Raw genomic sequence first — 49,659 nt, forward strand, 5'->3', positions numbered from 1 at the left:
GCAGGATGGAGGCATGACTCCTCTCGTCCGCCCCCGCCAGGACCGCGTGATCGCCGGCGTCTGCTCGGCCGTGGCACGACGATTCGACATCAGTCCGACGACCGTGCGCGTGATCACGGTGCTGGCTGTGCTGTTCGCGGGCCTGTCGATCTGGGCCTACGTGCTGCTCTGGATCATCGTGCCGAACGAGTTCTGAGGCTCACTTCGCCCGGCTGGACCTCATGGCCCTGGTGTGCGCGAGCTCCGGGTCCGACGCCAGTCGCGCGTACTCCTCGGACTCCCGGGGATCAGCGCCACGCGCCCCTCGGCATCGTGGTGAGTGCCCCAGCCGTAGCGCTTGCCCAGCGGGGACGAGCGCAGGCAGGCCTGGCCCTTCGAGAAGAACTCCTCACGGGCCGCCTCGTCGTGCGGGTCGATACCCTTGCGCAGCGCATGCGTCTCGAACAGCACGTCGTCGGACGTGCGCGTGTACGGCTCTTCGATGAGCAGTCGGTAGTGCAGCGCGGCGATGGAGAGGTTCTCGGCGATCGGAGGCTCCTCGCCGTGCTCGGCACGGCAGTCCTCCGAGACCTCGATGAACGTGTTCGTGTAGTTCGTCGTGTGCGCCATGCGGCCAGCATCCCCCACGCCGGCGACATTGTCGAGGATCAGCCGAGCGCCGCGAGCCACGGGTGCCCGGGGATCGTGCGCCGCAGAGCCTCCGCGAGCCAGGCGCGTCGTCGATCGTCCAGGAACGGCAGGGTCGCGTCGAAGTCCGCGCGATCCTTGTCGCGCAGTCCCCTCGCCTTGTAGAGCAGCTGGATCTCGGGCTGCAGAAAGCGGATGCCGTCGCGCTCCCAGAGGGCGTCGGCCATCGGCATCCGGACGCTCCGGTCGCGCCGGTACTGCCATTCGTCCGTCGTTCCCGGGCCGAGCAGGATGTCGTACTCCCACGGATCCGCGGCGCTGCGGCGCGCCCAGAGCTGACCGCATCCGTCCGGGAGGTCGTCCGGATCGTCGGATGCCACCGGCTTCAACGCACCCGAGAACGCCGCCCACAGGTGCAGACGATCGCCGACGTGCGCACGCAGGAGAGGCAGCTCGGCGCGGAGGATGCCGGGATCGATGTCCTCGTGATGGCGCTCGACACCGGTGAAAGCCTGCAGGGCCCAGCCGCCGGCGATCCACCACGTGCCGCCGTAGCCGTCGAAGAAGTCCCGGACGTCGGCGGGCGAACGCGGCGCCCAATCTCCGTACAGACGCGTGAACTCGGCCTCTTCCATCCGTTCACGGTATCGGAGGCCGCCAGAGTGTCGGCGGCCTGCCGCATGATGGAGGGATGAGCGATGTGCTCGACCGCTTCACCCCCGCGACCCAGGACTGGTTCCGCGGGGCGTTCGACGCGCCGACGAACGCTCAGGCGGGTGCCTGGGAGGCGATCTCCGCGGGACGCAACGCGCTCGTCGTCGCGCCGACCGGGTCGGGCAAGACGCTGTCCGCGTTCCTCTGGGCGATCGACAGCGTGTTCCGGGAACGGGTGGAGGGAGCGGATGCCGACGGCGAGCCGCGCACGCGCATCCTCTACATCTCCCCGCTGAAGGCGCTGGGTGTCGACGTCGAGCGCAACCTCCGCTCGCCGCTGATCGGCATCGGGCAGTCCGCGCGGCGATTGGGTCTGCCGGTGCCGGAGGTCACGGTCGGGGTGCGATCCGGGGACACCACGTCGAGCGACCGCCGCAAGCTGGTCAGCGCCCCGCCCGACATCCTCATCACGACGCCCGAATCGCTCTACCTGATGCTCACCAGCCGCGCCGGCGAGACGCTGCGCGGCGTGCACACGGTGATCATCGACGAGGTGCATGCGGTGGCCGCCACCAAGCGCGGCGCGCATCTCGCGGTGAGCCTGGAGAGACTGGACGCCCTGCGTGCAGCGCGCGGCGCGGAATCTCCGGCGCAGCGCATCGGCCTGTCGGCCACCGTCCGTCCGATCGACGAGGTCGCCCGCTTCCTCGGCGGTTCCGCGCCGGTCGACATCGTGGCGCCGCGCGCTGTGAAGACGTTCGAGCTCGGCGTGGTGGTGCCGATCGAGGACATGCGCAACCCTCCCCCGCCGCCCGGCGCAACGACCTCGAACGACGAGCCCGCCGAGTACACCGAGGTGACCGGTTCCGTCTGGCCGCACGTCGAGGAGGCGATCGTCGACAAGGTGCTCGAGAACCGGTCGACCATCGTGTTCGCCAACTCGCGCCGGCTGGCGGAGCGGCTCACCGGGCGACTCAACGAGATCTACTCGGAGCGGATCGGGGTGGCCCTTCCCGACAACGCCGCACCGCCGGCCGCCATGATGGCGCAGGCGGGGTCGACCGCCGGCGCCGATCCCGTGCTCGCGAAGGCCCATCACGGCTCGGTCTCCAAGGAGCAGCGCGCGATCGTCGAGGAGGAGCTGAAGTCAGGCGTGCTGCGCTGCGTCGTGGCGACGAGCAGCCTCGAGCTCGGCATCGACATGGGTGCGGTCGACCTGGTGATCCAGGTGGAGGCGCCGCCGTCCGCGGCATCCGGCCTGCAGCGCGTCGGCCGCGCCGGGCACCAGGTCGGCGAGATCAGCCGGGCATCCCTCTTCCCCAAGCATCGCGGTGACGTGCTGCACACCGCCATCGTCACCGAGCGGATGCTGGCGGGACAGATCGAGGCGATCGCCGTGCCGCGCAATCCGCTCGACATCCTCGCCCAGCAGACCGTCGCGGCCTGCGCGCTCGATCCGATCTCGGTCGAGGACTGGTTCGAGACCGTGCGGCGCAGCGCGCCGTTCCAGACTCTCCCCCGCTCGGCGTACGAGGCGACGCTCGACCTGCTCGCCGGCAAGTACCCGTCCGACGAGTTCGCCGAACTGCGCCCCCGGGTCGTGTGGGATCGGGATGCCGGGACGCTGACCGGCCGACCCGGTGCCCAGCGCATCGCGGTGACCAGCGGCGGGACGATCCCCGACCGCGGACTGTTCGGGGTCTTCGTCGCGGGCGAGACCACGGGCGCCCGTGTGGGCGAGCTCGACGAGGAGATGGTCTACGAGTCGCGCGTCGGCGACGTGTTCACGCTCGGCACGACCAGCTGGCGGATCGCAGAGATCACCCACGACCGGGTCAACGTCATCCCCGCGTACGGCCAGCCGGGCAAGGTGCCGTTCTGGCACGGCGACGGCATCGGGCGGCCCTTCGAGCTCGGCGAGGCCCTCGGCCGCTTCTCCCGCGAGGTCTCCACCGCCGAGCCCTCGAAGGCGCAGCAGCGCCTGATCGACGCGGGCCTGGACGACATGGCGCGCACCAACCTGATCGGCTACCTGACCGAGCAGCGCGAGGCCACCGGCACCCTGCCCACCGACCGCACCCTCACCGTCGAACGCGGCCACGACGAGGTCGGCGACTGGCGGGTCATCCTGCATTCCCCGTACGGCATGAAGGTGCACGCACCGTGGGCGCTGGCCATCAACGCGCGCGTGCGCGAGCGGCTCGGAGTGGAGGGATCGGCGGTCGCGAGCGATGACGGCATCATCGTGCGCATTCCGGATGCCGATGCCGAGCCGCCCGGGGCGGACCTCTTCGTGTTCGACGCGGACGAGCTGGAGCAGATCGTCACCGCCGAGGTCGGCGGGTCGGCGCTGTTCGCCTCGCGCTTCCGAGAGTGCGCGGCCCGCGCGCTGCTCATGCCGCGGATGAACCCCAACAAGCGCACGCCCCTGTGGCAGCAGCGGCAGCGGTCGGCGCAGCTGCTGGAGGTCGCCAGGCGCCATCCGACCTTCCCTGTGATCCTGGAGACCCTGCGCGAGGTGCTGCAGGACGTCTACGACCTGCCGTCGCTGCGCCGCCTCATCACCGACATCTCCGAGCGGCGCATCCGCCTGGTCGAGACCGAGCCCGCGCAGCCCTCGCCGTATGCGCGCGATCTGCTCTTCGGCTATGTCGGCGCGTTCATGTACGAGGGCGACTCGCCGCTGGCCGAGCGCCGCGCCGCCGCGCTGTCTGTCGATCCCGCGCTGCTCGGCGAACTGCTCGGCACGGTCGAGATGCGCGAGCTGCTCGACCCCGACGTCATCGCGCAGTTCGAGCGGGAGGCGCAGCGCCTCGACCCGCAGCGCCGCGCACGGGGGGTGGAGGGCGTCGCCGATCTGCTGCGGATGCTCGGACCCCTGGATGCCGAGGAGGTCGCGGCGCGGCTGGAGCCCTCGACGGACGGAGGGGAAAGCTCCGCTTCGCCCGAGCAGGCATCCGCACTCCTCAACGAGCTCGTCACCGCCCGTCGCGCCGTCCCGATCACGATCGCCGGCCACGCCCGCTGCGCCGTGATCGAGGATGCCGGGCGGCTGCGCGACGCACTCGGCGCAGCTCTGCCCACGGGCATCCCCGTCGCGTTCCTGGAGCCGGTCGCCGACCCCCTCGGCGACCTCGTTTCGCGGCATGCCCGCACCCACGGTCCGTTCACGACGGATGCCGTCGCCACGCGCTTCGGCATCGGGACCGCCGTCGCGCGGCACACCCTCCAGCGGCTGGAATCGGCGGGACGACTGACCAGCGGTTACTTCCTGCCCGCCGACGACGCCGACCCGGGCGGCGCGAAGGAGTGGTGCGACGCCGAGGTGCTGCGCCGGCTGCGGATGCGCTCGCTCGCCGCGATCCGCGGCAGCGTCGAGCCTGTCAGCCCACAGGCCTATGCGCGGTTCCTGCCGGACTGGCAGCACCTGACCCGGCCGCTGGAGGGCATCGACGGCGTGCTCAGCGTGATCGAGCAGTTCGCCGGAGTTCCGATCCCCGCCAGCGCATGGGAGTCGCTGGTGCTGCCGAGCCGGGTGCGCGACTACGCGCCGGCGCTGCTCGACGAGCTCACCGCGGCAGGCGAGGTCGTGTGGGCCGGCCATGGGTCGCTCCCGGGCCGAGACGGCTGGGTCTCGCTGCATCCGGCCGACCTCGCACCGTTCACGCTGCCGGTCCCGGAGGAGTCGCCCGGTGCGGGATCGCTCGAGGAGAAGGTGCTCGACGTGCTGCGGCTCAGCGGAGCGTCGTTCGCGGGCGCTCTGCGTGCGATGACGGATGCCGAGAACGAGCAGTCCGTGCTCGACGCCCTCTGGACACTGACGTGGCAGGGCCACGTCACGAACGACACGTTCGCACCCGTGAGGGCGCTGATCGCCGGCGGCTCGCAGGCGCACAAGACGGCGCGACGCGCACCGCGCACCCGCACCTACCGGGGCGTCTCGCTGACGCGACCGGGGGCGCGGCCGTCGTCGGCCGGCTTCGGCGGGCGCTGGGCGGTGCTGCCGGAGACGACTCCCCCTCCAGGGCAGGCAGAGCCTGGGGATGCCGCGCGCCGCGCGACCGTGACGGCGGGGCTCCTGCTCGACCGATACGGGGTCGTCACCCGCGGAGCGGTGCAGGCGGAGGGCGTGCCGGGCGGCTTCGCCCAGGCATACCGGGTGCTGGCCGGCTTCGAGGAGGCGGGTCACTGCCGCCGCGGCTACGTGATCGAGAAGCTGGGGGCCGCGCAGTTCGCGGCATCCACCACGGTCGACCGTCTCCGCACCTTCTCCGGCCTCGCCGATCCGCCACCGCGGCAGGCCGTCACGCTGGCCGCGACCGACCCGGCGAACCCATATGGCGCGGCCCTCGCGTGGCCGCGGCTCGACGACGTCTCCCACCGCCCGGGCCGCAAGGCCGGCGGGCTCGTGGTGCTCGTCGACGGCGCGCTCGTGCTGTACCTGGAGCGCGGCGGCCGCACCGTGCTCGCGTTCGACGACGACCCCGAGGTGCTGCGAGCCGCGGCATCCGACCTCGTCGCGACCTCCCGCGCCCGGCGCCTCGAGACGCTCACCGTCGAGAAGATCAACGGCGCCGGCGTCTACGGCACGCCCTTCGCGCTCGCCCTGCAGGAAGCCGGCTTCGTCGCGACCCCGCGCGGTTACGCCCTCCGTAAGTCGGTGTGAGCGCGCCGCGTCCGTCGGGCGACGGTCAGGCGGCCGTCACCAGGCGACCGTCGCGAATCGCGGCATCCAGCCCCTCTTCTGCTGCCCGGCGTCCCTCGGCGATCAGGCGTGGCACATCCTTCGTCACCCACTGAGCCATGCGCGCCATGTCGGGCTGGATCAGGATGACCGTCGGATCCGCCACCAGGTCTGCCGTCGCCGCAGTCGTGCGCATCATCCGCACGTTCTCCCACTTCGCATGCAGCCGGACGATGATGGTCCGCGTGGCCCCGAGGGCGCGCGTCACCCGGTCGGGCACGTTGTCGATCATACCGCCGTCCGCCAGCAGCCGGCCGCTGCGCCGAACAGGAGGAAGCAGGCCGGGCACGGCGATCGTGGCGCGGAGGGCACTGCTGAGCGGGCCGTGATCGAGGATCACCCCTCGCCGCGTGCGCAGGTCGGTGGCGTAGGCGCCGAACCTCCGCGGCAGATCCTCGATCATCGGGTCCTCACCCAGAATGCGGTGCACGGCGTCCGTCACCGCATGGGTGTCGAGCACGCCCCACCGCGGGCGCGCCGACCAACGGGCGATGTGACTCCAGCGGAATCTGCGGACGGCGCTCTCGATGGCGTCTGCATCGAGCCGAGCGGCATACGCGGCGCCGATGAGCGCTCCCGCGCTGGTGCCCGCGACGATCCCGGGTCGGATGCCGCGCTCCTCCAGCACCTGGAGCACGCCCGCCTGGGCGGCTCCGTAGGCACCGCCGCCGCTCAGCGTCAGACCCAGCGTCAGGTCGTCACCCATCGGAGTTCCCCTCGTGAACGTTGCGGCGACGCTATCAGCATCCGGCTGAGCATCCGGCGGAGGGTACGACCGATCATCAGCCCACGGAGCTCCATGCGGCCCGGAGCCGACGAGCCCATTCCTCCAGTTCCCCGGTCGCGAGAACTACGGGTCCGTCGGAGATGTCGACGTTACGAAGCGGATCGTCCTGGTCGTGCTGAGGAAACACGTGGCAGTGCAGATGAGGCATCCGGTGCCCCATCACCAGATAGTCGACCTTGCGCGGGCAAAAGACCGATGCGACGGCGCTTCCTGTTCTCTGGACATCGGACCAGAACGCCGCCCGCGCCGCAGGCCCGAGATCCGTCATGTCGGTCAGATGCTCCCGCAGGATCACGACGCAGTAGCCGGGATGTGCTTGATTCCGCACCAGCCGGACGTGCGCGGTCGACGTCGAGACGACCAGCACGCTGTGCGCGTTCTCGTCGAGATGCGCATCCGCGCACATGCCACATGCCTCCGGATCGATGAGCGCCGCCCATTCAGCATCCGACCACCACATCCCGCGATCATACGGCTGCCCGCCCGTGCTAACCTGCTCCGCATGACGGCGCGTCAGCACACCTATCTCCCGGCTCTGGTCAGAGCCGGCGATCAGTAGCGCCCGACAAGGCCAGAGCCCCAGGCAAGGACGACCGTCCTTGCCTTTCGTGTATCCACGGGAGGCTCTGCCCCGTCACCCTCTCGTGCACCCATCGAGAGGAACATCATGACCCGCGCAGACGACATCCTGCGTCCCATGCTCCGCACCATCGACGCGATCGTCGACGAGCAGGCGCTGCGCGCCAAACTCGAGAGCGGCCGGCAGCTGCGCATCAAGTACGGCGTCGACCTCACCGCGCCCGACCTGCATCTGGGTCACGCGGTGAACCTCTGGCTCATGCGGCACCTGCAGGACCACGGGCATCGCGTGGTCTTCCTGCTGGGCGATCTCACCACCCGCGTCGGCGACCCGACCGGCAAGAGCGAGACCCGCCCCGTACTCACGGCGGAGCAGATCGAGCAGAACGCGCAGGCCTTCCTCGACCAGGTCTCGATCGTGCTGGACACCGCACCCGAGGTGTTCGAGGTGCGCCGGAACTCGGAATGGTTCGATCGGATGCCGGTCGCCGAGCTGCTGAGTCTGTTCAGCATGACCACGCACGCGCAGCTGATGGCCCGCGACATGTTCCGCGAGCGCGTCGCCCAGGGGCGTGAGATCGCCCTGCACGAGCTGACCTACCCCGTGCTGCAGGGCTACGACAGCTTCGCCATGCAGAGCGATCTGACCATCGTCGGGTCGGATCAGCTGTTCAACGAGATGATGGGCCGCCAGTTCCAGCAGCGGCTCGGCGCGAGCCCGCAGTCACTGATCACCACCGTCATCACACCGGGCCTGGACGGCGGCCCCAAGCAGTCGAAATCGCTCGGGAATTACATCGCGCTCACCGACAGCGCCAGCGACAAGTTCGGCAAGGCGATGAGCCTGCCCGACGATCTGGTCGGCATCTGGGCCGGCGCGTACACGACCCTGCCCGACGACATCGTGGCCGCGCTGGGCCACGACGCGACCCGCGGCGGACGCATCGCGCGCGACGCCAAGCTGACCCTCGCGGCGGCGGTCGTCGAGCGGTACCACGGCGCGGATGCCGCCGACCGCGAGCGTGCGGCGTTCATCGACGTGTTCGCCCACGGAGCGGTGCCGGAGGAGCTCGAGCCGGTCAGCATCGAGCATCCGGCCTCGACCGCGCTCGCCCTGCTCGAGCAGGTCCGGCCGGACTTGAGCCGGTCGGCCCTGCGGCGTCTGATCTCCCAGGACGCCGTACGGATCGACGGCGTCCCCGTCACAGACCCGGAGCAGCAGGTGCTCGTCTCCAGCGGGTCCGTCATCCGCACCGGCAGGCGCTCCTGGGCCCGGGTCGCGCTGAGGTAGCTCCCGCCGAGCCACCGGCGGCAGCTCGGCGGGTCGGCGGAGTGTCATAGTGTGGCGAGCATGATCAGCGAGTTCCTCACCGGCATCCGGTTCCTGGGGCGCGGCTTCGGCTACTGGAAGCGGATGCCGGGCCTGATGGCCCTCGGCCTGGTTCCCGGGCTGATCGCCCTGGTGGTGCTCGCCGCCGCGCTCATCCCGTTGTGGCTCTCACTGGGCACGATCACGAGCTGGATCACCCCGTTCGCGGATTCCTGGGACTCCGGCTGGGCCATCGCCCTGCGCTTCGCGATCGGCGCGGTCATCACCATCGGCTCCCTCGTTCTCGCCAGCGTGGTCTTCACGGCGCTCGCCCTGCTGATCGGCGATCCCTTCTACCAGCGCATCTGGCGCGCCGTCGAGAACGACGTCGGAGGCGATGTCCCCGAAGGGGACGGCGGGCTGCGCGTGGCCTTCGGCGAGAGCATCCGCCTGGTGCTGCTGGGCATCCTGGTCGCCCTGCTCGCGCTGATCCTCGGACTCATCCCCGTGGTGGGCGCCGCCGTCGCCGCCGTCGTCAGCGTGCTGCTGACCGGCCGGCTGCTGGCCCGCGAGCTGACCGGGCGCGCACTGAACGCCCGCGATCTGCCGAGCTTCCAGCGCTCCCAGCTGTTCGCCACCCGCCGTTCCCGGCTGCTCGGCTTCGGGGTGGCGACGCAGCTCTGCTTCATGGTTCCGCTCGGTGCCGTGTTCATCATGCCGACCGCTGTCGCCGGTGCCACGCTGCTGGCGCGCGAACTGCTCGCGCAGGCGCCGGACCCGGAGGCTCCCCGTGCCTGAGGGCGACACGGTCTTCCAGGCAGCGCGCCGCCTCGACGACGCCCTGCGCGGCCAGCAGGTGACGCGCTTCGACCTGCGCGTCCCCCGCGCCGCCCTCGTCGACCTGACAGGCAGCACCGTGCACGAGGTGGTGCCGCGCGGCAAGCACATCCTGATGCGGATCGGCGAGCACACGCTTCATTCCCATCTGCGCATGGACGGCACGTGGCGCATCTACCGCACCGGCGAGAAGTGGCGGCATCCGGCCTTCAAGGTCCGCGCGATCGTGGGCACGGCCGCCCGGGAGGCGGTCGGCGTCGACATCGCCGAGGTGAAGGTCGTCGCCACCCGCGACGAGGGCGAGCTGGTCGGGCATCTGGGCCCCGACCCGCTGTCGGACGCCTGGGATGCCGAGGAGGCGATCCGCCGGCTGAGCGCGGACGATCGCAGCATCCACGTCGCCCTGCTCGACCAGCGCAACGTCGCCGGCTTCGGCAACGAGTACGCCGCCGAACTGCTGTTCCTGCGCGGCATCCTGCCCACCACGCCCACCCCGGATGTCGATGTCCCGGCACTCATCGACCTGGGCGCGCGCACCATCCGCGCCAACCGCGACCGCATCGATCGCACCTTCACCGGCGACGCGCGCCGCGGCTTCACCGACTGGGTCTACGGTCGCGCCAACCGGCCGTGCCGGCGCTGCGGAACCCTCATCCGCACGGGTGCACTCGGCGCGGATCCGACCCGTGAGCGCGTCACGTTCTGGTGTCCGAACTGCCAGCGATGACCCGCATCCCCGATGGGGAATGAAATCGTACGACCCGTGGTTGTAGCTATATCCGGAAGTCTCCGGACACGGGAGGAATCGTGGGCAAGAACTACATCGACATCGAGGACGACCACGGCGAGACGCTGCGTTACCGCAAGCACGTCAACGGTCGTGGTCTCGTCGCGCACGGCGCGAAGGTGAACCCCAAGGCGGTCGTCGAAGCCGGGGCCTATGTCGAACCCGGGGCGAAGATCGGAGCCGGGGCGCGCGTCGCCCGCGGCGCCTGGGTCGACTCGGATGCCGTGATCGGCGAAGACGCCTACATCGACGCGCACGCGCACATCGGCCAGGGGGCCGTGATCGGCGACGGCGCGCATGTCGGCGTCCGCACCGAGATCGGCGCGGGGGCGCGCATCGCACGCGGGGCGCGGATCGGCGATGACGAGACCGTCGCCGCTGGTCTCCGCATCGCGACCGATCGCAAGGGACTCTGGCTGGCAGCCTGAGCCCCGGGACGCAGCATCCGTCGTCTCCCGGTGCGACGGATGCTGCCCTGACGCGCACGCGACGCGTGTCTCAGAAACGGCGGGAGTGGGCATGGCGCACGCGCACCTTCTGGGACAAACGCGCCAGCGCGTCTCGGAAGCGGCGCGTCCGGATGCCCGTGACCCGCCGGAAGTGGGACATGACCATCCCCGCGGTCACAGCAGCCGGCGCTCGGATGCCCAGACCGTGAGCTCGTGTCGTGAGGAGAGCTGCAGCTTGCGCAGCACCGCGGACACGTGGGTCTCCACCGTCTTGATCGAGATGAACAGTTCGGCGGCGACCTCCTTGTAGGCATAGCCGCGGGCGATCAGCCTCATGACCTCCTGCTCGCGCGCCGACAGCCGATCCAGCTCGTCGTCCACCGCGGCCGTCTCGCCGGCCACCGCACCGAAGGCGTCGAGCACGAAGCCCGCCAGACGCGGCGAGAACACCGCGTCCCCGCCCGCGACGGCGTGCACGGCCTTCGAGACCTCCACGCCCGATGAGCCCTTCGTGATGTACCCGCGGGCGCCGGCGCGGATCACCCGCACCACGTCCTCCGCGGCATCCGACACGCTCAGCGCGAGGAAGCGCGCTGTCGTGGGAGCGGAGCCGCGGATCACGGACTCGCCGCCCGTGGCATCCGCGCCTGCACCTCCCGGAAGATGCACGTCGAGGAGCACGACGTCCGGCATCTTCTCGCGGATCGTCGCGATCGCCGAGGGCACGTCCGCGGCCTCGCCCACCACCTCGACGGTCTCGTCCAGGTCGGCGCGCAGGCCGGAGCGGAAGATCGAGTGGTCGTCGACGATCACCACGCGGATGCTGTCGCTCATGCGTCCTCCGATCGCAGCGGCGCCCCCGCGATCCGCAGGTGCACCTCGGTGCCGTTCTCGTCGCTGCGCACGGTGCCGGACCCTCCCGCCCGCCGCATCCGCCCGATGATCGACTGCCTGACCCCGAGGCGGTCACCCGGCACCTCGTCGAGGTCGAATCCGGCGCCGCGGTCGCGGATGAACACGTCGACGCCACTCGTCGAGCCCTCGATGTACACCGAGACCTCACCGCCGGCGTGCCGGGCCGCGTTCAGCATGGCCTCGCGCGCCGCCGCAGCCAGCTCGCCGCTCGCCCGCTCGGTGGAGAGTCCGGCGGAGACGACGTCGATGTGCACGGGATAGTCGAGCTCCAGTGCTCCCGCGTAGTCGCGCAGGTCCGTCGGCAGATCGCTGTCGGCGGGGGCGTCCCCGTCGTACAGCCACGCCCGCAGCTCGCGCTCCTGCGCCCGGGCGAGACGGGCCGCCTCGCTGGAGGCGCCCGCGCGGTTCTGGATGAGCGCGAGGGTCTGCAGCACCGAGTCGTGCAGGTGCGCGGCCATCTCGCTGCGCTGCTCCTCGCGGATGCGACGCACCCGCTCGCCGGAGAGCTCGCGCCAGCGATGCATCAGCGACGAGGCGAACATCGCCAGCAGGCCGGCGAACGGCGCGAGCAGGAGCACCGGCCCGGTCGGACGCGCGACCATCGCGACCACCATCACCACCAGCAGCACGACCGCGATCCCGCGCACGACGCCCGCCTGCCGCGGTCCCCGGGTCGGGTCGATGCGATCGATGAGGTCCGCCCACAGTGCAGCCCCGACCAGCAGCACGACGGGTCCCAGCAGCAGGATGCCGAGGTCGAGCAGCATCGGCATGCTGCCGTCCACGCCCAGATCGGGCAGGTAGACGCCGAGCATGTATCCGGTGCCCAGCTGCTGCAGCATGATCAGCTCCAGCAGCGCCCCGACGGCCAGCAGCACCCATGCCACCGGGGCCTTCCGGGAAGGCGCGGACTTCCCCGGCTCCCACGGCGTGAACACCCAGCACCAGACGTACAGCAGCACCCCCGCGCCGCTCAGCACGGTGAGCGCGATGAACATCGCCCGCACCAGCCCCGTCGACACGCCCAGGTGCCGCGCCAGCCCCTCGGCGGTGCCCGAGATCAGGCATTCACGCGCACGCGTCAGCTCCGGACGCGGCGGCGGGACGGCCCGCGGCGGTCGCGCCAGAGGCACCAGCGGATGCTGCGCTGAAGAGGACATGACGCCATCCAACCATCCGCGCGTGACGTAACCGGGGCTCCGGGGCAAGGATCAGGGGCGAGTCAGGGGATCACCCCATGGCGGCGCCCGCCGGCGCGCCGACAGGATCGAAGCATGACCTTCCCGACTGCCCCGCCTCCGGCACCGGAGCGACCTGCATCGCACGACACCACCCGACGATCCGATCGGTTCTTCGCTTGGGTGTCCGGCCTCGGCGTGGCCCGCTCGGACGGCTGGATCGGCGGCGTGGCGGCGGGCATCGCGTCGCGGCTGCGCATCGATCCGCTCATCGTCCGCGGCATCCTCGTCGTCGCGGCCCTGTTCGGGCTGCCGATGATCCTGCTCTACGCCGTGGCGTGGGCGCTGCTCCCCGACCCCGAGGGCCGCATCCACCTGCGCGAGCTGCTGCGCGGCCGCTTCGAGCCCGCGCAGCTCGGGATCCTCGCCGGCTTCCTGATCGGAATGCTGTCGGTCACGCCGACCGTCGGACTGTTCCTCGTCGAGCGGATCATCAACCCGTACTCGTTCCAGACATTCGGCCCGAGTCCCTTCGGCGTCTTCCTCTTCATCGTCGGGCTGGTGCTGGTCGGCATCCTGCTCGTCCTGATCGTGCGCGCCGCGCGCCACACTCCGGGGGGTGACGCGTCGGACCCGCGAATGGCTTCAGCGGCGGCGCAGACTCCCCCGTTCCCCTCCGCTCCGGTCGGCTATTCGGGTGCCGCCGTCGATGCGGAGATCCGAGAGGAGGATGCCGGCGTCGACTCTGCTTCGGGTGCAGAGGTCGAGTCGCCGGCATCCTCCCTCACTCTGCCGATGACGGGTGGCGAGCCCTCCGCCCCTCCTGCGGATGCCGAGGCGCTGGACGCCTGGCGCGCCCAGCATGCTGCCTGGCAGCAGCAGGACCAGGCGTGGCGCCGTCAGCAGCAGGATGCCGAGCGCGCCGCACGCGATCAGGCCCGCGCCGAGCGGCAGACCGCTGCCGCGGCGTTCGCCGCCGAGGCGGCCGAGCGACGCCGGATCCGCCGCGCCTCCAATCCGCGCGCAGGTTTCGCCTACGTCGGCACGACCATCGGCGTGGCTCTGGTCGTCGCCTCCGCCGTGTGGCTGCTGTCGTCGGATCCCGGCGTCACGACGGGCGCCCTTGCGGTGCTGTCGGCATCGCTGGTGTTCGCCTTCGGCATGGTGATCGCGGGGGTCGCCCGGCGACGGAGCGGATTCCTGGCGTTCCTCACCGCGGGGACCCTGGTGGCAGGCCTCATCACGGGTGGCGCGGCGACGTTGGGAAACGTGGCGTTCGGCGAGGCGACGGCGAGCAATGTCCGGGAAGGCACCATGCGTCAGCCTTTCGGGAACATGCTTGTGTACCTCCAGAACACGGCGGATCGTGATTCCTATCCGGTGACGGTGCACAAGGGAGTCGGGTACACGGAGATCTTCGTCGGCGAAGGCGTCGAGCTTCGGCTGACCGCGACGGTCGGCGACGTCAACGTGTACGGCAATCGGATGGAACTGGACGCCGAGGGCAACTCCGTCGGCGGGGGGAACGACGCCTTCACCGGCACGACGCGGGCTGATGGCCGCACGGTCTACCGGGAGACGATCTCCTCACCCGTGAACCCGGCATCGCACGACGCGCCGTCGTCGATCACCGTCGTCCCCGTGACCATCGACCAAGACGCAGGCGACATCGTCATCACCTATTCCGCCCTCACTGACAAGGAGGCCGAGAAGTGAACACCGAGCCGACCGTCCCGCTCCCCGAGACCATGTCCGCGCCCGATGCCGAGCACGCGACGCTCCCGCTCGAGGAATCGATCCTCCCCACGTCGGAGGGTTCCGACCCGCTCGCGGAGGCGCCGACCACGGCATCCGCTCCTCCACCCCGCACCCGCTGGGCCGCGATCGTCTGGGGTCTGTGCTTCGCCGCGATCGCCTGGTTCGGGATCTGGATGCTCAGCGACCGCGAACGTCACGACAGCGTGACCGACTGGCTCGCCTCCCTGAATCCCGGAACGATCACCGCGTTCGCGCTTCTGAGCCTGGGTGCACTCGTGCTCATCAGCGGGCTCGTCGGACTGATCCGGCGCGCGCAGCGCCGCCTCACGAACCAGAGTTGAACGTTGATGCAGACCACTGCAGACTCTAAAAGAGGATAAGGTCAAAAATAGAGTCGCTTTCCCAGAGGTCACCATGGACATCACCGCACAGGCGTCGAGCATCGGCAGCCTCGCCGACGAGACCCGGCGCGCCCTGTACGAGTACGTCGCGGGGCAGACCGAGCCGGTCAGCAGGGATGCCGCCGCCGACGCGGTCGGCATCGCCGCGCACATGGCCCGCTTTCACCTCGACAAGCTCGTCGAAGCAGGACTTCTGGACACCGAGTTCCGCCGTCTGTCCGGACGCACAGGTCCTGGCGCTGGCCGCCCGTCCAAGCTCTACCTGCGCGCAAGCGGGACGATCTCGTTGTCCCTCCCCGAGCGCCGCTACGACCTCGTCGGTCACCTGCTCGCGGGCGCCATCGAGCGCGCCGCCGAGGGCGCGGACCTCGACCGCGCCGTCGCGGACGTCGCCCATGACGAGGGCGTGCAGATCGCCGCATCCGCTCCCCGACCCGCCGAGCCCGCGGAGGACCTCGATCGGGTCTCCGCGGTGCTCGCGGCCCAGGGCTTCGAGCCGCACGAGGAGGACGGCGCGCTCATGCTCGCCAACTGCCCGTTCGACTCGCTCGCCCGCGATCACACCGCCCTGGTGTGCTCGGCCAACCTCGCGCTGATCGGCGGAATCCTCGAGGGCATGGACTGCACGCACCTGCAGGCGCACGGCGAGCCGCACGTCGGCCAGTGCTGCGTGGCGATCCGCGCCGAGGTCTGAGCGAAGCATCCGCTCGCCGGGCCTGAGAACAGGAGCATCGCCGAGAACAGGACGTTTCGGCCGAGAATCCTCCTGGCCTCGACGATCCCCCTGTTCTCGCGCGCACCTCCGCGACCTCGTTACGCTGAAGCAATGAAGAACGACCGGCGCCGCCCCGCACGCCCGCGCCCGGGCAAGCCGGCGCCGAAGAAGGCGCAGCAGAAGCCCGCAGCACGAAAGGCCGCGCCGAAGAAGCCGTCGCCCCAGCCCCGACCGGCACCCGAGGAGCCGCGGATCCTTCGCCTCGGGCTGGTCCCCGGCACGACGCCCGGCAGGTGGATCGACACCTGGAAGGAGCGGATGCCGCACGTCGAGCTCGAGCTGGTGCCGATGTCCTTCGCCGAGCAGCGCGAGCAGCTCGCCGAGGTCGACCTCGCGCTCGTGCGGCTGCCGGTGGCGCGTGCGGAGGACCTGCACGTGATCCCCCTCTATGACGAGCTTCCCGTGGTCATCGCGGCGAAGGAGTCGCACCTGATGGCCGCAGACGATCTCACCGCCGACGACCTCGCCGGGGAGGTGCTGATCACCCCGGGCGATGACGTGCTCGGCACCCTGGACCTCCCCACCGTCGCCCCGCGGTTCCCCACGATCGAGACCACCGAGGACGCGGTGGCTACCGTCGCCTCCGGAGTCGGCATCCTGGTCGTGCCGATGTCGCTCGCGCGACTGCACAAGCGCAAGGACGCCGACTACCGCATCCTCCGCGACGGCCCGATCTCGACCGTCGCCCTCGCCTGGCCGCGTGACGTCACCACGCCCGACGTCGAGACCTTCGTCGGCATCGTGCGCGGGCGCACCGCGAACTCCTCGCGCTGACCCTCGGCTCAGCAGCTGGAACAGGTCATGGGAATGGCCGCCTCACCGAGGGTGAAGCGGCCATTCGAAGCACCTGAGGTCGAGCCGATCAGGCCGCCGTCGCCAGGTGGGCGGCCGAGCTCACGGTGAGGGCTCCCTCCGCGGCATCCACGACCACCCGGCCGCCGTCGACCAGCGAGCCCTCGACGAACAGGTCCGCGATGCGGTCGTCCACCTCGTTCTGGATCAGCCGGCGCAGCGGGCGCGCGCCGTACTCCGGCTCGTAGCCGTGCTCGCCCAGCCAGGCCACCGCGGCATCCGTCACCTCGAACGAGACCTCACGACCCGCGAGCCGCGCGGCGGTCGCCTGCAGCATGAGCCGCACGATCTCGCCGAGCTCCGTCTGAGACAGCTTCTGGAAGATCACGATCTCGTCGATCCGGTTGAGGAACTCCGGACGCATCGCCTCCCGCAGCTTGCCCATCACACGGGCCTTCAGATCCTCCTGGGAGGCGAAGCCCGAGGCCTCCTGCGACGCCACGAACCCGAGCGCACCCGACCGCGAGGCCAGGAACTCCGAGCCGATGTTCGAGGTCATCACGATCACCGTGTTGCGGAAGTCGACCGTGCGACCCTGGCCATCGGTCAGACGACCGTCGTCGAGCACCTGCAGCAGCAGGTTGAACACGTCGGGGTGCGCCTTCTCGATCTCGTCGAACAGCACGATCGAGTACGGGTTGCGCCGCACGCGCTCGGTGAGCTGACCGGCCTCGTCGTAGCCGACGTATCCCGGAGGGGCGCCGACCAGACGCGACACCGTGTGCCGCTCGCCGAACTCGCTCATGTCGAAGCGGATCACGGCGTTCTCGTCGTCGAACAGGCGATCGGCCAGGGCCTTGGCCAGCTCGGTCTTGCCGACGCCGGTGGGACCGAGGAACAGGAACGAGCCGACCGGGCGACGGGCGTCGCCCATCCCGGTGCGACTGCGACGCACGGCCCGCGCGACCGCGGTCACCGCGTCGTCCTGCCCGATCACACGGGCGTGCAGGTCGGCCTCCAGCTCGTGCAGCCGCGACCGCTCACTCTCCGTCAGCCGGCTGACGGGGATGCCGGTGGCGCGCGAGATCACGGCGGCGATCTGCGCCTCGTCGACGACAGCCTCGCCCGAGGCGGAACCGGACGCAGACGTGCGCGACTCGTCGATCCGGCGCTGCACGTCGGCGATCTCGTCGCGGATGCGCGAGGCCTCCTCGTAGTGCTCGGCGCCGACCGCGGCGTTCTTGCGGGATTCGAGATCGGCCAGCTCCGCCATCAGCGCGCTCACGTCGGGCACGACGCCGAGGCGCAGGCGCAACCGGGCACCGGCCTGATCGATCAGGTCGATGGCCTTGTCGGGCAGCACCCGGTCGGGCAGGTAGCGTGCGCTCAGCTCGACGGCCGCGCGGATCGACTCGTCGGTGAAGGTCACGTCGTGGTGCTCCTGATAGGCGGGCTTCAGCCCCTGCAGGATGCGGACTGCGTCCTCGATGGAGGGCTCGCCGACCTTCACGGGCTGGAAGCGGCGCTCCAGTGCCGGATCCTTCTCGATCCGGCGGTACTCGCTCAGTGTGGTCGCACCCACGAGGTGCAGGTCGCCGCGGGCCAGGCGGGGCTTGAGGATGTTTCCGGCATCCGTGCCGCCCTCGCCCGAGCCGCCCGCGCCGACCACGGTGTGCAGCTCGTCCAGGAACACGATGATCTCGCCCTTGTGGGCGGAGATCTCGTCCATGGTCTTGGTGAGACGCTCCTCGAAGTCGCCGCGGTAGCGGGTGCCGGCGAGCATCCCGGGCAGGTCGAGCGACACCACGCGACGATCCTTCAGCGCAGCCGGCACCGCGCCCTCGACGATCGCACGGGCCAGGCCCTCGACGATCGCCGTCTTGCCGACGCCGGCCTCGCCGATCAGCACCGGGTTGTTCTTGGTGCGACGGCTGAGGATCTCGATCGCCTGCTCGATCTCGACGCTGCGGCCGATCACGGGGTCGAGTTCGCCCGCGCGGGCGCGCGCCGTGAGGTCGAGGCCGTACTTGTCGAGCATCGGGGTCTCGGATGCCGGGTTCTCTGCCGACTCGTCCTGCGGCGCGACGCCGGCGTGCACCGGTTCTCCGCGCAGGCTCTGCGTGAGCGCCTCGGCCGTGACACCGGCACGCGCGAGGATCTGGCCCGACGGGGCGTCCTGACCGATCACAAGCGCGAAGAAGACGTGCTCGGGCTCGATGTAGGTGGAGCCCGAGGAACGGGCCACCTGGTACGCGTGGAACAGCACCCGGCTGGCACTCGGGGTGATGGTGGCGGCGCCGTCGTCGGAGGACTCGCCGGGCATCGGCAGGCGCGCATCCACGGCATCCACGATGGCGGCGGGGTCGACGCCGATACGGGAGATCGCCTCGGCGACGGCCTCGTCGGCGACGATCACGCGCAGGACGTGCAGCGCATCGAGTTCGGTCTGACCGCGCTCGAGCGCGAAACGACCGGCACGCTGCAGGATCTGCTGGGTGCGCGCGGTGAGGAAGCGGCTGAGGTCGATCGATCGCGCCTGCCGGGCCTGCTCACCTGCGAGGTAACGGGCCAGGAACTCGTCGAACGAGCCCGAGCCCGCCTCGTTGAAGTCGTTGGGCATGGGGTTTCCTCTCAAACTTGAGCGTACTTCTGTCAAGTTCAACAACAGATGATGACGCCTATTCCCGGTGGAGCGCAAATCCGCGAATAGACTCGATCGCATGTCCTCGGTGCTCTACGTCTGCGTGCGCCCGGAGCGCAGCGCGGCCGACGCCGAGCACCGCTCCTTCGCCCGCGATCTCGGCATCCCGGAACTGGATCGCCTCGACCTGTTGCACGCGTCCCTGGAGACCGTCGAGTGGCAGCAGTACGACGGCTTCGTGATCGGCGGCTCGCCGTTCAACGTCACGGATGCCGTGAAGGACGAGACGCAGCAGACGGTCGAACGCGACCTGGAGCGCATCGCGGACCGTGCCCTGACCGGCGCCGCCACGGCGCTGTTCACCTGTTACGGGATCGGCGTCGTGACGCGGATGCTGGGCGGCCGCGTCACCATGGATCATCCCGAGCGCGTGCAGGCGGCGCGCATCCGCCTCACCCCCGCTGGCGCGGAGGATCCGCTCTTCGGCCCGAACGCGCCGGCGATGAGCGTGTTCACCGCACACAAGGAATCCGCGGCCGAGACACCGCCGGATGCCGTGCTGCTGGCCACCAGGGACGACTGCCCCGTGCAGGCATACCGCGTCGGCGAGCACCTGTACGCCACGCAGTTCCACCCCGAGGCGTCACCGCAGGACTTCGCCGATCGGATGGCGGTGTACCGCGCGTCCGGCTACTTCGACCCGAGCGAGTACGCGGCCACCGAGCGAATGGTCCTGTCGGCATCCGTCGACGGGGCCGACCTGCTGGGGCGGTTCCCCGCCCTGCTCGGGCGCTGAGCGCCCCCGGAATGGGCTTGGTTGCGGAGCCTGTCGAAGCACCCCGCAACACGGACGTCAGCCCCGCAGCAGGGCGATCTTCTCGTCCAGGTAGCCCGCCAGCGGCATCAGCCCGCCCGTCGCCGACCAGCGCACCGCCGGTTCGCCGTCGAGCAGCGCGAGCGGGCCGGAGGCCCCGCCTGCATCCAGGGCATCCGCGTCCAGCCGCTCCCAGCCGAGATGCACGACCTCACCCTCCGCGAATCCGCCGCGCCGGGCCATCGCTCGCCGCTCGGCGCGCGCCCGGGACGATTCCGCGGTGTACCCGCGGCGCACCTCCTCGGCGGCGCGGAGGATCTCGCCGGTGGCGAGCACTCCGTCGTCGGTGAGCAGCAGCACGCCCAGATGCCAGGCATCGCCGACCCGCACGATCCGGTCCCGCCGCCAGCGCGAAGCGCGCAGCAGGCCGAGCCCCTCGCGCGGGACGCCGGCCAGCCGCTCCCGCGCAGCGGCGAGGAGTGCAGCGGTCGTGGTCACCCGTTCAGGCTAGCCGTCACGCCGCGGAGGGGTATCCCTCCCGCTTCAGCAGCCGGGCCATATGCACCGCGTTGGCGACGGCCGTGCTCATGGACGACTGCACGGAGGCGGGCGTCTCGGGCAGATCCTTGTAGTCGGTCTTCTGCATCGCCTCGCCGTTCCAGTACACGCATCCCTGCGCAGGCACGCTGAACCCCACATCGCCCAGCGACTGGTAGAGCACGGCCACGATGTGATGCGCGCCGTCCTCGTTGCCCACCACGCCGGCCAGCGCGACCTTGTCGAACATCGTGGGGCGCCCCTCGGCGTCCGTCTCCCCGAGCTCGGCGTCCAGGCGCTCGAGCACGCGCTGCGCGACACTGGACTGCTGGCCGAGCCACGTCGGGGTCACGAGCACGACGATGTCGGCGGCGAGCACCTTCTCACGAAGCGAGGGCCACTCGTCCCCCTCACCCATGTCCTTGTCCACCCCGGGCAGGATGTCGTGGTCGACCGCCCGCACATGCGATGTCGCGACACCGTGCTCCTCGAGCAGACTGCTGATCTGCCCGCTCATCTTCTCCGAGCTCGACTGCGCAGGCGACGGCTTGAGGGTGCAGGAGATGGTCAGTGCGGTCAGCCGGCTCTCGTGCTGCGGCGTCGGGTCGTCCATGATGGTTCCTCTCGATCGGTCGGGGCGTGCCCGTGCGTACGACCTGCAGGGCGACACTCGCACCCGATGACCGCGGTGTCCCCCGCGTTGACGCGCCCCTCCGGCGGTGCTAACGGGCGACGCTTCGCGGTGCCGTCATGAGCCACTCGGGTGCACGCCGGCGCCCAGCGCTGTCAACCCCCTGTCGGCGACGGCGGGCGCCTCGGCATCCTGGCGGCACAGACACGACGGAGAAGGAGAGCATCATGCCCCGTGGACGCGGTTCGAACAGCCTCAAGGATCCGGATCTCTACGAGGAGCTCCGTGACGACGGAGCGTCGAAGGAGAAGGCCGCGCGGATCTCCAACGCGGCTGCCCGCGACGGGCGGAAGTCCGTCGGCAAGCGCGGCGGCAAGGCCGAGGACTACGAGGATCGCACGGTCGACGAACTCAAGTCCCGCGCGAAGGAGCTCGGCCTCAAGGGCTACTCCGGCAAGCGCAAGTCGGAGCTGATCTCGATGCTGCGCGATCACTGACGACGATCACCGATGACCCCCACCCAGACGAACCGGAGGAGAACGAAGATGACGCCCACGAAGAAGCCGAGCTCGACGCAGGCCACGAGGAAGCAGAACACGACGCCGCTCACGAAGGACCAGAACGCCGAGAGCGGATTCCACGCCTCCGAGCAGCTGGGCCAGAGCCTGCAGCGGGTGCTGGTCGACCTGGTGGACCTGCAGATCCAGGGCAAGCAGGCGCACTGGAACGTCGTCGGCAAGAACTTCCGCGACACGCACCTGCAGCTGGACGAGGTGGTCGAGGCGGCGCGGCGACTGGGAGACACGGTCGCCGAGCGGATGCGGGCGCTGCACGCGATCCCCGACGGGCGCAGCCGCACGGTGGCGGACACCACGTCTCTGCCGCCGTATCCGGACGGGGAGGTCAGCACGACCGAGACCGTCGACCTGGTCACCGAGCGGCTGGAGGCCACGATCGCCACGGTGCGCGACGTGCACGACGCGGTCGACGAGGAGGATCCCACCAGCGCCGACATCCTGCACGTCGTCCTCGAGGAGCTCGAGCAGTTCGCCTGGATGGTCAGCGCCGAGAACCGCACCCCGGCGTGATCCACTCTCGCGGCGGTGGTCCTCCCGCCGCCGCGAGGCCGCGGGTCCGGCCGTCATGCACCCGCACGGCCGGTGCATGACGGCCGGGATTCGCCGGGTCGGCGCGAGAAGGGCAGAATCGAGGCACACCTCCGCGTCTCTCCGCCCGAGGGATCTCAGCTCAGGAGCATCCATGCCTCAGTCCGACACCGCCCGCCTCCTCATCGCCTGCGACGACCAGCCCGGCATCGTCGCCGCCGTCGCCGGAGTGCTGGCTTCGCACGGGGCCAACATCATCTCGCTCGACCAGCACTCCACGGACGCGCACGGCGGCCGCTTCTTCCAGCGCACGGTGCTGCACCTGGAGGGCCTCGCGGCGAACCGCCCCGCGCTCGAGGCGTCCATCGCCGAGGTCGCCGAGCGCTTCGGCATGGAGTGGTCGCTGCACGACACCAGCCACCGCAAGCGCGTCGCGATCTTCGTGTCGAAGTACGACCACTGCCTGATGGAGCTGCTGTGGCGCACGCAGCGCGGTGAGCTCGACATCGACGTGACGATGGTCATCTCGAACCACCCCGACCTCGCGGAGTCGGTGCGCTCATTCGGCGTGCCGTTCGTGCACATTCCGCGCGGCGACGGACCCGATGCCAAGGCCGAGATGGAGGAGCGCCAGCTGGAGCTGCTGCAGGGCAACGTCGACCTGGTCGTGCTGGCGCGCTACATGCAGATCCTCACCGACGACTTCATCGGGCGGATCGGCGCCCCGGTCATCAACATCCACCACTCCTTCCTGCCGGCGTTCATCGGCGCGAACCCGTATGCGCGCGCCAAGGAGCGCGGCGTCAAGCTCATCGGCGCGACCGCGCACTATGCGACGGCCGACCTGGACGAGGGCCCCATCATCGAGCAGGACGTCACCCGCGTCACGCACGCCGAGTCGGCCGCCGAGCTGCAGCGCCGCGGCGCCGACGTGGAGCGCTACGTGCTCGCACGCGCGGTGAAGTGGCACGCCGAGGACCGCGTGATCGTGCACGGCCGCTCCACGGTCATACTCTGAGACACGGCCGCACTCTGAGACGGAGAGCCGGGAGGTCCACATGCCGAAGCTGATGATCGTCGTCGGGAGCGTGCGAGAGGGCCGCATCGGCCTGCCGATCGCGCAGTGGGTGCGCGGAGCCGTCGAACGGCACGGCGGGTTCGAGGTCGACTGGGCGGATCTGAAGGAGATCGGTCTGCCTCTCATGACCGAGCCGAATCACCCGCGGCTGCGGCAGTACACGCAGGCGTCGACGATCGCATGGAGCGAGCGCGTGGATGCCGCGGATGCGCTGATCTTCGTCCAGCCCGAGTACAACTTCAGCTACTCCCCGGCTCTGAAGAACGCGATGGACCACCTCTCGCAGGAGTGGTGGCGCAAGCCGCTGGGCACCGTGAGCTACGGCGGGGTCTCAGGCGGCACGCGCGGCACGGCTGCGCTGAGGGTTCCCGAGATGGCCCTCGGTCTCGTGCCGACCACGGTGAACGTCGAGATCCCGTGGGCGTTCAAGCAGATCGAGGACGGTGTGTTCACGCCACTCGACTCGCAGGCGACGATGCTGGAGCGGATGCTGAACGAGCTGACGTCGCTGGACGCCGCGCTCGCGCCGCTGCGCGCGGCCCCGCGTCCCTGACCCGCGGGACCCCACGTCAGGCGGGGACGCCCGCCAGCAGCTCGGCGAAGACCTCGGATGCCGCGTCCCAGCGCGCGAGCGGGGCGGACTGCCCGAGCCACAACGACTGCAGGTCGCCCAGATCGCGCTGGCCGGCGACCGCGCGGAAGCGCCCGGTGAGCCAGTTCTGCGCCGGGAACGGTGCGATGGCGCCGGATGCCTCGATCTCGCGGACCGCGCGGTTGGGAGCGCCGCGCGACAGCCGGCCGCTCATCGCGCGGGTCAGCACCGAGGCATCCGCGGCCGTCGACCGGATCGCGCCGCGGTGCGCGTCGTTCGCGGCGGACTCCGCCGTCGCTAGGAACGAGGTGCCGACCTGCACGCCCGATGCGCCCAGCGCGAAGGCGGCTGCGACGCCGCGCCTGTCGCCGATGCCCCCGGCTGCGATGACGGGCACGTCCACGGCATCCGCCACCTGCGGCAGCAGCGATACCAGCCCGACCAGAGACTCCTCCGCGGGCTTCAGGAACGACACGCGGTGCCCGGCCGCCTCGGCGCCGGTCGCGACGATCGCGTCCACCCCGCCGTCGGCCAGTGCGACGGCCTCGGCCACGGTCGTCGCGGTGCCGAGCACGCGGATGCCGCGTCGGTGCGCCTCCTCGACCAGGGCGCCCGACGGCACGCCGAAGACCACGCTGAGCGCCGCAGGGGCGGCCTCCCAGATCGCGTCGAGCTGCTCCTCCAGCGAGGGGAGGTACCGCTCGGGCCGCGCGGGAGGCTCCAGGCCGACCTCGGTGAAGAACGGCTCCAGCCCCGCCGCGTAGCCGTCGTGCTCGGGACCGGGCGGCACCTCGTCTCCGGTGGGCAGCCAGATGTTCAGCGAGAAGGGCGCGGAGGAGGCATCCCGCAGCTCCGCCGCGGTCGCGCGAATCCGCTCCCCGTCATAGCCGTACAGACCGTAGGAGCCGAGACCGCCCGCCTCGCTCACCGCCGCCGTGAGGGCGACCGACGAGAGACCGCCGAAGGGCGCCAGGACGATCGGATGCCGGATGCCGAGCAGGTCGGTCAGTGCGGACGATTCACACGAGTCGGTCATGATCCGAGGCTACGCCGGTGCGCCCGCGCCGTTACGCGCGTCGACCGGGGAGCGCGTCTGTCAAGCCCCACGGGCCGACCGGAATACTGGGATAGGTTTCCTGGAGGGGGCAGGGCGTCTCCGCTGATCCCGGGTGGAGTTCATGACCGTACTGCGTCTGTCGACGCGCGATGCGTCCCAGGTCGAGGAGACCTGGAAGCAGTTCGTGCCGTCGGCCGCCCTGCAGCGCGTCGACCCCGAGCGGTTCCGTTTCGACTGGTTCTCTGCGGCGGCGCCGGGCTTCAGCCTGGTGCGCTACGACCTGCGCGCCCAGATCCACTCGGTCGTGGAACCCGAGGATCAGCTGCTGGCCTGCCGGGTGACGGGCACGAGCGCGGAGGTGCGCACGAAGCGCAGCCCTCTCGACGCGGGCAGCCCCTGGATCACTGACGGGATGCGCGTGGAGGCGCGATGGGAATCCGCGCACGTCTCGGCGCTCGTCTTCGACCGTCGTTCGGCAGAGGATCTCGCCCGGCGCATGTGCGGCGACGACGCGCTCCGCCTGCGTGTTCAGGCCGGTGCACCCGACCGTCGCGCAGCTGCGGGGCACTGGTCGAAGACCCTGGACTTCATGACCGCCACGCTCGAGGACTGCGGCGACGACGACCTGGTGCTCGCCGGGCTGCACCGCCAGGCCCTGTGGCTCGTCCTCACCTCCTTCCCGACGACCTTCCGCACGGCGCTGGAGCAGGACCCGCAGACCCGTGCGGCCCCGACGACCGTGCGCAGGGCCCTCGACTTCATCGATGAGAACGCGCACCTGCCGATCACGGTCGACGACGTCGCCTCGGCCGTGCACATCTCCACGCGCGGCCTGCAGTACGCGTTCCGGCGCGCCCTCGACAGCACGCCGGCGGAGCGGCTGCGACGCGCACGTCTCGACGGCGCGCACCGCGAACTGCTCGCAGGCACGTCCGACTCGATCGCCACCGTCGCGCGCAGGTGGGGGTTCGCGCACCCGTCCCGGTTCTCCGCCGCCTACCGCGATGCCTACGGCGTGCCTCCCGCGGTGACGGCCGGGCGACGGCGTTGACGGCTGCCGCACGGGTATTGATGACAGGCGGCGAACAGCCTCTTCGCCTGTGACGTCATGCGTCGCGTCCCTGCGTCGTGCCGATGCCGCCGCACGATAGATTCCTGTAGCCCGCCGATCCATGACGGGCATCCGCTCTATCCCCCAGGAGTGCACGTGAAAGGTCGTCATCCGATCCCGCCTCACCCCGCCCAGGGCCGCTCGCGCGGCGGACGGCGCTGACCCGGAATGGGAAGCCTGTACTACGGCGACGCGCATGATCCGATCCTCATCGAGGACCGCGCGCTCGCACACCTCAAAGTGGTCATCGCCACCAAGCTGCGCCGCAACGAGAGCTTCACCCTGTCGTGGCGCCACGCCGAGGGCGCTCCGGTCGGCCGCAGCACGATCTGGCTGCATCCGTCCATTCCGCTCCGCTTCGTGTTCGACGAACCGGAACCGCCGCCGCTGAGCCGCACCTGGATCGAGGAGCTCGCGCACTCGGCGAATTCGAGCGGCGGAATCGCCCTCGTCGACGAGCACATCGAGAACCCGCCGCCGGAGGACTGACTCCGGCGGCGGGTGGGCCGATCAACGCGGGGGGAGGTGCGGGATCGGCGAGGGGGCCCGGGAACGGTCGGATGCGGCGCTGACCGCCGCATCGAGGTCGCCGAGCAGCTGGGCGAAGTCACGGAACCTGGTCCGGCGCGGGCACGGCCTGCGCAGCCACAGCACGTCGAGCGTGCCTGTGCTGTTGCGCTCCACGTATGCGATCAGGCAGTCGGCGTCGCCCTGACGCCGCGCACGATCGCAGATGCGCCAGCTGTCCCGCCCGAGCCAGGTGACATCCCAGTCCCCGCGCGGAGCCGGGGCGCTCGGCGGGTCGGAGAGCACGGTGCTCATAGCGGCTTCCCGCCGGTCACGGCGAGCACGGCGCCTGAGGTGTACGACGACTCGTCGGATGCCAGATGCACATACGCACCGGCGAGTTCCGCCGGCTGCGCGGGGCGGCCGAGGGGCGTGTCCTTGCCGAAGCTCGCGAGCTTGTCGGCATCCCATCCCGTCGCGGGGATCAGGGGCGTCCAGATCGGCCCCGGTGCCACGGCGTTCACGCGGATGCCGCGCTCGCCCGCCTCTTCGGCGAGCGCCTTGACGAAGGCGACCTGCGCCGCCTTCGTCATGGCGTAGTCGATCAGTCCCGGGGAGGGGTTGTACGCCTGGATGGACGCCGTCACGATGATGGCGGCCCCTGGCTCGAGGTCGGGGTACGCGGCCCGGGCGGTGAAGATCGTGCCGCCCAGGTTGGTGTCGAACACCCTGCGCATGTCCTCGGTGCGCAACGTGTCGAAGCTGTCGATGTCGTGCTGGTACGCGGCGTTCAGGACCACGATGTCGAGGCCTCCCAGTTCGTCCCGAGCCCGTCGCACGGCATCCGTCGCGAACTCCTCGTCACGGAGGTCGCCCGGGATGCTGAGCCCGGTGCGGTCTTCCTGGCGGATCAGGTCCACAGTGCTGTCGGCGTCGTCCTGCTCCTCCGGCAGGTGCACGATCGCGACGTCGGCACCCTCCCGGGCGAAGGCGATGGCGACGGCCCGGCCGATGCCGGAGTCACCGCCCGTGATCAGCGCCCTCCGCCCGTTCAGCCGGCCGTGGCCGACGTAGCTGGACTCGCCATGGTCCGGCTCCGGTTCGGTTCGGTCGGTCTTCCCGGGCTGCTCCTGCTGCTGCGGAGGCATCGGCTCGTCCCTGTGCGCGTCGCGCGGATCCTTGGTGCTGTCGCTCATCGTCGATCCCTCTCCGGTCTGTATGCCGAAGACGCTGTCATGGGCCACCACCGGGAGCCAGGGGGTTGACACCCGCGCCGGTTCCCGTACGCGCGCGCGAAAGGGATGTCAACGGGCATCCGGCGCCACGAGACCCGGTGCACAGTGGCCCTCGAACGCAGTCGCAAGGCGGAGAGGAGACGCGATGAGCGGCATCGATCAGGGCATGATGCCCGAGCACGTGCAGCCGCAGCACGCGGAGGATGACACCGGCCCCGGCGAGCCGGAGCAGGATGAGAACGGGGCGGACACCGGCGCCGAGGACGAAGCCGAGCCCAACCGCGAGCACCGTGCCGAGGAGCCCAAGCCGGTCGGAAAGGACCCTCACCCCGAGGGCGGGTTTCCCCACAGCAGCCAGCGGAAGCCGTAGGCGTCCAGCCGGTGTCGGCAGGATCGACTCAGCCGATCACTGCTCCGGCTGCGGTGCCTGCAGCTCCTCGGTGGACCCCCCGCCATCCCCGGCGTCCGGCGGCTCGGGCACGAGGTACAGCCCTCCGGGCGAGTTGGCGGTGAAGGCCAGCGCCTCCGTCCAGCCCCGGTTGATGGAGGGCTGCCTGCTGCCGTAGTACTTGAACACGAGCGAGCTGCCAGGGTGCATCCACACCGTCGTGCGGCCGCCGCCGACGCTCACATCCTCACGCCAACTGAACGGGAACGGCTCGCCTCGTCGGAGCTTCGCGGTGATGACGAGCTGCAGGTGCATCAGAGCTCGATCCTCGATCTCCGTTTTGACGCCGTTCTCGTAGACGAACTTGCCCATGTGCTGCCTCCGTGCGCTGGAAGCGGAGTGACGCATTCCATTTATGAGGTCTACGTTAGGCGATATGGGACTGCTATACTACGGCGGAACGTCCGATCCCATCGAGATCGAGGACCGGGCGCTCGCGCATCTCAAGGTCGTGATCGCCACCAAGCTGCGGCGCAACGAGAGCTTCACGCTCTCGTGGAAGCACCCCGAGGGCGGTGCCCCGGGCCGCTCCACCATCTGGCTGCACCCCTCCATCCCGCTGCGCTTCGTGTTCGAGGCCCCGGAGCCTCCCGAGCTGCACGCGGAATGGATCACCGCGATGGCGCACTCCGCGAACACCAGCGGCGGGATCACCCTGGTCCCCGAGGACATGGCGCCGGCCGAGTAGACCGCCGCGATGGCAGGTCCACGGGCCCGTCGTCAACCCCCTGTTCGAGAATCCGGCCTCTTCGTAACGTGTGATCAGCCGGGGCACCTCCGCCCCGCCGGACGAAGGGATCGTCATGAACCTGCTGTTCATCATCATCGCGGTGGTCGCGATCATCCTCGCCATCACCGGCGGCCTCGTGCAGTCGCTGAACTTCCTGCTCTGGGTCGGACTCGTGCTGCTCGCGCTGGCGGTGATCGCCTGGCTGATCAGGGCGATCTCCGGTCGTAACGCGGCCTGAGTCGCGTGGCGGAAGTGCCCTCGACGAGGGCTGCCGACGGCGCCTTCACCTGGGTCGAGTTCGTCGATCGCGATCAGCGCGACGTTCTCGCCGAGGTGAGGCGCCTGTCGGCGCACCCGGCGATGTTCGAGGACTCGCTCGGGCGGGGACGCCCTCCGAGACTCGAAGTGCTGGACGGACAGCTGCTCGTGATCGCCTGGGATCTCGATCCCGACAAGGCCACCAGCAAGCCGGGAGACGTGGTCATCCTCACCGGCGATTCGTGGTTGCTGACCGCGCAGTGGGACGGCGATGGACCGGCGCGACCTCTGCGTCCTCTCATCGAGCGCGAGCATCCGAGCGGGGCCACTCCGCTGGGCGCCGCGTACCGCGCCCTCGCAGCGGTCGTGCAGTCGTACGAGGCCACGGTGGCGTCGATCGAGAACGAACTCGACGAGGTCGAGACCGAGGTGTTCGATCCCGCGGTCGACGAGGACTACCAGCGCATCTACCGCCTGCGCCGGCGTATCGGTCATGTGGACCGGGCGGCATCCGCCCTGCGCCAGGGGTTCGAGACGAACGCCGATGCGCTCGACGATCTGCTGGAGGACGAGCCGACGCTGCATGCGTACTTCCGGCACATGCGCAGCGACCTCGTGGCGCTCGCCGACCTGCTCTCGACGCAGCGCATGGCGCTGGACGCCGTGGTCTCCAGCCATGAGAGCAATGTGTCGTCGCGCCAGAACCGCGACATGCGCACCATCGCCGCCGTCGCGGCGCTGCTCGCGCTGCCGACGGTGGTGGCCGGCATCTACGGGATGAACTTCAAGGACATGCCTCTGCTCCACATCCCGGTGGGCTGGGTGTTCGTGCTGATCGGCACGGTTGCGCTCGACGTCGCGGCGGTGCTCGTGTTCCGGCGCCGCGGCTGGCTGGGCGCGGACCATGGGCGCGACCGCTGAGCGGGCCGCGCCAGATCACTCCGACTCGACCGCCGACACGGCGTGCGGCGTGCCCACCGGCTTGGACTCCGCAGAGCCGCGCTGGCGCAGATAGATCGAGAATGCGACCATCGTGCCGACCGCGAGGAACTCGGACTGCCAGTTCTGCAGGGTGCGGTCCCAGAAGTCGGCGGAGACCACATACTCGGCCCAGGTCGGCGCGGGCATGCCGTGCATCGCCGCCTCCTCCCCCGCGACGATCGTGCCGCCGAGCGACTGCGCCAGCCAGGAGAGGGCGAAGACCGTTCCCATCACGATCAGCAGGGAGTTGCCGTACACCGTCCGGCGCCAGCCCGATGCCCGCGCCCAGCGCGGCGCACCGTCCGGTGCGTACCGCCCGACCAGCTGATCCTCATCGCTCTCCGGCCCTTCGTCCCCCGGCTTCTTCGACTCGGGTGACCCGCGCTGCACGAGCCACACGGTCGCGCCGATGAACAGGAAGAACTGCAGGAACTCCGACTGCCAGTTCTCCGCCACGTCCACCACGAAGTCGGGCGAGAGCACGAACGCGAGGAAGTCGGCGGGCGCCCGCCCGTGCTCCGTCATCTCCTCGACCTGCCGGAAGTAGCCGGCCACCGACTGACCTGCGAGCGCCAGCAGGAACAGCAGCAGGAAGAACAGTCCCAGCGCGTTGTCGCGCAGCATCCGCCGCATGGTCATCGACCTCCGATGATGATCGCGAACATGATCGCCAGACCTCCGAAGGTCACCGTCATCCACACCCAGAACACCACCGCGGGGCCGCGCCCGGCGGGCTCGCCCTTCTCCCCCACCGGTTCCACGCTGTCCACCTGACTCATCCGGTCCTCCTCACTGTCAAGACGAGACGACGTCCCGATGCTGGCCCGGCGACAGCCGGATGCCCAGACCCTTGACGCCGGTAGCGCGGCCTGTCAACCCCCTCAGCGACCCGCCGAGCACTCCGTATCCTCGGCCTTCCGAGCACCAGGAGAGGGAGAGATCATGACGCTGACGACGGAGGTCCTGGTGAAGGACATCATGACGCCGGGGGCACGCTGCATCGGCGAGAACGACTCGCTGGAGACCGCGGCCCGCTTGATGGCCGATCTGGACATCGGCTCGCTGCCCATCTGCGGGGAGAACGGAAAGCTGAAGGGCATGCTGACCGACCGCGACATCGTCGTCAAGGCGATCGCTCACGGCCGCTCCGCCGCCGACACGCGGGCGGGCGCCCTCGCCGAGGGCACGCCTCTGCTCGTCGACGCCGAGGACGGAGTGAGCGCGGTGCTCGAGCTCATGCAGAAGCATCAGGTTCGCCGCATCCCGGTGCTCGACGATCACGTGCTGGTCGGGATGGTGGCCGAGGCCGACATCGCCCGCAGCCTCGCCCCGCAGCACACGGGCGAGACCGTCGAGCAGATCACCCGCTGAGCAGTGCCGCACGGAAGGAGACAGACATGGACACCGACACCGATGCGACGGAGAACGGGTCCGGCACGCACGCCGACACCGAGGCGATGGCGAAGGACATGAGCCGGCGTCCGGCCGACGCCACCACGACCCACGCCGCCTGGGGCTCGGGCGATCCGCATCTGCTCGTCTCCCGGGAGGATGTCAGGAACGCCTTCCCGCTGACCGCGGACGAGACGCGGATCGGCTCAGCGCCCGACTGCGAGCTCGTGCTGGACGACGCCGATCCGGTGCACGCGACCATCGTCCACGACGACCGCGACGAATACGTTCTGACCATGCACGGCGAGGGCGAGATGAACGCCTGGTCCGAGGACGACACCCGCACGGAGATCCTCCGTACGGGCGCGCGCTTCACCGTGGCCGACTGGTCGCTGGTGTTCATGCGCGAGGAGTACGCCGACCACGGCCGCCCCTGGGGCGGCCGTGAGGGCGGCGAGCTCTCCGATCAGCCGCCGCAGCCTCAGCGTCCGGACTATGCGGCCGAGCGGGCCGGCGAACAGGACGAGGACGACCGCGGCTGGGAGGTGCGCAACGGCTGAGCTCTCAGGCCTCAGTCGACCGCCTCGCGCTGAGTGCGGATGAAGTCCCAGTCACGGTCACTCAGCCGCTCCTCGCGCGGCATCCGGGTGCCGGTCAGGGCCTCCACCTCTTCCCGCACGAGGTCGGGGATGATCTCGCCGTCCAGGGCCTCCAGCGTGTTCTTCGCGTCCGCGGACAGCAGCGGCCACCAGGTATGGATCTCGGGGTCGGTCAATTTCGGACTCCTCTCGCGATGTGCCGATGCTCGCATCTGACGTTCCCTCGGCGCAGGGGGTTGACAGCCCGGCATCCGCAGATCACCGCCCGGTGGGCCGCAGACCGGCGTATCGTCGAGACAGAGGCTTACGCGACCTTCTGGCGTCAGGAGGGTCGACGAGAGCACCTTCCCGCCGGCCCGAGGAGTCATCCACGGATAGGAGGAAGGGTCATGGCTGAGAAGCTGCACGGATACGCGCCGACGACGACGCACGCCGCCTGGGGTGCGGGTGATCCGCACCTGCTGATCTCCCGCAACGACGAGGACCGCTCGGTGCTCCATCTCGGAGCCGAGACCGTGACGATCGGCTCGGATGAGGGCCGCACGCTTCGGCTGGAGGGGGCGGCGCCCCTGCACGCCACGATCGTGCACGACGACCGCGACGAGTTCGTGCTCACGATGCACGGCCCGGGGCGGATGAACGCCAGCAGCCCGGAGGGCGAGCGCGGTGAGCGGGTGGAGACGCTGCGCACCGGAGCGCAGTTCACGATCGGGGACTGGATGCTGGTGTTCAGCCGCGACGAGTACGCGGACCACGGCCGGCCGTACGGCGGCCGCAACGGCGGTGAGGGAACCCACCAGGAGCGGCAGCCCGAGCGCCCCGACTACCCGGCGACCGGGGAGATCCCGGTTCAGCGCGATTGACCGCGCGTAGCGTGGAGGCATGGCAGAGTTCATCGTCGTGGGCGGCACGGGACAGATCGGCGTGAAGACGGTGGCGCGTCTGCGCTCCCGAGGACGGGAGGCCGTGGCTGCATCGCCGAGCAGCGGAGTCGATCTCGTCAGCGGCGAGGGCCTGGATGCGGTGCTCGCCGGCGCCTCCGTCGTGATCGACGTCTCCAAGCCGCGCGCCGGGGATCCGGCATCCGTGCGGGAGTTCTTCACCACCGGCATCGCGAACCTGCTGCAGGCCGAGCGCGAGCACGGTATCCGCCATCATCTCTGCCTGAGCATCGTGGGATCCGATCGCCCGCACGACGTGCCGTTCTACGCCGCCAAGGTGCAGGGCGAGGCGCTGGTGCGCGAGGCGGGGATCCCCTGGACGATCGTGCACGCCACGCAGTTCTTCGAGTTCGCCCCGGCGATCGCCGCGATGGCCGAGCAGGGTGATGAGGTCGTGCTTCCGGATGCCCTGGTGCAGCCCGTCTCGGGCGCCGACGTCGCCGAGGTGCTCGTCGAACTCGCGCTCGGCACGCCCCTGGAGTCCGACATCGAGATCGCGGGTCCCGAGCGGATGCGCCTGACGGACTTCGTCTCGCGCGTGCTGCGCGCCCGCGGAGACTCGCGAGTGGTGCGGTCAGGGCCCGAGGGACGGTACTTCGGCGGCGGCCTGGAGCACGACACCCTGCTGCCGGGAACGGATGCCCGTATCCTGCCGACCCGGTTCCAGGAGTGGCTGATAGCCTCGGCCTGAGGGAAGGGGGACGGCCATGATCCAGACGCTGCTGCAGCTGCTGCTGACCGCGCTGCGCGTGGTGCCCCTTCCGGCCGGGACCTCGGCGGGCGGGATGCTGGGCATCGCCGCGGTGCTCATCGCGGTCGCCGTGCTCGCGATCGCCCTGGCGCTGGTCCGGCCGATCTTCGGCATCCATTCCGTGCCGCATCCAAGACGCGCCATCGACGTGTCCGCCCTGCTCGCGCAGAGCGATCCGGATGCGGCGGGGCATCCGCGTCCGCGAGCCCCGGGAGCCGCGTTCGCCGCGTGACCCCGCCGACGCCCTGAGCGTCCGCAGCGGGAGACCGCGGCATCCGCCGACCTCCCGCGACCACGAACGGACACCATGGACATCTTCGCCTTCCCGCCTCTCGCCCTCCTCCTGGACGGCGCCTACACCGCACTGCTCTCCCTCTCGCACCTGCTCGAACCGTTCGCCGGCGCCGCGGCGGCCGCACTCGCCGTCGTTCTCGTGACGCTGCTCGTGCGCACCTGCCTCATCCCCGTCGGCGTCTCGCAGGCGAAGGCCGAGCAGATGCGCGCCCGCCTCGCCCCCAGGATGCGGGAGCTGCAGCAGAAGCACGGCAAGGACCGCGAGAGGCTGCAGCGCGAGACCATGGCGCTGTACCGCGATGAGAAGGCCTCGCCGTTCGCCGGATGCCTGCCGCTGCTCGTGCAGGCCGCTGTCGTCGGCATCCTGTACACCCTGTTCCTGCGTCCCGAGATCGCCGGGCACGCGAACGCGCTGCTGAGCCACGACCTGTTCGGCGCCCCGCTCGGCACCTCGCTGCTCGGGGCGATCGGCACCGGCATCGACGCGGCCACCGTGATCGTGTGGGCGGTGGCGCTGCTGATCATCGTGGTCATCGCCGACATCACCCGACGGGTGTTCCCCGCGCAGGTGCCGGATGAGGGGCCGCTGGCGGTGCCGGGCATGGAGAGCACGATGAACGCCCTGCACTACCTGACCGCGGTGTTCGCCGTGTTCGTGCCGCTCGCCGCCGCGCTCTACCTGGTGGTGACGGTCACCTGGACGCTGGTGCAGCGCGCGCTGCTGCGCCGCAGGTACCCGCTGCCGGCGTGAGGCGGGTCGGCGCGACTCAGCGGGCGGCGACGGCGATGCGCAGCGGCGCGTCGGGGGCGGATGCCGCGGCGAGCGCGCGGTCGAGCTCGGAGAGCGGGTGCACGGCGCTGACCACGTCCGCGAACGGGTGCACGCGACCGGGACCGGCGAGGAACGAGACCGCGTCGGACAGGTCCCGCCCGGTGTAGTTGTGCACGCCGGTCACCGTGACCAGCCGGCGCACGACGGACTCGGCGTCGAGCGGAACGGGATCGGCGGGGAACACCGAACCCACGAGCACCGCGGTCCCGCCCACCGCGACGCCCTCGATGGCGTCGGTGACGGCATGGCCGGATGCCTCGATCACGATGTCCGGCTCGCGATCCCCGGCATCCGCCACCGCGCCGAAGCGGGCGGCCAGTGCCCTCCGTGCGGGGTTGGGGTCGCGCACCTCCACGACCGCGCCCGCCGAGGCGGCGATCGCCGCCGCCGTCAGACCGACCAGGCCCGCACCGTGCACGCGCACGCGGATCCCGTCCAGGTCGCGGCCCGCGGCACCGCTGCGCACCGCCGCGATCGCGGTGGCGGTCGCGCAGGACGCAGGAGCCAGCACGGCGGCCGGCAGCGTCTCGGGCACCCGCACGATCACGGTGCCCTCCCGCAGCTGCGCGTGACTGGCGAAGCCGCCGGTGAGCTCGCGGTGCGGAGCGATCCGCTCGTGGCCGTACTTGCCCAGCTCGCGGCACTTCTGAGTGAGGCCCGCGCGGCATCGGTCGCACCGCCCGCACGACACGATCACCGACCACACGACGCGGTCGCCGATCTGCAGGGGCGTGCCGTCGGCGGCATCCGCTCCCCCGGCACCGATCGCCATCACCCGTCCGACGCTCTCGTGGCCCAGCACGACCGGCACCGGAGCAGGACGGCGGCCCTGCACCGTGTGCACGTCCGACCCGCACACGGTGGACAGCTCGATCGCGACGAGCACGTCGTGCGCGGCGAGCGCGACACCGGGAACGGCGATCTCCTCATGCGGATGCCCCGGCCCGAGGAACGCCATCGCGACCGCGCACGGGCGCAGCACGACGTCCGTCCGCGGCTCCGCATCCCGCTCGGCGAGCGGCCTGCGGGGCAGCGCCGGTGCTGCCTCCAGGGTGACGTCCACGGTCACGCAGAGGGGATCAGGGCGAGGAGGCCTCGCTCGGCGAGCGCGTCACGCAGGTCGACCACGCTGGAGAGCACGGCATCCGCTCCCGCCCCGCTGAGGGTCGCGCGGTCGTGCGCGCCGCTCAGCACGCCGGCGACGAAGCCGGCACCCGCGCGGCGGCCCGACTGCACGTCGCTCGCGGTGTCGCCCGCGACCGCGACGGCCTGCACGGAGGACGCACCCGTGCGCAGCAGCGCGGTGAGCACGAGGTCGGGGTGCGGGCGGCCACGGCCGGCGTCCACCGGAGACAGCGCCACGTCGACCAGGTCGCGCCAGCCGAGCGCATCGATCAGCGCGTCGCGGGTGACCGGGGCGAAGCCCGTCGTCAGCGCCACCTTCAGGCCCGCATCGCGCAGCTGCTCGATGGTCTCGCGAGCGCCGGGGATCTCCTCGGCGCCCTGCTCGGCGATCAGTTCGTCATAGGCGGCCTCGAACGCAGCCGTCGCCCGCTCTGCCGCGGGGCGGTCGCCGTCGGCGAGGTGCAGGAACACCTCGATCTTGGACTGGCCCATGGTGTCGCGCACGTGCTGCAGCGCGTCCTCCCACGGCATCCGGTCCGCCACGCCCGTGCGCTCCGCCGCGCGCTGGAACGCCTGCTCCACCACGCCGTCGTCGCGGACGGTGGTGCCTGCCATGTCGAAGACGACGAGTTCGATTGCGGTCATGCGAGTGCCTCCTGGAAGTGGGCGGAAAGGGCGGACTCGGCAAGGCCCAGTCCGCAGGTCATGCCGATGCCGGTGGTGGCGGCGAGCGCCAGGACACCGTCGGCGGGGCGTTCGTCGAGGAACTCCTCCGGCCCCGAGGCGTAGACGCCCTGCCAGCGCTCCAGCACCCGGAAGCGGTCGGCCTGGAACAGCTCGCATGCCTCGTCGAGGAATGCCTCGAAGGCCCCTTCTGGCTGGAACGGTCCGGGCTGCACGGCCTTCGCGTGCGAGTCGCCGAGGATCAGCGACCCGTCCGGCAGCTGCGTGTACATCTGGTTCAGGTCGAGCGCGGCGAGCTCGGGACGCTCGGCGTGCAGCCGGGCGCGAAGGGCCGCGGTCTCGGGCACCTCCGCGAAGCGCCCGTAGCGCACCAACGACCAGCCGGTGAGCAGCGGTGCGGTCAGCGGGGCGGGCAGGTCGGCGACCACGCGCATCATGTCCAGTGCGCAGCGCTGGATGCCGATGCGCTCGGCAGCTTCCGGCAGCAGCTGGTCGATGTCGTGATTCACCGCAACGACGACAGTGCCGGCCCCGATCGAACCGCGGGTGGTGTCGACCCGGCCGGTCGCGACGCCGGTGGCGGCGGTGCGGAAGCGGAACTCGACGCCCAGGGATGCCAGGCGCCGCACGATCGCCGTCGCGGCCTCGCGCGGGTTCACCTGCAGATCGGGCTCGATCAGTGCGCCACCGAGCACGCCCTCGGGCCGCACCGGGGCCAGGGCGAGCAGGTGCGCGGTCTCCAGCATCCGGATGCCGCCGTCGGACGCCGCCGACTCCAGCACGGCGAGCTCGTCGGCGTGCCGGGCGGCGATCAGGGTGCCGGACTCGCGCAGCCAGAAGCCGGCCTCCCGCGACAGTTGCAGCCACAGCTCCCGTGCCGTGTCGGCGTGACGCCGGGCGACGCCGGTCTGCGCCCCGATGCACAGGTGACCGAAGTTGCGGATGCTGGCCCCGACCGGGGCATCCGTCCGGTCCACGACGATCACGCTCAGGCCGCGGCGGACCGCCGCATACGCGGCGCCCAGCCCGACGATGCCCGAGCCGATCACGACGACGTCGGCGCTGCCCGCGCTCATGCGAACACCTTCCGCATCCACATCGCCAGGCCCTCGAGCGCGAGCACGGTCACCAGGATCATGATCACGATGCTGGCCACGAGCGGGTAGTTCGAGCCCTGGCCGGCGTTGAGCAGGTAGTAGCCGACCCCGCCGCCGCCGACGATGCCGAGCAGGGTCGCCGCGCGCACGTTGGTGTCGAGCATGTAGAACGTGTGCCCGATGAGCGCACGCGAGCCCTGCGGGAAGGTCGCCGCCGCATACATCTGCAGACGGGTGGCCCCGGTGGCGAGCAGCGCGCGCTCTGGCCCTCGTGGCACCTCCTCGAAGGAGTCGGCGATGAGCTTGCCGAGCAGGCCGATGCCGCCGATGGCGAGGGCGATGGTCCCCGCCTGCGGGCCGAGGCCGGTGATGATGATCAGCACGATCGCGAGGATCAGCTCGGGGATGCCGCGGATGATCACCAGCAGCAGCCGGAAGCCGCCCTGCACGCCGCGGTTCGGGGCGACGTTGCGCGCCGCGAGCGATCCGATCACCAGCGAGAGCACGAACGTGATGAGGGTGGCGGCGAGGGCGATCTTCACCGTGTCGAGCATCGCCGCGCCGATCACCGCGAAGCCGTAGTTGCCGAAGTCCGGCGGCCAGAACTGCGCCGCGACCGCGGGCACCTTGCTCCAGAAGGTGAGCAGATCGCCCCAGACGATGTCGCTGACCACGGCGGATGCCACGACCACGGCGACCGCGATCCAGCCGGCCATGGTGTTGCGCACGCGCTGCGGAGTCCACGGACGGCGCAGCGCCTGCTCGACGGTGTCGTACCGACGTGCGCCCACCGCGTCCCCCGTCGGCGCAGCCTGCGACCGACGCGAGAAGAGCCGCACGAACATGCCCCTGCCGGCATCCTTCTCGCCCAGCATCGCCACGCGCACGGCGCTGGAGATGATCTCCATCACCACGCACAGCACGAAGATGACCAGCGCGATGCCGAGACCGAGGCCGTAGTCCAGCGACTTGAAGGCGTGCGACATCTCCAGACCCAGTCCCGCGACGCCCACATAGCCGAGCACCACCGAACCGCGCAGGTTGATGTCGTTGCGGTGCAGCACGGTGGCGACCCAGCTGGGAAGCACCTGCGGCAGCACGCCGGTGGTGAACTCCTGCATCCGCGTACCGCCGGCGGCGCGGATGGCCAGACGCGGCCCCTCGTCGATCTGCTCGATCGCGTCCGCGAACATCTTCGAGATCATGCCGATCGAGTGGATGCCGATGGCCAGGATGCCCGGGAGCGTGCCGAGCGAGAACATGAGCACGAACACCATGGCCAGCACCACATCGGGCAGCGCGCGGGTGAAGACGCCGATGAAGCGGGCGAGGGCGCGCAGCGCCGGATGCGGCGTGGTGTTGGATGCGGCGAGGTACGCGATCGGCACTGAGAGCGCGGCTGCCAGCAGGGTGCCGGTGAGGACCAGGCCCACCGTGAGCACGGTCTGCTGCAGCAGTTCGCCGGGCTCGGGGAAGCTCAGGCCGCCGACGCGGGTGAAGAAGCGCTCGGCGTTGCCGAGGCTGTCGGCCACGCCCGCGAAGCTGATGTCGATGTCGCGCAGCGAGACGACGGCGAGGCCCGCGATCACCAGCAGGGTGATGCTCGCGCTGATGCGCTCGGGGCTCAGGCGCCGGCGCGGCGCGCGCGCCTGCAGCTCGGCATCCGCACCGCCCTGGCTCCCGGAACCCGTCGAAGGGCCCCCGGAGCGCTCGAGAAGAGATGTCATGCGACCGGCTCCGCGATCATGAGCTCGGTCTCCATGGCCTGGATCTCGCCGGTGCTGGTGGCGACGCGACCGTAGATCTCCATGACCTGCGCCTTGTCGAGCCCGGAGGTGTCGGTGTCGAGCACGACCTGGCCGTGACGCAGGCCCACGATGCGGTCGGCCCAGTCGATCGCGAGGTCGACCTGGTGCAGGCTGCACAGCACCGTGAGCCCGTCGTCGGCGGCGATCTCGCGGATGAGCGCCATCACCTGCGAGCTCGACTCGGGGTCGAGCGAGGCGACCGGCTCGTCGGCGAGCAGCACCTGCGGGTTCTGCATGAGCGCGCGGGCGATGGCCACGCGCTGCTGCTGACCCCCGGAGAGGGTGTCGGCGCGCTGATAGGCACGGTCGAGCAGCCCCACGCGGTCGAGGTGGCCGAGGGCGCGCAGCTTGTGCGCCCGGGAGTACGAGAACAGCCCGAGCCGTGGGCCGCGGAGCCCGGCGAGCGAGCCGGACAGCACGTTCTCGAGCACGGTGAGCGAGCCCACCAGCTCGAACTGCTGGAAGATGAAGCCGACGCGGCTGCGCAGCCGGCGCAGCGCCTTGCCGCGCAGGGCCGGCACCTGCTCGCCGAGCACGCTGACGCTGCCGGACGTGGGGATCTCGAGGGCGTCGATGTGCCGCAGCAGCGTGGACTTGCCCGAGCCGGAGAGGCCCAGCAGCACGACGATCTCGCCGCGTCCGACGGTGAGGTCCACGTCGGAGAGAGCGGTGGTGGAGTCGAAGCGCTTGGTGAGGGATTCGATGCGGATGACCGGCTCGGTGCTCATGACAATCTCTTTCGGTTCGGATCTGCGGCTGCGCCGCCTCGATCGATGACGACCAGCCGGGCGCAGGGTGCTGCGCCCGGCTGGTCGGATCAGATCAGGCCTTGCACTGCTTGGCGTTGGTCTGCTTGCAGATGTCGCGGATGACGTCGTAGTACTTGTCGTCGACCGGCTTGGTGGCGTAGAAGGTCGCGCGGAACGCGTCGGAGTCGGCGCTGGTGATGCCGGCCTTGATGATGTCGTCGATGGTGATCTCGGCGAGCGAGTCGACCAGCTTCTTCTTCACGTCGTCGGGCAGGCCGTTCGCGTACACGAGGGGCGCGCCGGGGACCATGGTCTTGGCGATGACCTTGACCTTGTCGGACTTGGCGACCTCGCTGTCCTCTGCGAAGCCCGCCTCGCACTCCGTGCCCTCACCGGTCTTGGTGACACTGACGTCGTGCTTGCCCGCGAAGACGGGGGTGATGTCCTTCTCGGGGTCGATGCCGGCCTTGATGAGGTTGTAGGTCGGGAACAGATACCCCGAGGTCGAGGACGGGTCCACGAAGCAGACCTTCTTGCCCTTGAAGTCCTCGATGGTGCTGATCGCCGAGTCCTTGGGGGCGATGGCCATCGAGTAGTAGCCGGGCTCCTGGCCCTCCTTGGTGACGATCGAGGAGATCGGGGTGAGCTTCGCGCCGTTGTTCGTGGCGGTGATGTACGTGAAGCCCGAGAAGGAGGCGACGTCGACCTTGCCCGCGATCGAGGCCTCGATGAGCGCGGCGTAGTCGGTCGACTCGTGGTACTCGACCTTCTTGCCGGTCTCCTTGGCGATGTAGTCCATCAGCGGCTGGTAGTTGGTCTCGGTGTCGACCGAGTCGGGGACGACGCCGAAGACGAGGGTGTTCTCATCGATCGCGTAGCCGGACTTCGCGTCGCTGGGAGCGTCGCTTCCGGGGGCCGCGCCGGCGGAGCCGGAGCAGGCGGCGAGGCCGAGAGCCAGCAGGACGGCGCCGGCGACGGCGGGGAGAGCACGAAGCTTCATGAGGACCTTTCAGGGGTGTCGGGAAGGTGTCCGACTGAAACTCTGACAGCCCGGATGCCGAGAAATGTACCTATCTTGGGACTGTTCAGCGCCCGTTCACCAAGGGTTCTTCCGGGTTAACTCCGCGCGAATTGACCGCCCCGAGCGGTCGATGCCAAGTAGTATGCCTATGTGGCTGAAGCTGTCTACTCCCAGATCGCCGACGACCTCCGCGCACAGATCTCATCGGGGGCGCTGCGTCCCGGCGACGACGTGCCGACAGAGGCCGAGCTGGCCGAGCGGTGGCGCACCTCGCGCGGGCCGATCCGCAACGCGCTCGCGACGCTCCGGGCCGAGGGCCTGATCCAGACCCATCGCGGACGCCCTGCGCGCGTGGTGTCCAAGAAGGCCGATCAGGCGGTCGACGTGTCGGTGCCGTTCACGCGCTGGGCGCGCGAGCTGGGCGTGACGCCGGGGGCGGTCACGCAGGAGATCAGCCTGCGTCGGGCCGGGGCGGAGCGGGCCTCCGCACTGGAGGTCTCCCCCGACGACACCATCGTGAGCGTGATCAGGCTGCGCCTGCTGGACGGCAGGCCGACCATGCTCGAGCGGCTCTCGTATCGCGAGGACGTCGGCCGGCTGCTGCTGCAGGCAGACCTCGACGCGATCTCCATCACCGAGCACCTCGCCGCCCACGGGCATCCGATCGTCGGCCTGCAGCATGAGATCGACGCGGTGGCCGCCGACGAGCAGGATGCCGCGCTGCTGCGCGTGCCGACCGGTTCCCCCATCCTGCGGCTCAGCCGGATCTCCCGGGATGCCGACGGCCGCGTCTTCGAGGCCTCCGAGGACCGCTATCTCAGCGAGGTGGTGAGGTTCACGGTCGCCGCGTCCGGGATCTCGGCCGACGGCCAGTATCTTCGCGCCGTCGGCGGTTAGGACACCTGATGGGCATACAGGCCGCATACACGCTGGTGGATGAGCAGACGCTCGATCGACTCGTCGAGTCCGCTCCGGAGCATCTCGTGGACGAGCTCGAACGTCTGGAGCTGCGCGAGGGCTCGACGATCTACCTCGACAAGCTCTGGGACGGACTGCATTTCCTCCTGACCGGCGTCTCGGCATCCACGCCCATCGACGACTCCCCTCTCAGCGAGGCCGTCGTCGGCGTGCACGTGTTCGACTCGGACGACTTCATCGGTTGCACCGAGCAGGATGAGCTGGCCCCGATCATCGCCGCTCTGGACGCCGTCGACGTGGATGCGCTCCTCGCCGCCGCCGACTTCACCGCGTTCAGCGAGGCCGGACTGTACCCGCGCATCTGGGACGGCGATGACGACGCCCTGCGACGGGAGCTCTCCGCGGCGTTCACGACGCTCTGCCTGGTCCACAAGCGGGCTGCGGCCGAGGGGATGCACCTGATCATCAGCATCCTCTGACGGACGACCCGGAGTGCGGACGGACGTCGGCTGATGAGTGGCAGCACCACCGCGCTGAAAGGTCCGTTAACCAGATGCGATCGCGAGCGCGTGGTACTGAAGCCTATGAAAATCGCGCTCGCGATCGCGGCGCTGGGGAAGCGCCTTGTTTAAGCGCTGGGGACGCTTATCTGGGGAGATCCCAGGATATGACCCGCTTCCAACCGATATATAGGTCCGAAAGGCGAGACCTATATGGACTTTCGTCTAGTTCTGGACCGGCGACGACAGGGCTCAGGAAAGCGGCATCCGGGTGTGGACCTGCCAGAGACCGCCCGTCTCCCCCGCGCTGAACTCGCCGCTCGCGCCGATCACGCGCTCGGCCATGCGGTTCAAGCCGGTGCCGCTGGAGGGCAGGTCGCGCCGCGGCGTCGACGGCAGCGGGCTGAGGATGGTGAGCGTCGCGTGCTCGTCGTCGACCTGGATCTCCATCCGCACCTGCCCGGCCCCGGCGTGCTTGAGGATGTTGGTCGCCGACTCCCGGACGATGCGGGCGAACACGATGTCCGCAATGCGCGGGATGCGCTCGTCGAGCGAATCGCCGGTGACGACCACGTCATGGCCGGCCGCCTCGATCTCGGCACGGGCCTCGTCGATCGCCTCGCCCAGGTCACCGGTCTGCACGGCGGTCTCGCGGGGCCCGTCATCGGCGAGCTCGATCACGAAGCGGAGGTCGGTCATCGCCTTGCGTGCGGCGACGCGGATGGCCTCCTGGGAGGCGGCGCTGACGGTCGGGTCGTCGAGCATCTGCACGTGCAGGGCGACGACGGTGAGGTGGTGGGCGATGCTGTCGTGCAGTTCCCCGGCGATCCAGCGCCGTTCGGCGAGAACCGCCTGGCGTTCCTGCTCCGCACTCTCCGCGAGGCGCGACTCGAGAGTGCGCCCTCGTGCGGATGCGAGTCGCAGCGCGTAGCCGACGGCTCCAGCGACGGTGGCGACGATGAGGTAGACCCCGACGTTCACGGGAACGCGGTGATCGCCGTACGCGACAGCGGCGGTGGCCACGAGGAACCCGCCGAGGTAGGACAGCACGAGCGCTGTCGATCCGAGCCGCATCACCAGACCCGCCGCGATCGCCGCGGCGAACAGCACCGAGGAGTCCTTGCCGACGAAGAAGGAAAGGATGAAGACGCAGCCCAGCAAGATGGTCGCGACAGGCGGCCACCACAGGTAGAGCACGAACACCGCGGTGGCGGCGACGCTGAACGCGACGCCGACCGGATCCATGCCCGGCGTGAAGATCAGGCCGACGATATCGACGCCTGACACCACGACGAGAAACACGAGCATGACGATGCGCTCGACGGTGTTCAGACGCTCACCTCGGCTGAGGTGGAGGATGCGGGGATCATCCCGGGTCGTTCGGACGAACGGCATGGGTCAAGTATCTCCTATCCTCCGAGTTACAATCAGCGGATAGCACCGAAGAGGCGGGCAAGCTGCTCCCAGAAGGACATCTGATTCACCTCCACTTTTAGGTCTTTTGGCCAGGTACCTATTGATCTTCTCGGTGAATGAGCTGAAACACATCGCACCTGCGACCAGAGTTGAATGGCCGAAAGTCCACATCGCGTCCGTGGCTCTCCCCTCCGGTTAGGCTTCCTCCATGTCGGAAATACGCGTCCTGATCGTCGATGACGACCCGCTGGTCCGGTCGGCGCTCTCGCACTTCGTCTCACGCGGCTCCGACGTCACGGTGATCGGTCAGGCCGAGAGCGGCCGCGAGGCGCTCGAGTTCCTCGAGCACGACCGTCCCGACGTCGTGATGATGGACGTGCAGATGCCCGAGATGAACGGCATCGAGGCCACCGCCGCGATCGCCGAGCGCTGGCCCGAAGTCCGCGTGCTGGCCGTCACCACGCTCGACGGCAGCGACACCGTGCTGCCGATGCTGAGCGCGGGGGCATCCGGCTACCTGCTCAAGGACTCCAGCGCCGAGAGCATCCTGGAGGGCGTGCGGGAGGTGCACAGCGGCGCGAGCTCGCTGTCCCCGCGGATCGCCTCGCTGCTGGTCAAGCACGTGCGCAGCACCGAGCCGGCCGCCGGCGCGGGCGAGGCGCTCGAACCCTTGACCGATCGGGAGTCGGAGGTGCTGGAGCGCCTGGCCCAGGGCATGTCCAACGCCGAGATCGCCCAGTCGCTCATCGTCTCGGAGGGCACGGTCAAGGCTCACCTGGGCCGCATCATGTCGAAGTGGCAGGTGCGTGACCGCGTGCAGATCCTGGTCACCGCCGCCCACGCCGGGCTCGTCGACTTCCGCTGACGCGCCGCCCGCGGCATCCGCCCGCTCGCCCTCAGAACGCGAGCAGCACGATCCCCGCGACCACGACGACGGATGCCGCCACCCGCCAGGCGGGCCGTGACTCGCGCAGCACGAAGGCGCCGAACAGGCTCACCAGCACCACGCTCACCTCGCGCAGCGGTGCGATCAGCGCCACGGGCGCGATCGTGATGGCCTGCAGCACCAGGATGTACGACAGCGGCGAGAGGATGCCGAAGGCCAGGATGCGCCGCCATTCCCGCCTGCCGAAATCGAGCACCGCGCCCCAGCGCCCCCGCACGCCGACACTGTAGAACGGCAGCTGCGCGAGCGTCGTGCCCACCATGAACGCCACCGGCGACAGGCTCCACTCGCGCACCGCGTGCGCATCCCAGATCGTGTAGGTCGCGATCATCACGCCGGTGAGCAGACCGAACAGCACCGCGGGGTCGAGGCCGCGGCGGGCACCGGCGGATGCCGTGCGGCCGACGATGCCGACGGCCACGACACCCGCGATGACCAGCGCGACGCCCACGAGCGCGACCACCGACGGCCGTTCGCCGAGCAGCAGCATCGCGATGATCACCGAGAGGAACGGGCCGCTCCCCCGCGCCGTCGCGTAGACGGTCGACAGGTCGCCGGCCTGATAGCCCCGCTGCAGCACCGACATGTACAGCACGTGCAGCACGGAGGAGACCGCGACGCCGAGTGCGAAGCCGGCGAGGTCGTCGGTGCCGAGTCCACCGGTGAAGGGGATGACCCCGATCCAGATGACCGTGCTGGCGAGGGCTCCCCACCACAGGAACGGCACCCCCGCGCGGCTGACGTTGTGTGCGACGACGTTCCAGGCGGCGTGCGCGACGGCGGCGCTGAGCGCCAGGACGATGGCGATGACCGGCATCCGAGACCCTTCTGCCCGTCGCGGGCGCGACGAACGGGTCCTCCAGGCTTTTGTCCGTTCAGATGACGCCCGGCCGACGGCCGCACGTGGCGCCGCTCGGACCAGCCGGACTCCGCTCGAGTGGAGCGGTGCGTCCCGGAACCCTAGGCGCTGTCCCGTCCACCCTAACGCGACCGGCGGGGCCTGCCGGGCCGACCCGGCGCGCCCCGACTAGCATCGAAGGCATGCCCGTCAGTCCTGCCGCCCTCGCCCACGCCTCTGATCTCGCGGATTTCGTCGCCGCCTCGCCGTCGAGCTACCACGCGGCCGAGGAGGTCGCGCGGCGACTGCAGCAGGCCGGATTCGCGCGGCTCGATGAGACCGACGCGTGGCCGACGCAGGCCGGCGGCCGCTTCGTCGTCGTGCGCGACGGCGCCGCCATCGGCTGGGTCGTGCCGTCGGATGCCACGGCCACCACGCCCGTGCACGTGCTGGGCGCGCACACCGACTCCCCCGGTCTCAAGCTCAAGCCCAAGCCCACCACCGGCTCGCACGGCTGGCTGCAGGCCGCGGTGGAGGTGTACGGCGGCCCCCTGCTGAACTCGTGGCTCGACCGGGAGCTGCGGCTCGCCGGCCGCCTGGCGCTGGCGGACGGCCGCGTGGTGCTCGCCGCGACGGGTCCGCTGCTGCGCCTGCCTCAGCTGGCGATCCACCTCGACCGCAGCGCGAACGAGGGCTTCTCCCTCGACAAGCAGACCGGCACGCAGCCCGTGTGGGGGCTCGGCGACGCCGCATCCGCCGACATCCTCGGCGAGCTGGCCGCCGCCGCGGGCGTCGACGCCTCGGAGATCCGCGGGTACGACGCGGTGGTGGCGGATGCCGCGCGCGGCGCCGTGTTCGGCAAGGACGACGCGTTCTTCGCATCCGGCCGCCTGGACGACCTCGCGTCGGTGCACGCCGGCGTCGTCGCCCTGATCGAGGCGTCGGAGGCGATGGCAGATGGGGCGCTGAGCATGTCGAAGCAGATCCCGGTGCTCGCCGCGTTCGACCACGAGGAGCTGGGCTCGGCATCGCGCTCCGGCGCCGCCGGCCCCTTCCTGGAGGACGTGCTCGTCCGGCTGTACGCCTCGTTCGGAGCGGATGCCATCCACCAGCGCCGTGCGCTGGCGGCGTCGTGGCACCTGTCCAGCGACGTCGGCCACTCGGTGCACCCGAACTTCGCCCACAAGCACGACCCGGTGGTGCAGCCGCTGCTGGGCTCCGGCCCGATCCTGAAGATCAACGCCAACCAGCGCTACGCGACCGACGCCGTGGGCGCCGCGGCCTGGGCGGGCTGGTGCGAGAGCGCCGGGGTCGGCTACCAGGAGTTCGTGTCGAACAACGCGGTGCCGTGCGGCTCGACCATCGGCCCGATCACCGCGACGCGTCTGGGCATCCGCACGGTCGACATCGGCATCCCGATCCTGTCGATGCACTCCGCCCGCGAGCTCGCCGGCGTCGGCGACCTCTACGACCTCTCCCGCGTGGCGCGGGCGTTCTTCGCCGGCTGAGGTCCAGACGCCGAGGTCCGCTCATCGCGCCAGGGTCAAGCCGCCAGGCGGACCCGTGGCGCGAGCCGTTCGACCCGGCTCTGCAGTTCGGCGAAAGCCGCGTCGAAGGCCTCTGATGTGCCTCCCCGCACCGGATCGGGAACCGACCAGTGCAGCGCCGTCGCGGGGTACTCCTCGTGGGCGCGGTCGCACACGGTGATGATCAGATCGGAGGCGGCGACGACGCCGTCCGCGCTCGCCGGGACGGCGTCGCTGAGGTCGAGTCCGTGACGAGCAGCCACCTGGACGGCTCCCGGGGCGACGCGCTGAGCCGGATGCGTGCCCGCACTCACGGCGGGCACAGGGCTGTTCCCGTTCCAGATCGCTCGGGCCAGCTGAGAGCGAGCGGAGTTCGCCGTGCAGATGAACACGACGCGGGTCGCGTCGATGGTGCTGAGCGGGACCAGACCGGACAGCGCCGACGGGTCGAGTCGGACGTACGAACGACGCCCATCGCCCTCGGAGCGGCCTCGGGAGACGATCCCCTCGCGCTCGAGCACGTTGAGATGATGCGCGAGCAGATTCGACGTCATCCCGATCCGCGTGCGGAGCTCGGTGGGCGAGAGGTCGCCGGCTGAGAGCAGGTCGACCACGCGCAGCCGGGCGGAATCGGCGAGCGCGGCGTGACGGCGCGCCCGCGCCTCGAGGGCGAGAATCTGCTCATCATTCATTGCCTCAATCTTGACTGAGCTAATGGAATCCGTCAAGATGATCTCGTCATGAACCACACACCTCTGCCCCGTCGCGCGGCCGCCGAGCTCCTCGGCACCGGCCTGCTCGTCGCCGTCGTCGTCGGCTCAGGCATCGCCGCGGAACGACTCAGCAGCGACCACGGATTGCGCCTGCTGGAGAACTCGATCGCGACGGCGCTGGGCCTGGCGGTGCTGATCGTGCTGCTCGGCCCGGTTTCGGGCGCGCATTTCAACCCGGTGATCACCATCGCGGATTCGCTGCTCCGACGCGACGGCGCAGCAGCGAAGGACCGCGCAGGAGCGGTGACCTACATCGCCGCCCAGCTTGTCGGCGGGATCGGCGGTGCACTGCTGGCGAACGCGATGTTCGAGACGCCGGCCGCGGTCGCGCTGCACGAGCGCGCAACGGCCGCAACCCTCCTCGGCGAGGTCGTCGCCACGGCAGGACTGACGCTGCTGGTCGTCGGAATGGTCCGTGCCGCGCACAGTCTGCCCGTCATCGCCTGCGCAGTCGGCGCCTACATCGGCGCCGCATACTGGTTCACCAGCTCGACGGCGTTCGCGAATCCGGCCGTCACCCTCGGCCGTATCTTCTCCGACACCTTCGCCGGGATCGCCCCGCTCTCGGCCGCGTTCTTCCTCGCGGCGCAGTTGATCGGCGGCGCGATCGGGATCCTGCTCACCGTCGCCCTGTTCCCTGCACCGTCCCTCAAGGAGAAGACATCGTGACCGACCACCCCACCGTGCTCTTCGTCTGCGTGCACAACGCCGGGCGCTCGCAGATGGCCGCGGGCTTCCTGCAGGCGATCGCCGGCGACCGCATCGATGTGCGCTCGGCCGGCTCCGAGCCGAAGGACGCGATCAACCCCGTGGCCGTGCAGGCCATGTCGGAGGCCGGGATCGACATCACGACCGGCACCCCGAAGCTGCTGACGATCGATGCCGTGAAGCAGGCCGACGTCGTGATCACGATGGGCTGCGGCGACGCATGCCCGATCTTCCCCGGCAAGCGCTACGAGGACTGGCAGCTCGACGACCCGGCCGGCCAGAGCATCGAGTCGGTGCGCGTGATCCGCGACGAGATCCGCTCGCGCGTCGAGACGCTGGTCGCCGAACTGGCTCCCTGAACCCGCCGCACCGCTCGCGGCGGGGTCAGGGGCTTCATCTCAGCAGCAGCCGGGGGGGCAGGAG

Annotated in this window: 58 protein-coding genes; 33 read left to right on the top strand and 25 right to left on the bottom strand. The window is 70.4% G+C overall.

Features of this window, described 5'->3' with window-relative positions:
• Positions 1–13 precede the first annotated feature (13 nt).
• Positions 14–196 (top strand): PspC domain-containing protein, encoded by a 183-nt coding sequence (locus MIAR_RS14180; RefSeq protein ID WP_285637283.1) that lies wholly within the window; start codon positions 14–16, stop codon positions 194–196.
• 23 nt (positions 197–219) lie between these two features.
• Here the strand turns inward: MIAR_RS14180 and MIAR_RS14185 are convergent, their stop codons facing one another.
• Positions 220–609 (bottom strand): DUF6157 family protein, encoded by a 390-nt coding sequence (locus tag MIAR_RS14185; protein ID WP_285637286.1) that lies wholly within the window; start codon positions 607–609, stop codon positions 220–222.
• A gap of 38 nt (positions 610–647) precedes the next feature.
• Positions 648–1,262, bottom strand: a complete 615-nt coding sequence (locus MIAR_RS14190; RefSeq protein ID WP_285637289.1) for a hypothetical protein — start codon at positions 1,260–1,262, stop codon at positions 648–650.
• Between the two features lie 56 nt (positions 1,263–1,318).
• On the opposite strand from MIAR_RS14190, the gene MIAR_RS14195 reads away from it, so the two are divergent.
• Positions 1,319–5,947: an ATP-dependent helicase gene (locus MIAR_RS14195; RefSeq protein WP_285637292.1), complete on the top strand. Its 4,629-nt coding sequence runs from the start codon at positions 1,319–1,321 to the stop codon at positions 5,945–5,947.
• A gap of 25 nt (positions 5,948–5,972) precedes the next feature.
• On the opposite strand, the gene MIAR_RS14200 is transcribed toward MIAR_RS14195, so the two are convergent.
• Complete coding sequence (locus MIAR_RS14200) at positions 5,973–6,731, bottom strand: patatin-like phospholipase family protein (RefSeq protein ID WP_285637295.1); 759 nt, start codon at positions 6,729–6,731, stop codon at positions 5,973–5,975.
• A 76-nt stretch (positions 6,732–6,807) separates the two neighbouring features.
• On the bottom strand, positions 6,808–7,272 hold the full coding sequence (locus MIAR_RS14205) for an HIT family protein (protein WP_285637298.1): 465 nt from the start codon (positions 7,270–7,272) through the stop codon (positions 6,808–6,810).
• 207 nt (positions 7,273–7,479) lie between these two features.
• On the opposite strand from MIAR_RS14205, the gene tyrS reads away from it, so the two are divergent.
• The 4 genes from tyrS to MIAR_RS14225 all read left to right on the top strand — a co-directional run bounded on the left by tyrS (position 7,480) and on the right by MIAR_RS14225 (position 10,752).
• On the top strand, positions 7,480–8,682 hold the full coding sequence (gene tyrS / locus MIAR_RS14210; RefSeq protein WP_285637301.1) for a tyrosine--tRNA ligase: 1,203 nt from the start codon (positions 7,480–7,482) through the stop codon (positions 8,680–8,682).
• Positions 8,683–8,742: 60 nt separating this feature from the next.
• On the top strand, positions 8,743–9,498 hold the full coding sequence (locus tag MIAR_RS14215; protein WP_285637304.1) for an EI24 domain-containing protein: 756 nt from the start codon (positions 8,743–8,745) through the stop codon (positions 9,496–9,498).
• A complete protein-coding gene (locus tag MIAR_RS14220; RefSeq protein ID WP_285637306.1) occupies positions 9,491–10,264 on the top strand; it encodes a DNA-formamidopyrimidine glycosylase family protein in 774 nt (257 codons plus the stop codon). Before MIAR_RS14215 ends, MIAR_RS14220 begins: the two co-directional genes overlap by 8 nt.
• An 80-nt stretch (positions 10,265–10,344) precedes the next feature.
• On the top strand, positions 10,345–10,752 hold the full coding sequence (locus MIAR_RS14225) for a transferase (protein ID WP_285637308.1): 408 nt from the start codon (positions 10,345–10,347) through the stop codon (positions 10,750–10,752).
• Positions 10,753–10,947: 195 nt separating this feature from the next.
• On the opposite strand, the gene MIAR_RS14230 is transcribed toward MIAR_RS14225, so the two are convergent.
• A complete protein-coding gene (locus MIAR_RS14230) occupies positions 10,948–11,607 on the bottom strand; it encodes a LuxR C-terminal-related transcriptional regulator (RefSeq protein WP_285637310.1) in 660 nt (219 codons plus the stop codon).
• Positions 11,604–12,848, bottom strand: a complete 1,245-nt coding sequence (locus MIAR_RS14235) for an ATP-binding protein (protein WP_285637312.1) — start codon at positions 12,846–12,848, stop codon at positions 11,604–11,606. Before MIAR_RS14235 ends, MIAR_RS14230 begins: the two co-directional genes overlap by 4 nt.
• A gap of 114 nt (positions 12,849–12,962) precedes the next feature.
• On the opposite strand from MIAR_RS14235, the gene MIAR_RS14240 reads away from it, so the two are divergent.
• From MIAR_RS14240 to MIAR_RS14255, 4 genes are all read left to right on the top strand, one after another.
• Positions 12,963–14,582, top strand: coding sequence for a PspC domain-containing protein (locus tag MIAR_RS14240; protein ID WP_285637314.1), 1,620 nt, complete (start codon positions 12,963–12,965; stop codon positions 14,580–14,582).
• Positions 14,579–14,965 (top strand): hypothetical protein, encoded by a 387-nt coding sequence (locus tag MIAR_RS14245; protein WP_285637317.1) that lies wholly within the window; start codon positions 14,579–14,581, stop codon positions 14,963–14,965. Before MIAR_RS14240 ends, MIAR_RS14245 begins: the two co-directional genes overlap by 4 nt.
• A gap of 73 nt (positions 14,966–15,038) precedes the next feature.
• The gene (locus MIAR_RS14250; protein ID WP_285637320.1) at positions 15,039–15,719 is read left to right on the top strand and encodes a helix-turn-helix transcriptional regulator; all 681 of its coding nucleotides are present in this window, start codon (positions 15,039–15,041) and stop codon (positions 15,717–15,719) included.
• A 132-nt stretch (positions 15,720–15,851) separates the two neighbouring features.
• Positions 15,852–16,574, top strand: coding sequence for a LysR family substrate-binding domain-containing protein (locus tag MIAR_RS14255; RefSeq protein WP_285637323.1), 723 nt, complete (start codon positions 15,852–15,854; stop codon positions 16,572–16,574).
• Positions 16,575–16,662: 88 nt separating this feature from the next.
• Here the strand turns inward: MIAR_RS14255 and MIAR_RS14260 are convergent, their stop codons facing one another.
• The gene (locus MIAR_RS14260) at positions 16,663–19,212 is read right to left on the bottom strand and encodes an ATP-dependent Clp protease ATP-binding subunit (protein ID WP_285637326.1); all 2,550 of its coding nucleotides are present in this window, start codon (positions 19,210–19,212) and stop codon (positions 16,663–16,665) included.
• Positions 19,213–19,312: 100 nt separating this feature from the next.
• Here MIAR_RS14260 and MIAR_RS14265 point away from each other — a divergent pair, with 100 nt between their 5' ends.
• On the top strand, positions 19,313–20,029 hold the full coding sequence (locus tag MIAR_RS14265) for a glutamine amidotransferase-related protein (RefSeq protein WP_285637328.1): 717 nt from the start codon (positions 19,313–19,315) through the stop codon (positions 20,027–20,029).
• A gap of 57 nt (positions 20,030–20,086) precedes the next feature.
• On the opposite strand, the gene MIAR_RS14270 is transcribed toward MIAR_RS14265, so the two are convergent.
• Both MIAR_RS14270 and MIAR_RS14275 read right to left on the bottom strand, forming a co-directional pair.
• On the bottom strand, positions 20,087–20,545 hold the full coding sequence (locus tag MIAR_RS14270) for a glutaminase (RefSeq protein ID WP_285637331.1): 459 nt from the start codon (positions 20,543–20,545) through the stop codon (positions 20,087–20,089).
• Positions 20,546–20,561: 16 nt separating this feature from the next.
• Entirely contained in the window at positions 20,562–21,197 is a 636-nt protein-coding gene (locus MIAR_RS14275; protein WP_285637334.1) for a flavodoxin family protein, read from the bottom strand.
• Positions 21,198–21,442: 245 nt separating this feature from the next.
• Between MIAR_RS14275 and MIAR_RS14280 the strand changes: the two genes are divergently transcribed.
• The 4 genes from MIAR_RS14280 to MIAR_RS14295 all read left to right on the top strand — a co-directional run bounded on the left by MIAR_RS14280 (position 21,443) and on the right by MIAR_RS14295 (position 23,952).
• A complete protein-coding gene (locus tag MIAR_RS14280; RefSeq protein WP_285637337.1) occupies positions 21,443–21,712 on the top strand; it encodes a DUF7218 family protein in 270 nt (89 codons plus the stop codon).
• 48 nt (positions 21,713–21,760) lie between these two features.
• Entirely contained in the window at positions 21,761–22,303 is a 543-nt protein-coding gene (locus tag MIAR_RS14285) for a Dps family protein (RefSeq protein ID WP_285637339.1), read from the top strand.
• Between the two features lie 172 nt (positions 22,304–22,475).
• Complete coding sequence (gene purU, locus MIAR_RS14290; protein WP_285637342.1) at positions 22,476–23,339, top strand: formyltetrahydrofolate deformylase; 864 nt, start codon at positions 22,476–22,478, stop codon at positions 23,337–23,339.
• 40 nt (positions 23,340–23,379) lie between these two features.
• Positions 23,380–23,952 carry an NADPH-dependent FMN reductase gene (locus MIAR_RS14295; protein ID WP_285637345.1) on the top strand — a complete coding sequence of 191 codons (573 nt, stop codon included), beginning with the start codon at positions 23,380–23,382 and terminating at the stop codon, positions 23,950–23,952.
• 16 nt (positions 23,953–23,968) lie between these two features.
• Here MIAR_RS14295 and MIAR_RS14300 read toward each other — a convergent pair whose 3' ends face one another.
• Positions 23,969–25,027, bottom strand: a complete 1,059-nt coding sequence (locus MIAR_RS14300; RefSeq protein WP_285637348.1) for an NAD(P)H-dependent flavin oxidoreductase — start codon at positions 25,025–25,027, stop codon at positions 23,969–23,971.
• Between the two features lie 142 nt (positions 25,028–25,169).
• On the opposite strand from MIAR_RS14300, the gene MIAR_RS14305 reads away from it, so the two are divergent.
• Complete coding sequence (locus MIAR_RS14305) at positions 25,170–26,099, top strand: helix-turn-helix transcriptional regulator (RefSeq protein WP_285637351.1); 930 nt, start codon at positions 25,170–25,172, stop codon at positions 26,097–26,099.
• A gap of 228 nt (positions 26,100–26,327) precedes the next feature.
• Positions 26,328–26,648, top strand: a complete 321-nt coding sequence (locus tag MIAR_RS14310; RefSeq protein ID WP_285637354.1) for a DUF7882 family protein — start codon at positions 26,328–26,330, stop codon at positions 26,646–26,648.
• Positions 26,649–26,669: 21 nt separating this feature from the next.
• Here MIAR_RS14310 and MIAR_RS14315 read toward each other — a convergent pair whose 3' ends face one another.
• Complete coding sequence (locus tag MIAR_RS14315) at positions 26,670–26,981, bottom strand: hypothetical protein (protein ID WP_285637357.1); 312 nt, start codon at positions 26,979–26,981, stop codon at positions 26,670–26,672.
• Entirely contained in the window at positions 26,978–27,862 is an 885-nt protein-coding gene (locus tag MIAR_RS14320) for an SDR family oxidoreductase (RefSeq protein ID WP_285637359.1), read from the bottom strand. The genes MIAR_RS14315 and MIAR_RS14320 overlap by 4 nt, the downstream gene beginning before the upstream one ends.
• A 184-nt stretch (positions 27,863–28,046) precedes the next feature.
• On the opposite strand from MIAR_RS14320, the gene MIAR_RS14325 reads away from it, so the two are divergent.
• A complete protein-coding gene (locus tag MIAR_RS14325) occupies positions 28,047–28,271 on the top strand; it encodes a hypothetical protein (RefSeq protein ID WP_285637362.1) in 225 nt (74 codons plus the stop codon).
• A 36-nt stretch (positions 28,272–28,307) separates the two neighbouring features.
• Here the strand turns inward: MIAR_RS14325 and MIAR_RS14330 are convergent, their stop codons facing one another.
• The gene (locus tag MIAR_RS14330; protein ID WP_285637365.1) at positions 28,308–28,661 is read right to left on the bottom strand and encodes a DUF7882 family protein; all 354 of its coding nucleotides are present in this window, start codon (positions 28,659–28,661) and stop codon (positions 28,308–28,310) included.
• A 64-nt stretch (positions 28,662–28,725) separates the two neighbouring features.
• On the opposite strand from MIAR_RS14330, the gene MIAR_RS14335 reads away from it, so the two are divergent.
• From MIAR_RS14335 to MIAR_RS14345, 3 genes are all read left to right on the top strand, one after another.
• Positions 28,726–29,037 carry a DUF7882 family protein gene (locus MIAR_RS14335; RefSeq protein ID WP_285637368.1) on the top strand — a complete coding sequence of 104 codons (312 nt, stop codon included), beginning with the start codon at positions 28,726–28,728 and terminating at the stop codon, positions 29,035–29,037.
• A 115-nt stretch (positions 29,038–29,152) separates the two neighbouring features.
• Entirely contained in the window at positions 29,153–29,317 is a 165-nt protein-coding gene (locus MIAR_RS14340; RefSeq protein ID WP_285637370.1) for a hypothetical protein, read from the top strand.
• Positions 29,318–29,331: 14 nt separating this feature from the next.
• Positions 29,332–30,258, top strand: coding sequence for a magnesium transporter CorA family protein (locus MIAR_RS14345; RefSeq protein WP_285637373.1), 927 nt, complete (start codon positions 29,332–29,334; stop codon positions 30,256–30,258).
• Between the two features lie 15 nt (positions 30,259–30,273).
• On the opposite strand, the gene MIAR_RS14350 is transcribed toward MIAR_RS14345, so the two are convergent.
• Complete coding sequence (locus MIAR_RS14350) at positions 30,274–30,951, bottom strand: DUF6766 family protein (protein ID WP_285638530.1); 678 nt, start codon at positions 30,949–30,951, stop codon at positions 30,274–30,276.
• Between the two features lie 2 nt (positions 30,952–30,953).
• The gene (locus MIAR_RS14355) at positions 30,954–31,097 is read right to left on the bottom strand and encodes a hypothetical protein (protein ID WP_285637376.1); all 144 of its coding nucleotides are present in this window, start codon (positions 31,095–31,097) and stop codon (positions 30,954–30,956) included.
• Positions 31,098–31,260: 163 nt separating this feature from the next.
• Here MIAR_RS14355 and MIAR_RS14360 point away from each other — a divergent pair, with 163 nt between their 5' ends.
• Together MIAR_RS14360 and MIAR_RS14365 are read left to right on the top strand one after the other, a co-directional pair.
• Positions 31,261–31,689: a CBS domain-containing protein gene (locus MIAR_RS14360; protein WP_285637379.1), complete on the top strand. Its 429-nt coding sequence runs from the start codon at positions 31,261–31,263 to the stop codon at positions 31,687–31,689.
• Positions 31,690–31,715: 26 nt separating this feature from the next.
• Positions 31,716–32,270 carry an FHA domain-containing protein gene (locus tag MIAR_RS14365; RefSeq protein ID WP_285637383.1) on the top strand — a complete coding sequence of 185 codons (555 nt, stop codon included), beginning with the start codon at positions 31,716–31,718 and terminating at the stop codon, positions 32,268–32,270.
• Positions 32,271–32,281: 11 nt separating this feature from the next.
• Here MIAR_RS14365 and MIAR_RS14370 read toward each other — a convergent pair whose 3' ends face one another.
• Positions 32,282–32,485: a hypothetical protein gene (locus tag MIAR_RS14370; RefSeq protein ID WP_285637386.1), complete on the bottom strand. Its 204-nt coding sequence runs from the start codon at positions 32,483–32,485 to the stop codon at positions 32,282–32,284.
• A 213-nt stretch (positions 32,486–32,698) separates the two neighbouring features.
• Here MIAR_RS14370 and MIAR_RS14375 point away from each other — a divergent pair, with 213 nt between their 5' ends.
• From MIAR_RS14375 to MIAR_RS14390, 4 genes are all read left to right on the top strand, one after another.
• Positions 32,699–33,172 carry an FHA domain-containing protein gene (locus MIAR_RS14375; protein ID WP_285637389.1) on the top strand — a complete coding sequence of 158 codons (474 nt, stop codon included), beginning with the start codon at positions 32,699–32,701 and terminating at the stop codon, positions 33,170–33,172.
• A gap of 19 nt (positions 33,173–33,191) precedes the next feature.
• Positions 33,192–33,941 carry an SDR family oxidoreductase gene (locus MIAR_RS14380; protein WP_285637392.1) on the top strand — a complete coding sequence of 250 codons (750 nt, stop codon included), beginning with the start codon at positions 33,192–33,194 and terminating at the stop codon, positions 33,939–33,941.
• Between the two features lie 16 nt (positions 33,942–33,957).
• Positions 33,958–34,233 carry a DUF6412 domain-containing protein gene (locus MIAR_RS14385; protein ID WP_285637395.1) on the top strand — a complete coding sequence of 92 codons (276 nt, stop codon included), beginning with the start codon at positions 33,958–33,960 and terminating at the stop codon, positions 34,231–34,233.
• 75 nt (positions 34,234–34,308) lie between these two features.
• A complete protein-coding gene (locus tag MIAR_RS14390; protein ID WP_285637398.1) occupies positions 34,309–35,046 on the top strand; it encodes a YidC/Oxa1 family membrane protein insertase in 738 nt (245 codons plus the stop codon).
• Between the two features lie 16 nt (positions 35,047–35,062).
• Here the strand turns inward: MIAR_RS14390 and MIAR_RS14395 are convergent, their stop codons facing one another.
• The 6 genes from MIAR_RS14395 to MIAR_RS14420 all read right to left on the bottom strand — a co-directional run bounded on the left by MIAR_RS14395 (position 35,063) and on the right by MIAR_RS14420 (position 41,590).
• Entirely contained in the window at positions 35,063–36,196 is a 1,134-nt protein-coding gene (locus MIAR_RS14395; RefSeq protein ID WP_285637401.1) for an alcohol dehydrogenase catalytic domain-containing protein, read from the bottom strand.
• Entirely contained in the window at positions 36,193–36,897 is a 705-nt protein-coding gene (locus MIAR_RS14400; RefSeq protein WP_285637404.1) for a phosphonatase-like hydrolase, read from the bottom strand. The genes MIAR_RS14395 and MIAR_RS14400 overlap by 4 nt, the downstream gene beginning before the upstream one ends.
• The gene (locus MIAR_RS14405; RefSeq protein ID WP_285637407.1) at positions 36,894–38,012 is read right to left on the bottom strand and encodes a TIGR03364 family FAD-dependent oxidoreductase; all 1,119 of its coding nucleotides are present in this window, start codon (positions 38,010–38,012) and stop codon (positions 36,894–36,896) included. The genes MIAR_RS14400 and MIAR_RS14405 overlap by 4 nt, the downstream gene beginning before the upstream one ends.
• Positions 38,009–39,760 carry a phosphonate ABC transporter, permease protein PhnE gene (gene phnE / locus MIAR_RS14410; RefSeq protein ID WP_285637410.1) on the bottom strand — a complete coding sequence of 584 codons (1,752 nt, stop codon included), beginning with the start codon at positions 39,758–39,760 and terminating at the stop codon, positions 38,009–38,011. The genes MIAR_RS14405 and phnE overlap by 4 nt, the downstream gene beginning before the upstream one ends.
• Positions 39,757–40,569 carry a phosphonate ABC transporter ATP-binding protein gene (gene phnC, locus MIAR_RS14415; protein WP_285637413.1) on the bottom strand — a complete coding sequence of 271 codons (813 nt, stop codon included), beginning with the start codon at positions 40,567–40,569 and terminating at the stop codon, positions 39,757–39,759. The genes phnE and phnC overlap by 4 nt, the downstream gene beginning before the upstream one ends.
• 94 nt (positions 40,570–40,663) lie before the next feature.
• Positions 40,664–41,590 (bottom strand): phosphate/phosphite/phosphonate ABC transporter substrate-binding protein, encoded by a 927-nt coding sequence (locus MIAR_RS14420; protein WP_285637416.1) that lies wholly within the window; start codon positions 41,588–41,590, stop codon positions 40,664–40,666.
• Positions 41,591–41,761: 171 nt separating this feature from the next.
• On the opposite strand from MIAR_RS14420, the gene MIAR_RS14425 reads away from it, so the two are divergent.
• Together MIAR_RS14425 and MIAR_RS14430 are read left to right on the top strand one after the other, a co-directional pair.
• The gene (locus MIAR_RS14425; RefSeq protein ID WP_285637419.1) at positions 41,762–42,508 is read left to right on the top strand and encodes a GntR family transcriptional regulator; all 747 of its coding nucleotides are present in this window, start codon (positions 41,762–41,764) and stop codon (positions 42,506–42,508) included.
• A gap of 8 nt (positions 42,509–42,516) precedes the next feature.
• Positions 42,517–43,008, top strand: coding sequence for a YfbM family protein (locus MIAR_RS14430; RefSeq protein ID WP_285637422.1), 492 nt, complete (start codon positions 42,517–42,519; stop codon positions 43,006–43,008).
• Positions 43,009–43,281: 273 nt separating this feature from the next.
• On the opposite strand, the gene MIAR_RS14435 is transcribed toward MIAR_RS14430, so the two are convergent.
• Entirely contained in the window at positions 43,282–44,424 is a 1,143-nt protein-coding gene (locus tag MIAR_RS14435; RefSeq protein WP_285637424.1) for a sensor histidine kinase, read from the bottom strand.
• A 229-nt stretch (positions 44,425–44,653) separates the two neighbouring features.
• Between MIAR_RS14435 and MIAR_RS14440 the strand changes: the two genes are divergently transcribed.
• Positions 44,654–45,310 (top strand): response regulator, encoded by a 657-nt coding sequence (locus MIAR_RS14440; RefSeq protein WP_285637427.1) that lies wholly within the window; start codon positions 44,654–44,656, stop codon positions 45,308–45,310.
• A gap of 31 nt (positions 45,311–45,341) precedes the next feature.
• On the opposite strand, the gene MIAR_RS14445 is transcribed toward MIAR_RS14440, so the two are convergent.
• Positions 45,342–46,208: an EamA family transporter gene (locus tag MIAR_RS14445; protein ID WP_285637431.1), complete on the bottom strand. Its 867-nt coding sequence runs from the start codon at positions 46,206–46,208 to the stop codon at positions 45,342–45,344.
• Positions 46,209–46,432: 224 nt separating this feature from the next.
• Between MIAR_RS14445 and MIAR_RS14450 the strand changes: the two genes are divergently transcribed.
• Complete coding sequence (locus MIAR_RS14450; protein WP_285637434.1) at positions 46,433–47,737, top strand: M18 family aminopeptidase; 1,305 nt, start codon at positions 46,433–46,435, stop codon at positions 47,735–47,737.
• Positions 47,738–47,772: 35 nt separating this feature from the next.
• On the opposite strand, the gene MIAR_RS14455 is transcribed toward MIAR_RS14450, so the two are convergent.
• On the bottom strand, positions 47,773–48,447 hold the full coding sequence (locus tag MIAR_RS14455) for an arsenate reductase/protein-tyrosine-phosphatase family protein (RefSeq protein ID WP_285637437.1): 675 nt from the start codon (positions 48,445–48,447) through the stop codon (positions 47,773–47,775).
• A 48-nt stretch (positions 48,448–48,495) separates the two neighbouring features.
• Here MIAR_RS14455 and MIAR_RS14460 point away from each other — a divergent pair, with 48 nt between their 5' ends.
• Complete coding sequence (locus MIAR_RS14460) at positions 48,496–49,197, top strand: aquaporin (protein ID WP_285637440.1); 702 nt, start codon at positions 48,496–48,498, stop codon at positions 49,195–49,197.
• The gene (locus MIAR_RS14465) at positions 49,194–49,595 is read left to right on the top strand and encodes an arsenate reductase ArsC (protein WP_285637442.1); all 402 of its coding nucleotides are present in this window, start codon (positions 49,194–49,196) and stop codon (positions 49,593–49,595) included. Before MIAR_RS14460 ends, MIAR_RS14465 begins: the two co-directional genes overlap by 4 nt.
• Positions 49,596–49,659: the final 64 nt, after the last annotated feature.

The organism is Microbacterium arabinogalactanolyticum, from assembly GCF_030268005.1.
GTDB lineage: Bacteria > Actinomycetota > Actinomycetes > Actinomycetales > Microbacteriaceae > Microbacterium > Microbacterium arabinogalactanolyticum.

Coding starts and splice junctions, on each gene's coding strand:
- MIAR_RS14180 (WP_285637283.1), top strand. CDS start 14: ATGACTCCTCTCGTCCGCCCCCGCCAGGACCGCGTGATCGCCGGCGTC.
- MIAR_RS14185 (WP_285637286.1), bottom strand. CDS start 609: ATGGCGCACACGACGAACTACACGAACACGTTCATCGAGGTCTCGGAG.
- MIAR_RS14190 (WP_285637289.1), bottom strand. CDS start 1,262: ATGGAAGAGGCCGAGTTCACGCGTCTGTACGGAGATTGGGCGCCGCGT.
- MIAR_RS14195 (WP_285637292.1), top strand. CDS start 1,319: ATGAGCGATGTGCTCGACCGCTTCACCCCCGCGACCCAGGACTGGTTC.
- MIAR_RS14200 (WP_285637295.1), bottom strand. CDS start 6,731: ATGGGTGACGACCTGACGCTGGGTCTGACGCTGAGCGGCGGCGGTGCC.
- MIAR_RS14205 (WP_285637298.1), bottom strand. CDS start 7,272: ATGTGGTGGTCGGATGCTGAATGGGCGGCGCTCATCGATCCGGAGGCA.
- tyrS (WP_285637301.1), top strand. CDS start 7,480: ATGACCCGCGCAGACGACATCCTGCGTCCCATGCTCCGCACCATCGAC.
- MIAR_RS14215 (WP_285637304.1), top strand. CDS start 8,743: ATGATCAGCGAGTTCCTCACCGGCATCCGGTTCCTGGGGCGCGGCTTC.
- MIAR_RS14230 (WP_285637310.1), bottom strand. CDS start 11,607: ATGAGCGACAGCATCCGCGTGGTGATCGTCGACGACCACTCGATCTTC.
- MIAR_RS14235 (WP_285637312.1), bottom strand. CDS start 12,848: ATGTCCTCTTCAGCGCAGCATCCGCTGGTGCCTCTGGCGCGACCGCCG.
- MIAR_RS14240 (WP_285637314.1), top strand. CDS start 12,963: ATGACCTTCCCGACTGCCCCGCCTCCGGCACCGGAGCGACCTGCATCG.
- MIAR_RS14250 (WP_285637320.1), top strand. CDS start 15,039: ATGGACATCACCGCACAGGCGTCGAGCATCGGCAGCCTCGCCGACGAG.
- MIAR_RS14255 (WP_285637323.1), top strand. CDS start 15,852: ATGAAGAACGACCGGCGCCGCCCCGCACGCCCGCGCCCGGGCAAGCCG.
- MIAR_RS14260 (WP_285637326.1), bottom strand. CDS start 19,212: ATGCCCAACGACTTCAACGAGGCGGGCTCGGGCTCGTTCGACGAGTTC.
- MIAR_RS14265 (WP_285637328.1), top strand. CDS start 19,313: ATGTCCTCGGTGCTCTACGTCTGCGTGCGCCCGGAGCGCAGCGCGGCC.
- MIAR_RS14275 (WP_285637334.1), bottom strand. CDS start 21,197: ATGGACGACCCGACGCCGCAGCACGAGAGCCGGCTGACCGCACTGACC.
- MIAR_RS14280 (WP_285637337.1), top strand. CDS start 21,443: ATGCCCCGTGGACGCGGTTCGAACAGCCTCAAGGATCCGGATCTCTAC.
- MIAR_RS14285 (WP_285637339.1), top strand. CDS start 21,761: ATGACGCCCACGAAGAAGCCGAGCTCGACGCAGGCCACGAGGAAGCAG.
- purU (WP_285637342.1), top strand. CDS start 22,476: ATGCCTCAGTCCGACACCGCCCGCCTCCTCATCGCCTGCGACGACCAG.
- MIAR_RS14295 (WP_285637345.1), top strand. CDS start 23,380: ATGCCGAAGCTGATGATCGTCGTCGGGAGCGTGCGAGAGGGCCGCATC.
- MIAR_RS14300 (WP_285637348.1), bottom strand. CDS start 25,027: ATGACCGACTCGTGTGAATCGTCCGCACTGACCGACCTGCTCGGCATC.
- MIAR_RS14305 (WP_285637351.1), top strand. CDS start 25,170: ATGACCGTACTGCGTCTGTCGACGCGCGATGCGTCCCAGGTCGAGGAG.
- MIAR_RS14310 (WP_285637354.1), top strand. CDS start 26,328: ATGGGAAGCCTGTACTACGGCGACGCGCATGATCCGATCCTCATCGAG.
- MIAR_RS14315 (WP_285637357.1), bottom strand. CDS start 26,981: ATGAGCACCGTGCTCTCCGACCCGCCGAGCGCCCCGGCTCCGCGCGGG.
- MIAR_RS14320 (WP_285637359.1), bottom strand. CDS start 27,862: ATGAGCGACAGCACCAAGGATCCGCGCGACGCGCACAGGGACGAGCCG.
- MIAR_RS14325 (WP_285637362.1), top strand. CDS start 28,047: ATGAGCGGCATCGATCAGGGCATGATGCCCGAGCACGTGCAGCCGCAG.
- MIAR_RS14330 (WP_285637365.1), bottom strand. CDS start 28,661: ATGGGCAAGTTCGTCTACGAGAACGGCGTCAAAACGGAGATCGAGGAT.
- MIAR_RS14335 (WP_285637368.1), top strand. CDS start 28,726: ATGGGACTGCTATACTACGGCGGAACGTCCGATCCCATCGAGATCGAG.
- MIAR_RS14340 (WP_285637370.1), top strand. CDS start 29,153: ATGAACCTGCTGTTCATCATCATCGCGGTGGTCGCGATCATCCTCGCC.
- MIAR_RS14350 (WP_285638530.1), bottom strand. CDS start 30,951: ATGCGGCGGATGCTGCGCGACAACGCGCTGGGACTGTTCTTCCTGCTG.
- MIAR_RS14355 (WP_285637376.1), bottom strand. CDS start 31,097: ATGAGTCAGGTGGACAGCGTGGAACCGGTGGGGGAGAAGGGCGAGCCC.
- MIAR_RS14360 (WP_285637379.1), top strand. CDS start 31,261: ATGACGCTGACGACGGAGGTCCTGGTGAAGGACATCATGACGCCGGGG.
- MIAR_RS14365 (WP_285637383.1), top strand. CDS start 31,716: ATGGACACCGACACCGATGCGACGGAGAACGGGTCCGGCACGCACGCC.
- MIAR_RS14375 (WP_285637389.1), top strand. CDS start 32,699: ATGGCTGAGAAGCTGCACGGATACGCGCCGACGACGACGCACGCCGCC.
- MIAR_RS14380 (WP_285637392.1), top strand. CDS start 33,192: ATGGCAGAGTTCATCGTCGTGGGCGGCACGGGACAGATCGGCGTGAAG.
- MIAR_RS14385 (WP_285637395.1), top strand. CDS start 33,958: ATGATCCAGACGCTGCTGCAGCTGCTGCTGACCGCGCTGCGCGTGGTG.
- MIAR_RS14390 (WP_285637398.1), top strand. CDS start 34,309: ATGGACATCTTCGCCTTCCCGCCTCTCGCCCTCCTCCTGGACGGCGCC.
- MIAR_RS14400 (WP_285637404.1), bottom strand. CDS start 36,897: ATGACCGCAATCGAACTCGTCGTCTTCGACATGGCAGGCACCACCGTC.
- MIAR_RS14405 (WP_285637407.1), bottom strand. CDS start 38,012: ATGAGCGCGGGCAGCGCCGACGTCGTCGTGATCGGCTCGGGCATCGTC.
- phnE (WP_285637410.1), bottom strand. CDS start 39,760: ATGACATCTCTTCTCGAGCGCTCCGGGGGCCCTTCGACGGGTTCCGGG.
- phnC (WP_285637413.1), bottom strand. CDS start 40,569: ATGAGCACCGAGCCGGTCATCCGCATCGAATCCCTCACCAAGCGCTTC.
- MIAR_RS14420 (WP_285637416.1), bottom strand. CDS start 41,590: ATGAAGCTTCGTGCTCTCCCCGCCGTCGCCGGCGCCGTCCTGCTGGCT.
- MIAR_RS14430 (WP_285637422.1), top strand. CDS start 42,517: ATGGGCATACAGGCCGCATACACGCTGGTGGATGAGCAGACGCTCGAT.
- MIAR_RS14435 (WP_285637424.1), bottom strand. CDS start 44,424: ATGCCGTTCGTCCGAACGACCCGGGATGATCCCCGCATCCTCCACCTC.
- MIAR_RS14440 (WP_285637427.1), top strand. CDS start 44,654: ATGTCGGAAATACGCGTCCTGATCGTCGATGACGACCCGCTGGTCCGG.
- MIAR_RS14445 (WP_285637431.1), bottom strand. CDS start 46,208: ATGCCGGTCATCGCCATCGTCCTGGCGCTCAGCGCCGCCGTCGCGCAC.
- MIAR_RS14450 (WP_285637434.1), top strand. CDS start 46,433: ATGCCCGTCAGTCCTGCCGCCCTCGCCCACGCCTCTGATCTCGCGGAT.
- MIAR_RS14455 (WP_285637437.1), bottom strand. CDS start 48,447: ATGAATGATGAGCAGATTCTCGCCCTCGAGGCGCGGGCGCGCCGTCAC.
- MIAR_RS14460 (WP_285637440.1), top strand. CDS start 48,496: ATGAACCACACACCTCTGCCCCGTCGCGCGGCCGCCGAGCTCCTCGGC.